Raw genomic sequence first — 57,671 nt, 5'->3', positions numbered from 1 at the left:
TACAAGAGGTTATTGTTATCAATCAGTTTGTTTGCTCATAGATTCGACAACCGCTGCTATTTTCTGTGCACTATCTATTACTATTTTTTCTTGCTCAGCTTCAACCATTACTCGTACTACAGGCTCAGTGCCTGATTTACGCAGTAATACGCGCCCTTTATCTGCTAAGCTTTGCTCTACTTCAGCAACTGCGGCAAGCACCTCTGGAGCTTGGGTCGGATCAGTACCGGCAGTGTAACGTACGTTAATCATTTTCATTGGGTACTTAGTAAAACCGGCTCCTAAGTCTTGAAGTGTACGGTTTTGTGCTACCATAGCCGCAAGTACTTGTAAGCTTGAGATGATGCCATCACCCGTGCTGATTAAATCTAGATTCAACACATGCCCTGAGCTTTCACCGCCAATTTTCCAGCCTTTTTGCTGCAGCAGTTCCATCACATAACGATCACCGACTTTACTGCGAGCAAAAGCAATGTTTTTTGCTTTTAACGCATTTTCAAGTCCCATATTCGACATAACCGTGCCAACAACACCACCGCCTAAATTGTCATCTTGTGCAGCTTGGCAAGCAATAATATAAACCAAATCATCACCGTCGAATACGCGGCCATTATGATCAACCATCATCACACGGTCGCCGTCGCCATCATAGGCGATACCGACATCAGCTTTGTGTTCAAGTACTTTACGCTTTAATGTGTCAACATGGGTTGCGCCACATTCATGGTTAATGTTTACACCGTTTGGCTCACATGCATGGGTGATCACCTCTGCACCAAGCTCTCGCATTACAGAAGGAGCAATATGGTATGTAGCACCATTAGCACAATCTAAAACAATTTTAATTCCTTCAAGGGATAACCCTTGTGGAAACTGGCTTTTACAAAATTCAATATAACGGCCATCAGCGCTAGATAAACGTGTTGCTTTACCTAACTTGTCAGAAGCAACACAGGTCATAGGCTCGTCAAGCATCGCTTCAATTTCTAGCTCTACCTCATCATCTAACTTTAAACCTTGGCCATTGAAAAACTTAATGCCGTTATCATAATAAGGATTATGTGATGCGCTGATCACTATCCCCGCTTCAGCGCGAAACGTTTGCGCTAAATAAGCAACTGCAGGCGTTGGCATGGGCCCTAAAAGAATAACATCAATACCTGCTGCAATTAATCCAGCCTCTAGGGCAGTCTCCAGCATGTAACCTGAAATACGAGTGTCTTTACCTATAATGACTTTTTTAGTGCCATGAAGTGAGAGTACACGCCCTGCGGCCCAACCCAATTTCATCGCAAACTCTGGGTTAATAGGACCTTGACCTACTAAACCACGCACACCGTCCGTGCCAAAATATTTTCTTTCTTTCATTTAAAGTACTCCTTGTTTGCAGGCTTGATATACGCCAAGCACATCTGCGGTTTCTTTTACATCATGCACACGAATAATGTGTGCACCGTTTTGTGCGGCGATCAGTGCTCCAGCTAAACTGCCTGCCAATCTATCGTCTGTGTCTCTATTTAATAATTTACCAATCATTGACTTACGCGATAATCCCGCGAGCAAAGGAAGTCCCAATTTTGCATAATCGTTAAATTGAGCCAATATTTGATAATTATGCTTTAGTGTTTTTCCAAAACCAAAACCAGGATCTAAAATTAACTGGCTTTGTTTAATGCCAGCAGCTTCACATGCGGCTATTCGCTGGCTAAAAAAATCATTTATCTCACCCGCTAAGTCATTATAGTGAGGAGCGTGTTGCATACTACGAGGTTGTCCTTGCATATGCATTAAGCACACTGCTACCTCAGGAAACTGTGCAACCACATCGATTGCGCCGGGCTCTTGCAATGCCCGTACATCGTTGACAATATCAGCACCGGCTTCAATCGCTTGGCGCATCACCTCGGCTTTACTGGTATCGATTGAAATAACGCAGTCACTTTGCTCACGAATAGCTTTAATAATAGGAATAACACGCTTTAACTCATCTTCAAGGCTAACATCAGGTGCGCCTGGGCGTGTTGACTCGCCACCGATATCTAAAATGGTCGCACCATCATCAAGTAATTGCATCGCATGACTCAGCGCGGCAGTTGTATTTAAGAACTGACCGCCATCAGAAAATGAATCAGGGGTAACATTCACGATCCCCATAATCACAGGCTCTGCAAAATCAAGCGTTCGACCGCGCGCAAGGTTAATTTTATTATTCATCGCTAACCTTAATATGTGATAATTTTGGTTATTAACATCAAACTGATACAAAAAAGCCCCGAACTTCGGGGCTTTTGGATACGTTATTTTAACGATTATTCAGCTTTATCATCAAGGTTTGTTTCATCTTTTTTAGATTCATCAGCTGGTTTTTGTACTTCATCAACTGGTTTGTCTTTAGAAACATCTTCTTTTTCTGGTTTAGCTTCATGACGGTCATGCGCATCACGTGGTTCGCGTACAGGCTGACGAGCCATTAAATCATCAATTTGCTTCGCATCAATGGTTTCATACTTCATTAGTGCATCTTTCATTGCATGCAGAATATCAATGTTTTCTTTCAATATTGATTCTGCACGTTGATAGTTGCGGTCTGAGAATAAACGCACTTCTGAATCGATTACTTTCGCCGTCTCATCAGACATGCTCATAGAGCGACCACCGCCGCCACCCATGTACATCTCGTTTTGATCTTCAGCGTAAAGTAACGGACCTAGTTTTTCACTCAAGCCCCACTGCGTTACCATTTTACGTGCAATATCTGTAGCACGTTCGATGTCGTTACTCGCACCCGTGGTTACTTTGTCTTCACCATAGATAAGTGCTTCAGCAATTCGGCCACCGTAAAGGCTTGAAATCATTGATTCTAAAAGCTCTTTAGAGTGACTAACACGATCTTGTTCTGGTAAATACATAGTCACACCAAGCGCTCGGCCACGTGGGATAATAGATACTTTATAAACTGGGTCGTGCTCTGGCACCATACGGCCAACAATAGCATGGCCCGCTTCATGATACGCCGTCATTTCTTTCTCTTGCTCACTCATCACCATGGTCTTGCGCTCAGCACCCATCATGATTTTATCTTTAGCAGCATCAAATTCAGCCATACTTACAACACGTTTATTACCACGTGCGGCATAAAGTGCAGCTTCGTTTACAAGGTTTGCTAAATCAGCACCCGAGAAGCCAGGCGTACCACGCGCAATTACTGCCGCTTCTACGTTATCGCCTAATGGCACTTTACGCATATGTACTTTAAGGATTTGCTCACGTCCACGAATATCAGGCAAGCCAACCACTACTTGACGGTCAAAACGACCAGGACGAAGTAATGCAGGGTCTAGTACGTCAGGGCGGTTAGTTGCCGCTATCACGATAATACCTTCGTTACCTTCAAAACCATCCATTTCGACAAGCATTTGGTTTAGTGTTTGCTCACGTTCGTCGTGTCCACCGCCCATGCCAGCGCCACGTTTACGCCCTACCGCATCAATTTCATCGATAAAGATTATACAAGGAGCTGCTTTTTTAGCTTGTTCGAACATGTCACGTACACGTGATGCACCTACACCTACAAACATTTCAACAAAGTCAGAACCCGAAATAGTAAAGAACGGTACTTTTGCTTCACCAGCAACAGCCTTAGCAAGTAATGTTTTACCTGTACCTGGAGGACCGACCATAAGTACGCCTTTAGGAATACTACCGCCTAATTTTTGAAACTTAGAAGGGTCACGTAAAAAGTCCACCAGCTCGGTTACATCGTCTTTGGCTTCATCACAGCCAGCTACATCAGCAAAGGTCGTTTTGACTTGATCTTCACTCATTAAGCGGGCTTTACTTTTACCAAATGACATGGCGCCTTTGCCACCGCCACCTTGCATCTGACGCATGAAGAAAATCCACACACCAATAAGCAGGATCATAGGGAACCAAGAAATAAAAATGCTTGCTAAAAACGATTGTTCTTCAGGTTTAACACCTTTAACGTTCACATCGCTTTTTAACAAATCATTCAAAATGTCTTTGTCATAAATAGGCATAATGGTTTGAAAACGCTCGCCACTATTTTTTATGCCAGTAATTGTGCCACTACCACTTTCAATAGACACTTCTTGTATAGAGCCGCTACGGGCGTCTTTTACAAATTGACTGTAACTTGTTTGACGATCAATTTGATCGCCGCCATTAAAGCTCTGAAATACTGACATAAGCACTACTGCAATAACCAGCCAGAGTATTAGATTTTTCGCCATATCGCTCAAGGGGTTAACCTCTTGTATCCAATTAATTTAAATTCAACTAAACGCCAAGCAACTGTACTACAGTTTGTATCCAGTCGCTACTATATATACTTCCCGAGAACGGGGACGCGAGGCATCCGGTTTACGTATCTTCACTGCTTTAAAACTATTACGTACATCTTGCAAATATTGATCAAAGCCTTCACCTTGGAAGACTTTAACAATAAACGCGCCATTTTTCTTTAAAACTTGGTTGCACATATCAAGTGCAAGCTCAACCAAGTACATGCTACCTGCCTGATCAACCGAGTTATTGCCACTCATGTTAGGTGCCATATCAGACAATACCACATCTACATTTTTACCATCAATACGTTTTAACAATGCATCAAGTACCGCTTCTTCACGAAAATCGCCTTGTAAAAAGTCAACGCCCGCTAAAGAGTCCATAGGTAAAATATCACACGCAACCACTTGGCCTTTGTCACCCACTTTTTCAGCTAAGTATTGTGACCAACTCCCTGGGGCTGCGCCTAAATCAACAACGGTCATCGCTGGGCGCAATAACTTATCTTTGTTTTGGATTTCGTCTAATTTGAAAACAGCTCGAGAGCGCCAGCCTTTTTTTTGCGCTTCTTGAACATATTTATCATCAAAATGTTCTTTAAGCCAACGTTGTGAACTGGCTGACTGTTTTTTATTTGTCATAAATTAACACGCAACTAATTAGTAATATTCTCTAGATGGCGTTAGAATACCCTTAATTCAAGCCATATTCAGCAAAATTTGTAATATCATGACATTATCAAACAAACAAAAGCAGTTTTTAAAAGGTCAGGCGCATAGCCTTAAGCCTGTAGTTTTACTAGGTTCTAACGGTTTAACCGAAGGCGTAGTAGTTGAAATCCAAAGCGCACTAGAAATTCACGAATTAATTAAAGTGAAGGTGCCAACAGACGATCGTGAAACCAAAAAGCTTATTTTTGATGCTATTGTTCGCGAAACAGGGGCTACTAAATTACAGACTATCGGTCATACGATTGTGCTTTATCGTCAAAGCCCTGAGAAAAAAATTCAATTACCTCGTGGCTAATAAGGCCATTTAAAGGTAAAACAAAAAAACCAGCCATTGCTGGTTTTTTTATGCCTGCTTAAAAACCCATTGTCAGCGTTTTAACTTCATAACTATTATTTTCTAGTTTACTTACTAAATAATAATGCCCGTACTGACTCTCATCCATACTTTCAATAGCTTGGTTACTCAATAATGAAGCCAACTGCGGTGTGGTATTACTATGCCCTATTACTACCACAACGCCATTTTGTGCTAATAATTGTTTTTTCAATGTCATTAGATTAGCAGCATCATAGGTAATAACTTTAATATTATAATACGCGGCTAATGGCGCTGCCGTGTTTAGGGTGCGGTTATAGTTACTGCTGAATAACGTTATGTTTGGGTAAGTGTTAACTAACGAAACCAAGTGCTCAGCACGCGCTTGGCCTTGGGCAGTTAGAAATGGATTTTCCCCTGTTTGTTTTTCGCTATGTCGAAACAAGTAAACCTGTTCAGGGGCAGAAAAGGCGGGTTGGCAAATAAATAATAATGCTATCAACAATGTTTTTATGTGGGCGTTCATTATTGCTTCTCTCGTTTATATACTAATAGGCGATTTATAAACTCAGTTGTAAGCTCATTTATGAGTCCAGTTTCTGCATTTAAAATCAAACTAAAGCCTACATTTAAGTGCGGAAAAACCACTAAGTCACTGCGATAACCTTGCACCCAACCACTGTGGTAATAAAGCGTTTCATCATCATAATCATACACACGCCAGCCTAGCCCATAGTAGGCTTCGTTCATGTGCTCTCGCCATACTCGTCTGTAGCGTTCTTTTTTAGTATGTGTATAAGGGCGCGTTTGCGTGATCAATGCATCTAAGGATAATACCGATGGATATTGCCCTAATTGCGCATTTAACCAAATAGCCATATCTGAAGCACTGGCGTTTACCCCAGCTGCCGGAGCGACTTTATAATAATTCTTTTTTAAACGGGCACTGTACCAACGCTTTTTCCCACGCACATGAGGGTGTGCGTAGTTACTATCTTGCACCATGGCGTCGTAGCCTAAGCTTGCATCGTTCATTTTTAGAGGGATAAAAAATGCATCATTGAGCCACTGAGTATAAGTTTTGTTGGTGCTTTTTAAAATCACGTCATCAATTAAACTAAACATGACATTTTGATAGCCATAACAGTCACCGGGTTCGCATATGGGTTTTACACTTAATAGCTTTTCTACAATATCGCTATACCCCATTCGCGATTCGATTAAATTATCGTATGCATTCGGTACTAGCCCACTAGAATGGCTTAAAATATGAAAAACCTTTAAATCATCTTTGTAGTCGGTTTGTTTAAATTCAGGAATGTAATGACTAACAGGAAAATACAAATTAAGTTGTTCTTCATTTGCAAGTTTTGCCGCTAACGACCCTGCAAACGTTTTAGATACTGAGGCCAAACGAAACCGAGTGTGTGGATTAATTTTTTGCCCACTGCGCACTTTGGTATGCCCCATAGTATGTATGTAATCACGCGCTTGTGCGTTGACGATGGAAAGCGCTCCGCCCGGAATCTTTTTTACTTTTAGTTTTTTTTCTACGTAGCGTCCATAATTTTTAACAAAAGCTTCCCAGTCAGGATCTGTGCTTGCGCTTGCCTGTAAATGCGTCCCTAAAATACATAAAGCAAAAAAATAAAAGGGTAAGGAGTTAAAATACTTCATTCTTAGCTAATTTTTCTTTTTTAGTCATAATCAACCTCTATAATATCATGAACTTTTGCTCGGACTAACGTACAATATGTTCGATTAATGGCTTTTGAGTGGATGTAAAATATTTATGCGTTTTTTAGTTGTATCACTTTTTATTGTATTAGCTTCAGGTTGTGCCGTAGTTAAGCAGCCTGCAGAACCTTTAGCAATGCCTGCAAAACCTTTGCTTAAGAGTCAAACTTACCAACTTAAATATGAAACCGAGCATGCTTCACCGAAAGTAAAATCGGTGCAATTACCTGCACATAACATCAAAAAAAATCAGACTGTCAGAGTGATCGTAGACCGTGCAAGTGTCACCGACACATTAGTATCTCAAATTAGCCAAGCACTTAACGATAAACAACTAAAAGTTACCACAACCGATAACAGTGATTACACGTTAGCTATTCATCAAGTTGACCTTGAGTTTATAGATGATGCTAAGTACATCCTAGCGCAGCCAGAAAAACCTTATTCATTGTTTTCAAAAGTAGCACAGCAATTCCCTTCTCAACAATGCGCAAATATACTGGCACAAGTTAGTATGCGCCTTACACACAAAGCAACGGGAGATGTAGTGTGGTTTGCCAAATCATCAATAGATAGTGCAAGCTTTCACCGTGAGCCTCTAATCTATAGCTTTACTGAAGAAAAGAAGATCACTAACGAGTTAGAAGTTGTTGCGTTTATTCATAAACATAACACCGAACAGGCTCGGCTTAAGCGTGCTGAACTTGAAAATGAAGTAACGGCCCCTGCTTATAAAACCATCACTAAATTGAGTCGTTTAACTAAATTAAATGGGCCATGCACACGTACTGAGATCAGCGCGTTAACTCCCATGATGCAATTTTACTTGAGCAGCATACTTATCGATAAAATTAAGGTTCAGTAAATTCAGGACGACTGCTACATTTTTTTACAGATTTAGCCTAGAGTTTGACAATATACTACCCTTTTAAGCAAACTCTAATTTAGGTTCCAAGGATGAAGCATTTCCCACAAAGACATTTTTTTCGTTGTGCAGCCTTATTGTTTGCGCTCATTTTTAGTGGCCAGAGCACAGCAAGCAATCGTTACTATGCCGATAACACATTGGAACCCACTACAGGGTTTGCCTGGGACTGGAGTGCGGGAGCAGGTTATTACATAGAAGATTCTTATTTGGTGGGCATGAATTCTTATGATGTTGGCGCCGAGTTAGATTTAAGCCTTGCAGTTTCTTACGATAATTTTTACCTTGATTTTGATCATAATCAACTCAGCGGTGGACTTGTTTTAGGCTATAGCTTAATTAACAAATACGATTGGGGCCTTGATTTATTAGGCACTAATTCGCAAGCCGGGTTTGACGAACAAGGCTTAGGTATTTATAACGATGGCATTATTGAGCCACTACGCGGTATTAAAAAACGTAACTATGATTTTGATACCGGCCTTCGATTAACACGTCGATTTGAAAACTCACAAATTTCCCTTGAATACTTACATGATATATCTGGTGCTCATAATGGCTGGGTGGCAAACGTATTTTTTAGTCATATTCAGCCTTGGCGTAATTGGGAGTTTCGCTCTGGTATTGGCCTAAGTGCCTACTCTGCAGATTTTACAAACTATTATTTTGGTATTGATAGCGATGAAGCAAACGCAACTCGCCCTATTTATCAAACCAATGCCAGTACTAGTATTATGTTTGAATTTCATGCTGAATACCCCATTAATCAAGATTGGGTCTTTTTAGCAGGCTGGTTAACGACGTGGTTTTCAAAAGAAATTGATGACAGCCCAATTATTTCCCAAGGATATCAACACAAAGCCAAGGTAGGCGTGCGTTATGTACTTTAGATTTTTTTACTGTTTATTGTTTAGTTATTCAGGCTCTTTGCTGGCAGCCCCAGTGCAAATACCCGCTCAATTGAGTGCAGTACCTGATACCTGTGTGGCCTTACGTGAAGGACGTCACTGTTACGCCGATGTTGTTTTGTCATGGCAGCAAGTAGAAGTGGGAAATTATTGTCTACGCGATGCCACCTCAAAGTACATTATGCAGTGCTGGCTTAAACAGCGACAAGGTTCGTTTAATTATGCCTTTGACTCAACGCAAAGTATTTCGTTTGAACTATTTGACAGTAATACATCACAAGTCATTGCCGTCACAGAAGTAAAATTACAATGGGTGTATCAAAATAGGCAAAAAAAGCGGCGTTGGCGGTTATTTTAGTCACACACTATAAACATTATGATAGCTAAACATCATTTAGGTATGCGAAGAAAGCTTATGGATAATTACGGTACTATTTTACTGGTTGAAGATGATATTTCTCTTGCACAGTGGGTCACTGAGTATTTAACAGAGCAAGGCTATGTTGTACATGTATGTCATCGAGGTGATGAGGTTATAAGCCAAGTAAAACGTTTAAACCCACAACTTATTTTACTCGACATTATGCTGCCAGGGCTTGATGGTATTAGTGTATGTCGTGAGCTACGTAGCTTTTATCATGCCCCAATTATAATGCTTACTGCCCGCGATGAAGAAATGGATGAAGTCATTGGGCTGGAAGTCGGTGCTACCGATTACATAATAAAACCGGTACGCCCTCGCGCATTGCTTGCACGCATTAAATCAGCCTTGCGCTACAGTAGCGACACGCCTAAAACCGATGATCAAGCAAATATGATCAATATCGGTCAATTAAGTATTAATACCGAGTCACGCAACGTTTCCCTTAACCAACAGGATGTGAACATTTCAAGCGCAGAGTATTTATTACTGCATTACTTAGCCAGTAATGCAGGACAAGTTGTATCACGCGATGCGGTGTTTAAAGCAACCAAAGGCAGGGAATATGATGGCCTAGATAGAAGCGTTGATGTGCTTATTTCTGCATTGCGTAAAAAGTTTCATGATGACCCACAAAAACCAGAAAAAATTAAAACCATTTGGGGACGTGGTTATTTGTTTGTGACTACAGCGTGGTAAGTTTTAATGCCTGAGTGCTTAAAATAATTAGCGCGATAGTAATAAAAGTCACTTCAATACACCCTGCCTATTATGGAATAGCATCAATGAAAAAGTTTTATATTTCACTACTTGGCAGTGCGCTGCTTTCAATTATTGTTTTAGGTTGGCTTATTGATGCATTTAGCCAACAAGCGCATGCGCCTTTGGATGAGTTTAGCGTTCAAAGCCAGATTATTGTCGGGTTAAGTAAACAGCTCACGGCGCTTAAACCCGATGCTCGCCCACAACAAGTAACAAAACTAGCCGCTGACTTTGACCTTATACTTAACTACAAATTAAATCAGTCACTGGCACTGCCCTTAGCGCTATTAGATAAAATGCAAACCCAAGGCGGATTAATACTCGAAGATGAGCAAGGCTTTTATATGCTCTACACAAATGATGAGTTAAGTCCTTATCATTTAACCATGCGTTTAGATAAACCTTATGAGGCCACACAACGAAACGATATTATTTTAACGCTATTATTTTACACTGGCTTATGTGTTTTTATGGGTTTTATTATTACCCCTTTAGCAAAGCGCCTTACGGTGTTAAACGAAGCAGCAAAGCAATTTGCATCTGGTAATGTTAAAGCGCGTATTACCCCCTCTCGATTTACCTATATAAAAGATGTGGAACTGACCTTTAACCGTATGGCGAGTCAAATTGAAAAGCTAGTTGCTGAAAACAAGCTAATGGCCTCCAGCTTATCGCATGATATTAGAACTCCAATTGCTTGCTTACGCTTTGGTGTCGACGCCGCTCTTGATAGTCATGACGAGAGTAAAATAAAGCATTATTTAACTCGCATGGAAACCGACTTGGATCACATGGAGTCAATGCTAAAAAGCTATTTAACGTTTGCTACTTTAGAGCAAAATGCGAATAAGCTTACTTACTCATCAGCAAACCTTAAACAATACCTAAGTGATATTGTATTGCAACTTGAGCCTAGAATAACCTCTCGCTCGCTTAATATTTCTTTAGAATGTGATGATCATACCGTTTATGCTGACTTACATTGGCTGGCAAGAGCAATCACCAACTTAATTAATAATGCCTGCGACTTTGCAAATCACAGCATTCAAGTAACCGCTTCAGTACAAGAACGTTCTCTGGTGGTGAACATCGCCGACGACGGACCAGGCATTGCTCAAGAAAATAATCATAAAGTATTTAGCCCATTTTTTCGTGAACGCAGCCACCGTAATCGCAGTGATAATAGTTATGGCTTGGGATTAGCAATCGTCGCCAAAGTTGCCGATTGGCATCATGGCACTGTAAAAGTGAGTAAAAGTGAACGACTCTCAGGCGCCTGCTTCACATTAACCATCGCTCAGTTTGAACATTAATCAACAATGCAAAGATGCTCAATACAGCTGATAAACGAAATATAATTAAAAAAATTGTGCTATTTATAATCAAAATACGCACGTGTTATTTATACAGCTAAATAAAACGCAATAATTGTGCAACACAGACTAATAAGCACTTTTTATTTAATTACAATTCCAGTAGATTGTCACGGCGTCGAAAAAATAGAGAAGCAGAATAATATGAGTGCAGTAAGAGGTGAGTTTAGCTCCCGCTTTGGTTTTATAATGGCTGCGGCAGGATCAGCTGTTGGCTTGGGTAATATTTGGGGTTTTCCGACCCAAACAGCAAGTAATGGGGGCGCTGCATTTTTAGTCGCGTATTTAGTGCTGGCTTTCTTTTTAGCCTACCCCGCGCTAATGGCAGAGCTGATGATAGGTCGCCATGGGCAAGCTAATGCAGTCTCTTCATTAACTAAATTAACCACGCGACCATGGCAAAAGCAATTTGCCTTTGCTGTCGGTTTTGGTGGTATTTTATGTGCTGGATTTATTTTAAGTTTTTATGCCATTGTTGCCGGTTGGATGTTAAGTGCCACTTTAGAACCGGTAACCACATTGGTCGGGGCTGATGCCGCCTCTTTATGGTTAAGTGAACAATCGCTTACTCGTAATATTCTTTTCACTGTTTTATTTATTATTTTAACTGTTGCTATTATCAGCCGCGGTGTAGAAAACGGCATCGAAAAATGGTCTAAACGCTTAATGCCCGCTCTGCTCGGTATTTTGTTTGCCCTAATTGCCTACGTGATGACTCAAGAAGGCGCTGTTGAGGGGTTAAAAGCTTACTTAGTCCCTGACTTTTCTTCTATTTTTGACCCTACATTGTTAGTGAGTGCCTTAGGCCAAGCTTTCTTTTCATTGTCACTGGGCACCAGTGTGATGATTATATATGGCTCCTATATCAGTAAAAAAGAAAACCTTGTGTCCCTTGGCGCGTATGTAACCTTAATTGATGTGTTTATAGCGTTTGTAGCGGGTTTATTGATCATCCCTGCTATGTACGTGGCACAAGCGCAAGGTGTTGAAATATTCTCTTCAACTACAGGTAAACTTCTCTCTGAAGATACTCTCGTATTTCAGGTATTGCCTGCCTTATTTGATGGCATGGGTGGTGTAGGTTTATTTGTTGGTTTTGCTTTTTTTGCATTGATGAGTATTGCCGCACTAACTTCATCTATTTCCATGCTAGAAGCGCCAGTGTCGTACACGGTAGAGCGCTTTGCGATGAAACGTGTTCAAGCAACGTGGTTAATAGGCGCTTTAATTGCCATAGTGAGCATTATTATAGTGTGTAACCTAGGCACTTTATTTGGCTTAGTGATCACCCTAACAACCAAAATTGCACAACCTTTATTAGGGCTTATGTGCTGTATATTTGTAGGTTGGATCTGGTACAGATCGTCACTACTTAAAGCGATTCAGCAAGGTAACCCTGAGGTGCATAATACGTTATTTTGGAAAATATGGCCTTGGTATACCACGTTTGTATGCCCTGTTGCGATTAGTTTAGTGTTTTTGCACTCCCTACTAAGCTAGTTATAAGATGCATAAAAAAGGTCCACATCAGTGTAATGCAGATCAGTTAAGAATATTTTTATGATCACTTGACTGATCTTTCCATGGCTTCAAAATCCGATATTAGAAATAATATCGGATTTTTTTATGTCTCTCATTCAGCACTTCGATAACATGTCTTCATTTTTAAATGATGTACATACACTAGATAAACTTAAACAGGTTCTTGACCCTGATATTCTTGAACAAGCATTTAAACATGCAGGTGTTGCTACTGTGCGTAAAAGGCGATTACCGCTAGAAGCTATTATGTGGTCTGTAATTGGAATGAGTTTATTCCGAAACGAAACCGTTTGGGATATCGCTAATAGACTCGACATCTCTTTACCCGGAAAAAACAAATTAGTCGCGCCAAGTGCGCTAGTTCAAGGCCGACAAAGGTTAGGCTATGAGTCAGTCCAACATACATTTCAATTACTTGCACACAAAACCTTTTCCACCCAGTCTTTTGAACAATGGTGCGGACTTAATTTACTCGCTGTTGATGGCGTTAGTTTTCGAACTCATGATAATCAAGATAACAGAGAAGCATTTGGCAGTGACAGTAATCAACATGGAGAAGTAAGCTACCCACAAGTACGAATGTGTAGCCTTATGGAAGTATCTAGCCATTTACTGTTAGATAGCAGCTTTGACTCCCGTCGCATAGGTGAAATGAGCTTAGCTCAACGACTATTACCAGCCGTACCAGATAATTCTCTTACCTTGTTTGACCGCGGCTATTACTCATTAGGACTGTTGCATCAGTGGCAAAACCAAGGAGATAACAGTCACTGGATGTTACCCGCGAGGAAGGATTTACAGTATCAAGTTGAACATAGTATAAATGACAATGATAAAATAGTGATTTTGTCCACAAGTCCTCAAGCCAGAAAGAAATTTGAGTCATTACCAGAGACCTTGATGGCAAGATTAACCACCTATAAAGTGGATGGAAAAAGCTATCGTGTTCTCAGCTCTCTCATTGACCCTTTACGATTTCCATATGAAGAATTAACAGAGGTTTATACTCAACGCTGGGAAATTGAGCTGGCGTTTAGAGAAATAAAGCAGGGGTTGAATCATAGCAAACACACGTTACGTAGTAAGAAACCAGACATGGTACGTCAAGAGTTATGGGGGTTATTACTCGCTTACAATTTAATACGTATCGTCATGCTTGATGCAACTAAAGATGAGGATATTTTGCCTACACAGCTAAGCTTTAGCCAATCTATGCGACAGGTTATCGCTTTCTTTATGTTTACGCCAATACATAGTGCAAGTAAGTTGCCTATTCATTACGATGAGTTACTGACAACACTTAGATTGTTTATATTACCCGATAGGTTACCAGATAGGCATTATCCAAGGGTGATAAGAAAGAAGCCGAATAAGTACCCCTATAAAAGAAAATGCCAGTCAGTTCTTAACTGACTGGCATTACACATCAGTGGGCCTTTTTAGTGGAGCAATACTACTGCTTTAAAATCATATCTTGATGGGGTATACCATCTTCTAAATATTCATCACCAACACATTCAAAACCGAATGAACGATAAAAATTCAGTAGATAGGTTTGTGCGCCAATATAAATATCGCGAGTCGGCCATTGCGCCTTACAGCATGCTATTGCTTCATTGACTAACTGTTTGCCTAATCCAGAACTTCGCTGTGATTGAGCAACCAATACACGCCCTATCGCACTGTACTGAGCATCTTTTTCATAACAACGAGCATAGGCATATACTGTTTGCCCATCAAGTAAATAGACATGGCGTGTAGTGTCTGCGATATCGTGATCATCAAGTTCGGGGTAAGGACATGCTTGTTCTACAACGAATACGTCGACACGTTCACGCATGATTGAAAATAGGGTTTGGGAATCGAGCGCAAAGAATGGCTCACATTTAAACGCCATTTAAACACCTTTTTTATTGCAGGGCTTACCTAAAGTAAGCCCCTAAAGCGATTAAGCAAATAATCGTTCTAACTGATCACATAACTGCGATAAATTAACATGATCATGCTCTATGGTTAAATCAACATAGCCATCACTTCTAAACGCTCTGTCTAATTCAATTAATACATGGGTTTTATGTGCTTCAGGAATAAACGACAACTCTATTTCTTTTATGCCAAACAAACTGCGGCTATTAGGCTGATACTCAAGCTCTTGATAACACCCCGACACAGATTGAAAAGTAGGGGCACGTAAATGACCTTGCTCTACATCGGCTTTAACTAAACTAAAACCAAGCTTTTCCATCGCTTGCATGCATGTTTTAACCGCTTCATTAGGATAAATGTGTAAATGGTCTTTATCTGTTGGATCAAGCGCAAGGTCAATATCAAGGCCTGTTTCTAACCATACATAAGATTGATTATAACCTGCATTAATTTCAGTTATAGGCGTTTCTGAGTGTAAACGGGCTTCAAACGGAATAGTTCTTACTTCACCGGGCTCAATAATACCAATATCGGTAATGCGCCACTGGTCAATCACATGATTAGTGAAATAATCACCGTCTTCACTCGCCACTTTTACACGGGTAACTAACATTAAGTCTAAACCGGTAATTTCTTGGCTCACATCACCTGCAGTAATTACAATTTGCGCGTTAAATAATTGCCCTGGCTGAAGATGCTCGGTCTCTAAAATAGTATCTACTTTGGCGGCACCAATACCTACCGATGCTAAAATCTTTTTAAACATATTTTCTCCTTAAGCTAAGCAACTCTAATGTTTGCTTACGCTTAAACTCCTTCGTTATGGCATCTTAACCACATTTAAAAGCTCTTGTCAGCGAAAAACTGCTATTTACATGCTGTTTACGATAAAACCAGCCATATATGTGCATTTTTTATACATTGAAGCTACTTTACCTCTGCATAAACTGACAGTAGCAATCATTTGATAAATACTCTCTATCACGTAACTAACTGCGTTAAATAAGTAGATTAATTGTCAATAAGCATTGTTTTTCGCTACACTACAGTGCCTAAAAAAGTGGTATTAATAACTATGGAACTAATTTATTTTGCTACCGCCTTCGTCTGCGGTTTTGGTATATACCAGCTAAAATTGCCGCCACTTATCGGCTTTCTTATGGCTGGATTTATTCTTAATTTAGCGGGTTATAAAAGCACGGAACTGCTGGAGACAATTGCATCTTTAGGGGTTACACTGCTACTTTTTAGTATTGGCCTCAAGCTTAAAATTTCAAATTTAATAAAACCTCAAGTCTGGGCTCCGGCCACCTTACATATTATTCTAAGCAGCGCTTTATTTAGTGGCTTTATGCTACTACCGGGTGTTTTTGCACTGCCATTATTCGTCGATTTAAGTTGGCAAAGTGCGCTGTTAGTTGGTTTTGCTCTGAGCTTTTCAAGCACCGTATTTGCGGTAAAAGTTCTTGAAGAGCGCGGTGAAATGGCAAGCCTGCACGGTAAAATAGCCATTGGTATTTTAGTTATGCAGGATATATTTGCGGTTATATTTTTAGCGGTCAGTACCGGTAAGTTGCCGAATATTTGGGCCTTAGGGTTAATTATTGCCTTACCTTTATTTCGCCCTGTTATGTACTGGGTTTTAAACCGCTCTAAACATGGTGAATTACTGCCGCTATTTGGGTTTTTCTTTGCCTTAGTAGCAGGTTATAACGCCTTTGAATTTGCAGGTCTCAAAGGTGATTTAGGTGCTTTGATTGTAGGTATGATGTTCGCACCACACAAAAAAGCCGGTGAATTGTCTAAGTCATTGCTTAGCCTAAAAGATATATTGCTAGTTGGCTTTTTCCTAAGCATTGGTTTAAGTGCAGAGCTTACCGCCCACTCCTTAGTCGTCGCTTTAGTGCTGGTATTAATTATTCCAATTAAAACCCTGCTTTATTACATACTAACCAACCTATTTAAACTTCGTGCGCGTACCTCTTTGTTAACAGCATTTAGCCTAGCTAACTTTAGCGAATTTGGTTTGATTGTGTGTGCAGTTGCCGCATCTACCGGCATGGTTACCTCTGAGTGGCTTGCTGTTATTGCGATTGCGGTGTCGATCACCTTTGTAATTGCTTCTCCTTTAAATAAACGCTCTAACGAGCTATACGTTAAAATTGAACGCTTTTTATTAAAGTTTGAAAGCAAAACCCGCTTAGCTGAAGAGCTCCCAGTAAACTTAAATGACACAAAAATTGTTATTTTTGGTATGGGTAGAATTGGCACAGGTGCCTATGAAACAATAAACGCAACTCATCCGGATGTTGTTGCAGGTATTGATATTAAGCCTGAGGTAGTTGATAAGCATGTAAAGCGAGGTCGCCGAGTATTAATTGCCGATGCCACCGATCCTGATTTTTGGCAACGTGTTAACCACTCCCACGTTGAAATGGTAATGCTAACTATGCCTAAGCACATGCAAAATATTTTTGCCTTAGAGCAATTACAAGCATCGGGTTATAAAGGACAAGTAACGGCGATTGCCAACTACCCCGATCAGCAAAAAGAATTAGAAGAGATGGGAATAGACTCTACTTACAACTTTTACTTAGAAGCAGGTAGCGGTTTTGCAGAGCATGTAAAGCAAACCCTGTTTCCTTAATAGGGTTTAGATGCAAATAGATTGCATTTACATTCCTTTACATCTGCGTATTTTATTGGTTTAAATATAAGGTAAAATGTCAGTGTTGGTTTAGTAAAGCTAATACCTAAGTGTGTATTTAAATAAAATATACACAACTGGCCCCCTTACCTTTAATTAACCAATAAGATTCTCAAATTAGAGGGCCTACTCCCTCTATCAATAGGCTGTTACTTGCCCGTTACAGCCTATTTTAATTCTTTATTATCCCTTACACTTAGCACCTCAATTCATAAAAGATGTCAATAATGGATCCTCAACAACTTAAAGTCGCTATTAATACCATTATGCCGTTTGGTAAATATGCGGGACGTCCCTTACTTTTGCTGCCTGAGCATTATTTAGTGTGGTTTAAACAGCAAGGCTTTCCTGATAGCAAGCTCGGCTCTCAACTTGCAATGATGTACGAAGTGAAGCTTAATGGTTTAGAGCAAATGTTGATGCCATTACTAGAAAAAAATAGTAAATAAAATAGAACTTTTCTATAAGTGGCCTGTCTATCTATTTGCTACTTGTTGATTTTTTGGTTTTAAACCGCAAAAAAGCGCCTTTAAGGCGCTTTTTTATTGTGTGGGATTTAGTTGTCGAGCGTAATAATAAACTTAGCCCCACCAAGTGTTGAGTCTTCAATTGCGCACTGCCCTTTATGCCATGACACAATTTTACTTACTATCGCCAGCCCTAGCCCAAACCCTCCGGTTTTTTTATCACGACTTTTATCTAAGCGCGTAAACGGCTTAAATACTTTTTCGCGCTCAGAGAAGGCAATACCAGGGCCATCATCTTCAACCACTAGCAGTAACTTTTCATCGGCAGTACTTAAACTAATATGTACACTTTTCGAGGCATGTTTAAGTGCATTACTGATTAAGTTTTGCAGCACCCGCGACATAAAATGACTATCGCATGAGTAAATAAATTGAGTGGGGAGCGTTGTTGTTAGTTTAATACGGGTATCAAAGTTTACTTTTTCAATATTAGTTTTAATTAATGCAACGATATCACAAGGCGCTAATTGTAAACTAGGTTGCTGTGTGTCTAAACGGGCGTATTCCAACATTTCAGATACCAAGGACTCAAGTTCATGAATATCCATTTGCATGTCAGATAAATAGTGCTGTGCTTTGGTATCATGGGTTTTATCCTCGAGTATTGCAATAGCAAACTTCAACCGCGCTAATGGCGTTCTAAATTCATGAGATACAGAAGAGGTGAGCTCTTGCTGAGCACTCAGTAAAAACTCAATACGTTGCTGCATTACTTGCAATGTATCGGTGATGGGTAAGAAGAATGACTTTGAGCCATCGCTTAATTGAAAATCTTGCGAGCCGCCCACAGCCTCGCATGCATGACTCAGCTTTGCAAAGTCTCGCCACAACAAAAAGCTCCACAAACCTATTGGTAAACTTATAATAAACAACACCAGTAAATACGGTAACACAGTCCCTGAGCTGCTGTGTTTAACACCTACAGGGCCTACTTGTAGCAATTGTGAATTATTTAGCGTTACATACCAAACGATACGCTGCTGTTTATCATATAAATAAAGGTAATGGTTTTGAAATAGTTGTGCTTGCTGTTCTGGTGGGAGCACCAGATCTTGCTGGGCAATGACTTGGCTATCAAAATTATGTTTAAGCTGCTCAAGCCCATCTGGGGTTTGCGAAAGCAGCCATAAAGACTGCCCAAATTCGTCATCTAACAATACACTATGCTGAGATTCATCATAGGGCCAAAACTGCTCTATAACACCACTAACAATAAACAAAGAGGCAATAATATACACGTAAAGGCTTATAAATAGCTTTCCCATTAACCTAGCCTAATACCTTGCATTTATTACATATCCCACGCATCTGATACAAATAAATAGCCTTGCCCCCACACCGTTTTAATACGGTATGGTTTATCACTGTTATCACCGAGCTTTTTACGAATACGTGATACACGAACATCCACCGTGCGGTCTAACCCGTCGTACTCACGCCCTATCATATGTTGATGGACATGCTCTCGACTGAGCACTTCACCAGCATTTGAAGCCAATAACCACAGCAATTCAAATTCATGAGAAGTCAGGACAATTTCAACACCGCTTAGCTTTACAATGCGGCTGGTTTTATCTATTGATAAATCACCAAATTGAAGTTCTTCAATCGCTTTAACATTTGGCTGTCCACGGCGAAGCAATGCACTAATTCGAGCAAGAAGTACACGCGGCTCTGCCGGTTTTATAACGTAGTCGTCAGCCCCGAGTTCTAAGCCTATGACTTGATCAAAGTCTTCACCCTTTGCTGTTAGCATTAAAATAGGGAGAGTGTATTTATCGCGTACTTGTCGACATACGCTAAAGCCATCTTTTCCTGGCAACATTACATCTAAAATGATCAAGTCGACGTGGTTTTCACTAAGATAAGGGAACACTTCGTCACCGCGTTCTAAAACGTCAACTTCTAAGCCATTATGCTCAAGATAGTCTTTGGTTAATTGTTGCAACCCTAAATCATCTTCAACAAGTAATATCTTTGGCATTTACTGCTCCTAAATTAAAAAAAGCTCCAAGGTGAGCGTAGCCGATGTTTTTTCTTAGCGTATGCGGTTTGCACTTCTATTTGCACACTCGCTAACGATACACCTGTATGGGGATTAATCAGGGAGTATATGGTCTCCACCTGAACACGCGCTTTATAACTAAGTTGGCCTTTTTTGACACCTTGCCAGCATTGCAATTGTGTATCTTGTTGGTATAAACACACATCGCTAGCGGCTGACAGTTGCCACTTAAATTTTAACTCAAGATCACAAAATTCTTGTTGTTCGGAAACCACACAGACTTTGGGTGATACGTTAAGTGAAGAGGCTTTTGCAACACTAGCGTTGCTAAAAAATGAAGCTGCAAGCACAACCAACATAAAACACTTCATATTAAAATGTATGTTCGAATCCTATAAAGGCGGTCATTGAATAGTTATGTTCAAAAAGCGGGCTGCTATCCATTGCTGAATAATCATAATAGGCTAAATGAAAACGAAGCGCGTTGACTCCATCCACAGGCCAACGGGCGTCGATTTTAGCATAAGGTTGCCAACTACTACCAACTTCTATTTCACCGTGAATAGATTCAGCGCTATTTAAACCATAAAAGTAGTTATTTAGTTGGGCTGATTTGTAATTAACGCCTAACGTCGACTTTAACGTTAATTGCTTAAACTCATGGTGATATTGCCATTGCAACGATCCTCTGTAGCCATTATAAACACTGTTTACATCATGCAATAATTGCACAGAAAAGACTTGCTGCTGCTTTACAAAAAAATAGCTTATACCGGCATCAAGTGCGACTCGTCTTTTTTGTATATTATTTATGTTTACTTGACGCGGTGAATCAGAGTGTAGCGATTCTAATATCTCGTTCTCAGCGGTTGTTTTAAAGGGGAAAATATTTTGTGGATGCCAATCAATAAAAAAGCGTGACTCAGGGTTAATTTCTGACACAAAACTAACGTTATGTTGTTTGCTTTGTAAAAAAGAATAACCAAGACGGCCATTATCAAAAAACCAATTTTGACCATAATAGGCCACTTGCGGAATAACAACTAAGGGGATGTTATCTGCACCATACAGAGGATTTGTGATCACCCCAGCACCAACACTCACACTAAGATTAAGCTCATCAGTGGATATATGTTGCTGCTTCTGAGCAATTGCATTAGTGCTTAATAGCACTAATAACAGGCATATGTTTATTCTCAGATGGAACCGCATGAAGTTAATCGCTAGTTTATAAAGTGGCTTTGACCCTATAGTAGCAAGTAGTATGAACACAAGCTCTAGAGAGTTACAATCATTAACAAATTTGATACAAACAGAACACGTTTACATATCGGCCGCTATTTCGACCCGATTACGACCATGGGTTTTAGCTAAATAAAGTGCTCTATCTGCCTTTTCAACTAATAAACAGCTCTTACTGAAAGGTTCCATTAAAGCAATGCCGAAACTGGCTGAAATATTACGTTTATTATTACTGTCTTCTTTTTTACGAATCGTCAATTTGGCAATGCTCAAACGAAGCTGATTACAAAATGCCATCGCATCATTAATGCTTTCAAAGTAACCCGTAATACAAAATTCTTCACCACCAAAACGATAAGCTCTGTATTGCTCTTGTACACTATTTTGCACTTTTTGAGCGACTAGCTTGAGTACCTCATCGCCTTTTTGATGGCCAAAATCGTCATTAAAACGTTTAAAATGATCAATATCGAACATAATCAACACCGCTAATTTACCGTGTTCATTTTGTGAAGAGGCGTTCAAACAAAACTCAACAATGTCTGTGTCAAACTTACCGCGATTAAATAATCCGGTTAAGGAATCTTTATCAACCGCTTCTTGGGTCACGCTAAGCGCTTCTTTTAAATCTTTAATTTCGTTGTACGCTTGCGCTAATTTGGTTTGGAATCCACGAGCGTAATCTTGCATCGCAATTGATTCGTCAGTTAGGCGCTCAACGCAAGAAAGGATCTCATTAAATGAGTTAATACTAGAGAGCGTTTTTAATTCATTTTGTGAATCAACTAACGAGGTAGTAAAGCTTTTCGAATATTGAATGGAGTCACTAAGATCAAACTGCATTTGCTCTACGGTGCCATGAAACCTTTCAGACATTTGTTGAAAAAATGCAAGCTCTTCGTCATTAATATGCTTATTAAAAATTTCTTGGGCGGTTTGAGCTGAACACGTATTGTGCAAAGAGATGACTTTATCAAGCTCTGTGTTTAGTTGTGGGTTGTCGCCCTGTACATAACAGTACCAAATAGCATAATTTATTGGCGTTACAGGCATTTTGTATTTAACCATCAACGGAATGGCTTTTTTTAAACACTGGGCAGAATGAGCAAGTGAAACCGTATTATCCATAATTAAAACTCTTAGACATCACAAAAAAGATGTTAATAAACACATAAATATCAGCGGTTTATATTAACAGTTTTTTATCATCCAGCAAGCCTATATTATGTTTTCCCCCATATTTTGTGCAATATTCCAAAGCGCACTAATAGCAGGGTCGTTTAGTTCTTTATGTAATACAGCCAAACCAATTTTAAACCCTTGTGGTGGCTCGCCTTTATACTCTAAAACCTGAACCTTATCGTTAAGCGGACTATTATCGAGTACAGTTTTTGGGATCATGGCCACGCCTAACCCTAAACTCACCATAGATACCATAGCTTCATGCCCTGCCACTTGCGCGTAAATTTTTCCTTGCACATTATTTTTTCGCCACCACTGCTCCAACCTTTGTCTTGAAAATCCTTGTTCAGCAACAATAAATTCAAGCTCAGACCAATCAATAGTTTCGCTACTAGTGGCTAATTTTTCTGTGATCGGACATTGAATAGTGGGTGCAATTAATACCAATGGCGAGTAGCCAATATCTACAAATGCAATTTGTGCAGGTAATTTACTGGGTCTGGCTGCAATGGCCATAGATTCATGTCCATCTAACACTCGGTTAATAGCCAAGGCGGGATCGCCCGTATTTAAGGTAATTTCAATATGCTGATGCTGAGCTCTCAGTTGCTCTAAAATATGATGCAAAAAACTGTAGGATGCAGTAACGGAGCAATAAAGGCTCACATTGCCATAAATATGTTGTTGCGGTTCGTTTAAATTAGCCTTAAAGCGCTGCCAATTATTAAGCGTAGCACTGGCATACTCCTTAAATGCAACGCCTTCGCGGGTAAGCTTTACACTGCGATTATCACGCTGGAATAACATCACCCCTACTTCATCTTCTAACTGCTTTATATTACGACTTAAAGTGGGCGCACTTATGTGGCATAACTCACTGGCACGAGAGAAATGAAGCGTTTTTGCCAACGCCAAAAAGTAATTTAAATGCTTATGATCCATAACAACACCAGTATTTCATATTATGAAACACTTTAATTCAAATATATCATTTTACGCAAGAAAAGATTTTCCATATTGTTATTCCAAGCAAAGCAAAAGCAATGCATCTAACAAACTGAATTAATAGGAAACTTATCATGGCAAATTATTTTAATAGCTTACCTTTACGCGAACAATTAGCGCAATTGGCACAATGTGAATTTATGGGCGCAGACGAATTTAACGACGGTGTTGCTGCACTTAAAGGTAAAAAATTGGTAATTGTAGGCTGTGGCGCACAGGGCCTAAATCAAGGCTTAAACTTACGTGATTCTGGTTTAGATGTAGCCTATACACTACGTGATTCAGCCATTGCTGAGCGTCGTCAGTCATTCTTAAATGCATCTGACAATGGTTTTAAAGTGGGTACATATGAAGAGTTAATCCCAACAGCCGATGTAGTACTTAACTTAACACCTGATAAACAACATACTGCAGTTGTTAATGCCATCATGCCATTAATGAAACACGGCTCAACCCTTGCCTATTCACATGGCTTTAATATTGTTGAAGAAGGCATGCAAGTTCGTGAAGACATTACCGTTATTATGGTAGCACCAAAATGCCCGGGGTCAGAAGTACGTGAAGAGTATAAACGCGGCTTTGGCGTACCTACATTAATTGCGGTTCACCCAGAGAATGATCCTCAGGGCCATGGCTTGGCACAAGCAAAAGCCTATGCAGCAGGTACGGGTGGTCATCGCGCGGGGGTACTTAAATCATCATTTATCGCTGAAGTGAAATCTGATCTGATGGGCGAGCAAACTATTTTATGTGGCATGCTACAAACTGGCTCTATTTTATGTTTTGACAAAATGATTGAAAAAGGAATTGATGCCGGTTACGCCTCAAAACTTATTCAATATGGCTGGGAAGTGATCACAGAAGCACTTAAATATGGCGGTGTGACAAACATGCTTGACCGCTTATCAAACCCTGCAAAGATTAAAGCGTTTGAGCTAAGTGAAGAGCTTAAAGTGATTATGCGTCCTCTTTATAACAAACACCAAGATGACATTATCGATGGCACATTTTCACGTGTAATGATGGAAGACTGGGCAAATGATGACGCTAACTTACTAAAATGGCGTGCTGAAACTGCAGAAACTCATTTTGAAAAAACCCCTGCAGGCGATGTAGAAATTGCTGAGCAAGAATTTTTTGACCACGGTATTTTAATGGTGGCAATGGTAAAAGCGGGTGTAGAACTGGCATTTGAAACCATGACAGCGGCCGGTATTATTGCAGAATCTGCCTATTATGAGTCACTGCATGAAACGCCGCTGATAGCCAATACTATTGCACGCAAAAAGTTATTTGAAATGAACCGCACTATTTCAGATACCGCTGAGTACGGCTGCTATTTATATAACCATGCCTGTTTGCCGCTTCTACAAGAATTTATGCAAGGTATTGATACTGATGTTATTGGTAAGGGCTTAAATGAGCAAAGTAATCAAGTTGATAACCAAACTTTAATTCAAATAAATACGGCTCTACGTGAGCACCCTGTTGAGAAAGTAGGCGCAAAATTACGCGGCTACATGTCTGCAATGAAAAAAATAGTTTAACCCAAGGGTCCTAGAACTCTCACTTGTTAGAAACCAAGCCCACTTGCATTTTGCTTTGGGCTTTTTTAAGTGCAAATTAATCATCAATAGCTGAAAATAAATAATGTGCTAAAATAATTCCTCTCATTGCCTCAGTTGTAAATATAAGCATTATCATGACGATACAAAATCTCTCTATTACTCAAAAAATAACAGCGCTTGGAAGCATTATTGCTATTTGTGTTGCTGTATTAATTGGTTTGACGTCTTTGCATAACTCAAAAAATATCATTGAGCAACGCATGATCGAATCAGAACTGCCAAGTAAATTACAAACAATAAGTAATCATATTGGTGGCGAGATCAATGAACTTCTTGGGGCTGCAAAGCAACTTTCGGCCAATACCTATATTTTAAATTGGGCAAATACTGGCAACAACAACGACACGCTATTACTTAAAGAGCTCAATCGCTTGGTTGATCAATACAATCTTGCCACGGCTTCGTGGGCGAATAAAAACACCGCACAATATTGGAACCAAGATGGCTTTTTACGTGTTTTAAAAAATGATGCCGCAGATGGCTGGTTTTTTGCTTTTACTCAATCAAAGCAACCTTACTCAATTAGTATTTATCAAGAGTCTGAAAACGATGTAAAAATGTTTGTTAACCACCAACAGCCTAATGGTTTAGGCTTGGCAGGCTTAGCAAAAAGCATTACAGATATGCAAAAGCTGCTACAACAATTTAAAATTGAGCAATCAGGGTTTGTGTTTATTGCCGATAAAAACGGCTTAATACAGTTACATAAAGATGCAGACAAAGTCGCTAAGGTGAATATAGATAGTATTTACAGCGCTAATATTCATAACAAATTACTTGATAAAAATGGCTTCGCTTTAGAGGAAGTAAATATCAACGGGCAAGCCACACTCATTGCAGCTACACCGATTAAAAACACTGACTTATTTGTATTAGCTCAAGTCCCAAAAAGCGAAGTGTTTTCTAGTGTAAATATCCTAGAGTGGCAAATATTCACCTTCACTATCATCACTGCGCTAATCGCAAGCGTGATCAGTTACTTATTAGCTCGCTCTTTAGCTTCACCGTTATCAACAATGGCTGAGCTATTTTCGCGTTTAGGGCGTGGCGATGCAAACTTAGCCTATCGCTTACCAACATCTCCCCAACCTGAGCTAAATAATTTAACCACCGGCTTTAATCAATTTATTGAAAAAATAGAAACCGCTATTGTGCAAGTAGCCAATGAAAGCCATGGAATTCGCCACAGCTCAGATCATGTATTTGCGCAAGCCAAGCAAAACTCCTTAGCCCTTGATAAGCAAAAAGAGCAAACTATTTCAGTTGCAGCAGCCATTAATGAAATGGGCGCTACAGTGCAAGAAATAGCGCAAAGTGCTGCCAATGCAGCTAAGTTAACCAACGATAGCCGCGATAACACCAAGCAAAGCCATCAACAAGTGTTACAAAGCCAAACGACAATCTCAGCCCTTGCCAGCGACATTGACGGCATAACCGAGCAAGTTGCTTTACTTTCTAAAAAGACTATTGATATCGCTAGTATTGTGGATTCAATTAGAGGTATATCTGAACAAACCAACTTATTGGCACTTAATGCAGCTATTGAGTCTGCCCGAGCTGGTGAACATGGACGAGGCTTTGCTGTCGTTGCTGATGAAGTAAGAGCACTTGCAAATCGTACGTCGCAATCAACCACTGAAATTCAATCTATGATTGAAGAGCTCACTCAAATTTCAGATGATGTTGTAAATGATATCAGCCAATCAAAAAATAAAGCCCAACAAAGCGTTAGCGCAATGCAAAACTCGGTTGAGTTACTTAATAACATTACTGAAACAGCCAATGAAATTAACGATATGGCAACTCTAATTGCCACCGCTACAGAACAGCAAAATAGCGTTGTGAATGATGTGGGTCGTAGTATTGAGCAAATAAGTGAGATCAGTGATAAATCAATGAGTGAACAAATCAATACCGAGCAAGCAATTCGTGATTTAGCCACCAGCGCACAGACACTTGATGCACTCGTTGCTACGTTTAATCAGCAACGTTAGATAGAGTGTTAGATTAAAAAATAACCTCTGTACAAAATAACCACTATACTTAAGTGTTTTTTTTACAGAGGTGTATATGAATACTCTCCAAGGTAAACATTATTTACTGATTGTGCCTGATGGCTCTGTGTGCTTGTAGCACCACAGATAACGCCAATATAAGTGTGCCAATCCCCACTATTACTCCTCCCATGCAATTACAACAGCAGCTTGTAGAGTCTGAGCAACAAATATTTCAACACGACGACGGCCTCAAACAGCAATTAAATGCTTACGTACAATCGAGTAAATCAGTTGATGAAATTACCTATAGTGTACTTAGTTTTTTACTCACAAATGGTGATAACTCACTATCTTATCAATCTACCAGCACTCAAACTGCGTCACAAAGCTATCAAAATTTAAATGCCAATTGTCTTTCACTCTCTATTTTAGCGTATAGCTTGGCCAAACATTTAGGCCTTAAGGCCCGCTTTCAAAAAGTACACATTGCGGAGTATTGGTCACTAAATCAGGGGTTTAATTTACTCACTGGGCATATCAACCTTGCTATAGACAATAAAACGAAACTCAAAGACAGCTCACTTGTTTATCAGCGTAATAAGCGTTAATTATTGATTTTGACCCCAATAGCCGACAAGCCCGTTTTGCAACCTCATTGCTTTCAAAAAAAAGGGTAACCGCCATGTTTTATAATAATAACGGGGGTGAGGCACTGGTAAATAAACACTTTGATTTAGCGTTTAGCTATTTCAAAGCAGCAATCAATAAGGACGCTTCATTTAGTGCTAGCTGGGGCAATTTAGGGGTACTCTTTAAACAATTAGATGATTTAAAGCAAGCGGAGCAAATGTACCGCTATGCTATTGACTTAAATACTGATAATAATACTGCACAAGGTAACTTAGCATTATTATACACACTCACAGATAGAGTGGCCGAAGGCGAAAAGCTATTAGCTGAGCTTGACAGAAAACGCCAAGAAAACCCTTACTATCATATCTCGCTTGGTAACAGTGAGTATGTAAGTGGTAATTTTACAAGTGCAATTAGCCACTATAAAAAAGCTAACGCTATGTCACCAACCTTACATGAAAGCCACTTTGGACTGGCGCGAAGTTACTTTGAGTTAAATAATATAGCTAGGGCGGAATTTCATTTGCGTAAAGCCAGAAAAAAGCAGACTTTACACATGACAAACAACGCTATGATAATAAACTCATCGCATTAAAATCACTTATCGTTAAGGCGAATCATTATTAAATTATTTAGTTTAACCTGCATTGTATTTTTTATAAGTTGGAGTGGACTCTCAAAGCCGATTGAGCCGCAGTTATTCACTGATTTAACAACGCTAACCAGCCCTAAATTAGCAGGCAGAAAAACGAATAGTCACTCGGCTTTACTCACCAGAGAATATTTAAAAGCACGCTTTAAAGAGCATCAACTAACGGTTATTGAACAACCTTTTACTTATCCATCAGGGCTGTTTTCTAAGGCGCAAGGCGTAAATATTGTTGCGACCAAAACAGCAAAAAATTTGCCTGTTATTGTTATTACAGCGCATTACGACCATTTAGGCCTAAAAGCCGGAAAATTACATCCTGGTGCTAACGATAATGCCTCGGGTGTTGCCGTATTACTATACTTATCGAACGCTTTACAGATGCAATCATCCTATGGTTTTGTGTTTGTTGCAACAGACGCTGAAGAAAACGGTTTACACGGCAGTGAGCACTTTGCCAAAACAATGCGCCAGTCTCCTATTGCTTTAAATATTAACTTAGATATGTTGGCAATTAAAAAATCACATAAGCGGTTATACGCGCTAACAAGTCGTTCGTTAAAAGGTCGACTCACTCCACTATTTAGCCAAATAAAAAATACGAGTGTCGAATTAAAGCCCGTTTACTCATCACGAAAAATGAGCAGATTAACCAACACGAAACAAATAGACTGGCACAGAGCCAGCGACCATTATTCATTCGCTAAACAAAAAATTCCGTATGTGTACTTTTCGATGGGCGCCGATAACTATTATCACACAGCAAAAGATACGCTCGAAAATATTAACACTACTCTTTATCAAGAAGCGGTATTGCTAATTGAGGCATTTATTAATCAGCTTTTGACAAACCCTGAGGTATTCAGTCCCCCCTTAAAAGCAGCAACGTAAGCCTCTTTTTTTGCCCGTGGAAGTTTTTTAATCGCATATTCTAATTTACTTGCGTCGCTTTTAGTCCCAACTTGTTGCTGATGAATGAGCACCAGCGGTCCTTTCCCTTTGAGGTTTTTTGCCCCTTTACCCGCTTGGTGCGTTGCTAAACGACGCGCTACATCAACTGTAATGCCGGTATACCAATGACCAAACCGTGTTTGCACAATATACAGTGACCAAACAGCCGGTTTACTTTTACTATTGCACAACTCATCGTTTAAACTTTTTTGATTATTAATGGTCAAAACCTCGCCTTAACGCGCTAAACAAAAACAATTACTCAAAAGGGTTTTACCTTGAGTGACTAATCGGTATCATGCAGATTATAAAAAATAAGGATCACAACTAACAATGCAGTCGTTAAAAACTTTTTCTCTTTGGCTTATTGTCGCTTTAACGCTTAGTTCAGCCGCAGGTTGTTCTAGCTGGGTGTACAGAATCAACATCCCTCAAGGTAACTTTTTAGAACAATCAGACGTTGATAAGCTTCGCGTTAATATGACTCGCGAGCAAGTAATTTATGTACTAGGCAGACCGATTGCCGAAGACGCCTTCGATAAAAATACTTGGCGTTACGTTTACAGCTTTAATAAAGGGCGCGCTAATGAACAATATAAATCATTAGTATTAAACTTTGAAAATGAAAAGTTGGTAACGGTATCTGGTGACTATGAGCAACCAGAAAACTTTACAACCCCTTTAGAGCAATAAGCCATTTGGGTTTAATTTAAAAAGGTGAGCATGGCTCACCTTTTTTGTATCTAGCGTTCTAACGGTCGGCCACCAGTTACTTTATTTGCGCGGCCCTCTTCTTTGGCTTTTTCGGCGCGCTTTCTGCGGGCATCTTTAGGGTCGGCAATTAATGGGCGGTAAATTTCAACTCTATCGCCGTCTTTAAGTTCATGGTTAAGCTTTACCGTTCTGTTCCATACACCTAAAGTTAAAGCGGTTGCATCAATCTCAGAGCACTTCTTAATAATACCTGATTGGATCACTGCTTGCTCTGCGGTGGTACCTTGGAATACTTCTATATTTAACGTGGTTGCTTTCGTTGGCAACGCAAACACAATTTCAATATTGATCATGCACGCTCTCCATATACCGCTTTTGCACGTTGAGTAAAGGCACTCACCATATTTTTAGCCACATCATTAAAAATTTTACCAAACGCAAGCTCTATTAACTTACTAGAAAATTCAAAGTCTAGCTGTAAATGTACTTTGCACGCATGTGCATCTAATTGCTGAAAATGCCAACGACCTTGTAAGGTTTTAAAAGGCCCATCAACTAAGCGAAGCATCACCGTTTGCTCATCAATTAGCGTATTTTCAGTGGTAAACCATTTTTTTATGCCGGCTTTAGATATTTCTAAACTGGCGGTCATGTTATTATCATGCTGCTTAATAATTTTTGAGTCTGAACAATTAGGTAAAAACTGCGAATAAGCTTCTACATCATTGACTAGATCAAACATCTCTTTAGTGCTGTACATAACCAGCGCACTTTTTTCTATTTGTGGCATACTCACTCCCAACTGTGTGCAGGAATTTTAGCAAGCTTTGTGCGTTTCCCCAAACTTTCATCGCGCTTAAATGAATCCTTCGCTTTTGCATGTATAATTTAAAAAAATCGATGTAAAACATCTCGTATAACGTATATTATAGGGCACTATGGCTAAGAAAAATTCATCAAAATCGACAAGTAATACCATCGCGCTAAATAAAAAAGCGCGACACGAGTATTTTTTACACGACAAGTTTGAAGCAGGTATTGAACTCCAAGGCTGGGAAGTAAAAAGTATCCGAGCAGGTAAAGTAAATATCTCTGAAACTTATATTCATCTTAAAAACGGTGAAGCGTTTTTATTAGGCAGCACAATCCAGCCTTTAAATAGTGCATCAACCCATGTTATTTGCGACCCGCTGCGTTATCGTAAATTATTACTAAGCAGACGTGAACTTGACCGTTTGGTTGGTGCAACCGAGCGTGATGGTTATTCATTAATTGCCACAGCTATGTATTGGAAAAAATGCTGGGTAAAGCTTGAATTCCATTTAGCGAAAGGTAAGAAAATGCATGACAAACGTGAAGACGGTAAAAATAAAGATTGGTCCCGTGAAAAAGAACGCTTAATGAAACATAAAGTTTAAATAAAAACGCCTAACATCATGTTAGGCTTTTTTTTGTTAAATTTTTAGGAAAATACAAATTATTACAAATTAAAGTCGCTCGGCGTTTTGTTTATCAATAATAACTAAATCACGTTACAGCGCCAAATAGCGAGCATCCTATCGTTTACCTTTATTGAGAATAATCAGTACATATTAGTGCAGATAACAAAATCATCTTTGCGGCCAATTGATAACATTTAAGTTACATGGTATTAATAATTAGACTTGTAAAACAAGTAAATTATAACATATCAACAAGGACTTAAGGATGAAGCAATCAATTGCATTTACACCAAGCTTAATCATCGGTGCTACTATCGCATTGTCAGCAGGTTTTAGCACAACGACTTATGCTGCACAGCAAACTGCAGAAAAAGTAGAACGTATTCAAGTAACAGGCTCTCGTATCAAGCGTTCGGACATCGAAGGCCCGTCTCCAGTACAATCTATTAATAAAGAAGACATCGAAAACATGGGTTATGACAACCTACAACAGCTTCTTGAAAGAATGCCTGTTGCAGGTAATGGTACCTTTTCAACCCGTGGTAATAACCAAGACTCAACCGCAAATGGCTCAGCTGCCGTCAGCCTTCGTGGCTTAGGCGCCGATGCTACCTTGGTACTTATTAATGGTCGTCGTGTTGCAATCAGCGCATTTGCTGAAGGGATCACCAACTCATTCGTTGATATCAACAGTATTCCTGTTTCAGCAATCGAACGTATTGATATTTTAAAAGATGGCGCCTCAGCAATCTATGGCTCTGATGCTGTAGCGGGTGTTGTAAACGTTATCTTGAAAAAAGATATTGACGGTATTGAAGTAAACTTAGGTTACGGCGGCACAGATGGCCCTAACTATGAAGAAACTACAGCCAGTATTGTTTGGGGTACTACTAGTGCAAAAAGTAGCGCATCCGTTATTATTGATTACTTTAAAAACACCTCTTTATCATCAGATGAAATGGGGCGTTTAGGTACTGCTAATCAATCTCCATATGGCGGTGAAGATTTTCGTTCATCACGTGGCTTCCCAGGCTACTTTTATGTTGATGGCGTTAAAACAATTGACCCTGCGTGTCCTGCAGAAAATGCAACATCAAGTGGCAGTTGTTTATTTGACTATGGTCCATTTGGCTATATTGCACCGGCATCAGAACGTGTAGGTGCTATTTCACAATTTGAATACCGCTTTGATAATGGCATAACGGGCTTCTTAGAAATGGCCGTTCAGCATAACAGCTCAATTGCAGCAGGTGCCCCAACGCCACTTGATGAAGATGCGGGTTTAACAGTACCAGGTAGTCACCCTAATAACCCATTCGGCCAAGATATTGAAATAGGTCGTTACAGAACCGTAGATGCGGGTGCGCGTCAATGGGATATCGAATCAGACACATTACGTTTTGTTGCCGGTTTAAAAGGTGAAATAAACGATTGGAGCTGGGAAACAGCGGTACAAAAAGGACGTAGTAAGTCGTTACAAACAGGCAATCGCTCACAAGGTTGGGTACGTACCGACTTCTTACAGCAAGAAATTGACGCTGGTAACTACAACCCATTCGGCGGCACTTACAACGATCCGGCTGTAATTGATAGAATTACTACGAGCTTGGTTCGTCAAGGCGAGTCTCATATGACGTCGTTCGATGCTAACATTTCAGGTGAAGCATTTAGCTTTGGTGATGATGTTGTCATGATGGCGGCCGGTATTGAATACCGCGAAGAGGACGTAACGGATACGCCAGATGATCAATTCCAACGAGGATTAATCTTTGGTACCGAGTCTGTGTCAGCTGCAGCAGAGCGTGACCAATACGCTGCCTATGTAGAGTTTTCAATTCCACTTGCTGAGAACTTAGAGCTACAACTTGCTGGTCGTTACGATGATTACAGTGACTTTGGTACCACAACCAACCCTAAAGTTGCTTTACGCTGGGCACCTACAGATGAAATCACAGTGCGTGGTTCTTGGGCGCAAGGCTTTAGAGCTCCGTCACTTGCACAAGTAGGTTTAGGGCCATCTCAAGAGAGCCAGTTCTTTATCGATAATTACCGTTGTGACGCAACGGGTAAAGATTGTGATGCACTAGATTACAACATTGAATTTGCCGGTAACCCTGACTTAGAGGCTGAAGAGTCTGAATCTTGGAACGTCGGCTTTATTTGGGCACCTACAACTGACTTTGGTTTGAGTGTAGATGTATGGAGTATCACCCAAGACAATAAAATTGATGAGCAAGAGTTTGGTCCAATTTACAACTCAGAGTGTAATAACCAAAATAGTACCGTATGTGTTCGCTTACCACCATCAGGTACAGACAGCCTAGGAACTATTCAAAAGATTTTTAGTACTTTTGAAAACGTGTCATCACAAGAAGTTTCGGGCGTTGATATTTCAGCAAACTACAATCACTCACTGGATGATTTAGGCTTACTAAAATTCAATTTAGAATGGGCTTATCAAGATAAATTTGAAAAAGACGGCCGCGATTATACCGGTGAATATGGTTACCCAGAGCACCGCTGGATTTTCTCAACTAACTGGGAAATTGGTCAGTTCAACACAAACATGAACATTAGTTATGTGGGTGAGTTTGAAGATACGCCAGATATTGACTTCGATGGTAACTTAGACTTCGATAGTAATACATCGCGTACTGTTGATTCACAAGTACTGGTAGATTTACAAACATCATACCGTATTACTGAGTCAGCTAAAGTATCGCTAGGTGTGAACAACTTATTTGATGAAGAGCCACCGTTTGCAATTGGTGACGGTGATTCAGATCTGTATGGTTACGCATCGGGTGTACATAACCCTCGAGGTCGTTATATTTACACTAAAGTGAGCTTTTCGTTTTAATTAAAAAGCAATAAAAAAAACCGCCAATATGGCGGTTTTTTTATCTTAAACTAAAGAGCTAAATTATAGCTCGCCTTCGTTTTCAGATAAGAATTTAGCTACGCCTTCAGGGCTTGCGTCCATTCCTTTTTTACCTTCAGTCCAACCAGCAGGACATACTTCGCCGTGCTCGCTGTGGAATGCTAGTGCATCAACCATACGGATCATTTCGTCGATGTTACGACCCAGTGGTAAATCGTTCACTACTTGGTGACGTACGTTACCTTCTTCGTCGATTAAGAAAGAACCACGAAATGCAACGCCGGCTTCTGGGTGCTCAACGTCGTATGCTTTACAGATTTCGTGTTTAACGTCTGCAACTAGTGCGTATTGAACTTTACCAATACCGCCGTCTGCTACAGCCGTGTTACGCCATGCGTTGTGTGAGAACTGTGAATCGATTGAAACACCAATTACTTCTACACCACGTTTTTGGAATTCTGCATAACGCTTATCAAAAGCAATAAGCTCAGAAGGACATACAAAAGTGAAATCTAGTGGGTAGAAAAAGATTACTGCTTTTTTACCTTTGATTTTTTCGTGAAGGTTATAGCTATCTACAATCTCACCGTTACCTAGAACAGCTGCAGCGGTAAAGTCTGGTGCCTGGCGGCCTACTAATACACCCATTTTATTCTCCAAATATTTTGAGTTTATTGTCAATTGCTTACGCAATACTGATTACTAATATGGGCACTAATTTTAAAATTACAATAGCAACCATATTTAATTAAACGTTATTCTATGGGTATCAAAAATAAATTAACAATCGTATTTATAGATAGCATCGTTCTAAAATAGCGAACGCTTGATAAATGGACTGATTTTTAATCATAAAAAACCTGCTTAAAGCAGGTTTTTTTACTAATCCATAATATCGCTAGGCATATCACCGCGAATATGTTGCCATATTTCACCGGTTTGATGACCATATTTACGCATCATGAATATTGCACCATCATGCTCTTTATTCTCAGCAAGCTTTGTTAAGTCTTTATAAAACTGGCGTGCAAGCTCGCGAGTGCGAGGATCTGAAAAGTAATGACAACCAATCTTAGAATAAAAACCTTTAAAGCCATTAAGGATGAGCACATAAATGCGATTGTTACCGGCAACAGCTAATTCATGATGAACTTTATAATCATAATCTGCAAACGCTTGCGCGCTGTCTTCTAATTCATCGCTTTGTGATAAAATTTCGATAACACGCTCTGGTGCAAGTTTTATAGCTGCACGGGTATAAATTGCGCTGATATTAGTACGTGCTGAAAGTAACTGATCGGTTAGCTCTGGCATTTTATCTTCATCTAAACGTGCCAGTGTTTCAAGGATATTTAATCCTGAGGTTTCCCAAAAATTATTAACGCGAGTAGGTTTACCATGTTGTATTGTTAACCAACCGTCTCTGGCTAATCGTTGTAATACTTCACGTAATGTGGTTCTAGTAACACCAATTAACTCTGAGAGTTCACGCTCAGCAGGCAGAATTGAACCTGGAGGGAAATCACCATTCCAGATTGACTCTACTATATATTCTTCAGCAAATCCTGCTGGGCTTTTCGCTTTAAAAATTCTCATTCAATTCCTACTCGAATTAATTCACATCACATCGCTACATACGATTAACTGACTGATTGTACCAGACAAGCCACAACTAACAAGTAAAGTAAGTTAAATTACCTAGGTATGTTATTAAAAAGGCAACTTTACTTGTATGATTCGCTAGTTTTACCGATAGGTTTTAAACACAATATGAATGCCAACCTATTATTCATACCAGACACTTTGACTATTATTATTTAGTTGTTTACACCCTCTATAAGCTGGACTAAGTTAATGACATTAACCAGACTATTAAACGCCTTCCTAGGGAAAAATCATGCAACAGAGTGTCCCATCTGCAATATTTATAAATTTTTTAGGTAAAGCACCTCAATGGTATAAATACACCATTATTACATTTTTAATAATTAACCCGCTGCTGTTTCAATTAAACCCTTATTTGTCTGGCTGGGTACTGGTTATTGAGTTTATTTTTACACTGGCCATGGCGCTCAAGTGTTACCCACTGCAACCTGGTGGTCTACTTGCCATTGAGGCACTATTAATTGGTATGACATCAACCATGCAAGTTGAACATGAAATAGCACAAAACCTAGATGTGCTTTTATTACTTATTTTTATGGTTGCCGGTATTTATTTCATGAAAGATCTGCTGCTGTATATTTTTACCAAGTTAGTGGTTTCAGTAAGAAGTAAGACCGTTTTATCGCTTGCCTTTGCAATAGCTGCTGCGTTTTTATCAGCTTTTTTGGATGCCCTGACTGTAATGGCGGTTGTTATTGCGGTGGCCATGGGCTTTTATAGTATTTATCACAAGGTGGCTTCAGGAAAAGATTTTATCAGTGAGCACGATATTAACGATGATAACCAAGTAAAAGAGGTAAACCGTCAAGAGCTTGAAGAGTTTCGTGCTTTTTTACGTAATTTACTCATGCATGCCTCGATTGGGACCGCACTTGGCGGCGTGTGTACTATGGTTGGTGAACCACAAAACTTAATTATTGCAGAGCGAGCAAGTTGGCTATTTGGTGAGTTCTTTTTAAGAATGCTGCCCGTTTCTTTACCCGTGCTTTTTGCGGGCTTATTAACGACCTTTTTATTAGAAAAAACAAAAACCTTTGGCTATGGGGCAAAACTGCCAGAAACAATCCATGCTATTTTAAAAAACCATGCACAAACACTTGATAAAAAACGCACCAAACGCGATAGAGTTAACCTCACAATTCAAGCACTTATCGCTATCTGGTTAATTACTGGCTTAGCGTTACATTTAGCAACCGTGGGCTTAATTGGTTTATCGGTCATTATTTTAGCCACGTCGTCGGCCGGCATAATAGAAGAGCACCAACTCGGTAAAGCCTTTGAAGAAGCCCTCCCCTTCACGGCACTGCTTTGTGTATTTTTTAGTGTGGTTGCAGTAATCATCGATCAACAACTCTTTACTCCTGTGATTACTTGGGTACTAACATTTGAAGGGCACTTACAATTGGTGATGTTTTTTATCGCTAACGGATTGCTTTCAATGGTCAGTGATAATGTATTTGTCGGCACTGTATATATAAATGAAGTTGCTGCAGCTCTAAAAGCAGGTCAAATAACTCGAGACCAATTTGATTTACTTGCAGTGGCGATAAACACCGGCACAAACTTACCCAGCGTGGCCACCCCTAATGGTCAAGCTGCTTTCTTATTCTTACTGACATCAACACTAGCTCCCGTGTTACGCCTATCTTACGGTCGAATGGTGTATATGGCTTTACCTTACACTTTTGTGCTTACCTTTGTTGGGTTAAGCGCGACTTATTTTGGCTTGAGTGAAATAACCAGTTTGTTTTATGACTGGGGGATAATACAACACCACATCCCTGTAGCGAATTCTGGGCATTAAGAGCTTCCCCGACTTTGAGGAGCTAGGAAATTTCATAGCTCCTCCCTTTTACTTGCTCCGCTGTTTATCCTACGTCATAATCTAAGCCCTTATTTAAATGCGGATTTGTTATGAACTGGCTTGCTAATCTAAGTACTCAACGTACACCTTGGTTATTATTCAGTGGGATTGTTTTTCTGCTTGAAGTCATCGCGCTCTTTTTTCAATACAATATGGGGTTAGCGCCATGTATTATGTGTATTTACCAACGCACCGCGGTATTAGGTTTACTTTTTGCAGGTATTATTGGCGCCAGTAAACCAAACAACCTCGTAGTCCGTATTGTTGCCTATACAACATGGGGGATTTCAAGTGTATGGGGGTTACTAATAGCTCGTGAACACATTGAAATGCAAACAACCACTGACCCCTTTGCATTTAGCTGTGAGTTTGAGCCGAATTTTCCAGAGTTTATGCCATTACATCATTGGATACCGCAATTTTTTGAGGCAACCGGTGATTGCGGAAACATAGATTGGCAATTTGCTAGCTTAAGTATGCCAGCATGGATGGAAATTATTTTTGTACTCTTTACCGCCACACTGTTTATATTAGTGGCCAGTCGATTAATTACTAAAAAGTCACTTTAATATGTTTACTTTTTTTTCAAGCCAAGTTGATGAGCTTAAACACTTAAAAGTTCGTCAACGACAAACTGTTATAGCGATCTCGTTAAGTATGCTCTCTCCTAGTGACAGAGTGTTAATGCGTATTGTGAAGCTTATGCTACTAAGCCCATTTTTTTTAATATTTACCCTTTTTGAAGGATGGCTACTAGTGCCCTTTTTAATTGTGGCTGGTTTAAGCTACCCGCTACTAACCGCCCCCGTAGATGTTAATTTTGCTAAAAAGCACCTTGGTGCTGCCTTAAAACAGTTTGATCAGGGCGCATAGCGCCCTTTTAAGTTAAAACGCCACCTTTCCATTAAGTTTGGCTAGCATTTTTTTACCCACCCCTTTTACTTTAGCTAGATCTTCAAGTGATGCGAAATCACCATTAGCTTCTCTATAATCGATAATTGCCTGTGCCTTTTTCTTACCGACACCTGGTAACTTGATTAACTGTTTTAAATCAGCAGTATTAATATTAACCATGGCTGATTGCATCTGCTCTGATAGCATATCGCTTTGCGCAAAGGTGGTACCCATAGGTAATAAACATAAAGCAGCTGCTAACGAGATTATTTTAATTAATTTCATACTATTTCCTTTTGCGTTCCTACATGAACATTCATTGATTACTTACACCCAGCACTTTTAGATAACGTTGTGGTTACTAAGTACTAACGGTAACAATCACTCCTTGCGACTCCTTTACTGCAACGCGTTATAAAGTGACTTAATAAATAAAGTAGAGTTACTCTTTATTGTCAACCAAGCTGCAGATAAACTAAGGCTAAAGCTTGCAAAACCACGCGCAAGCTTGTACTGTATATAAAAACAGTAATCTAATGATTTAAAATAATCATATTGCCACGTAAGTAAGCAGGAGAAATCATGGCTGTTGTTGTTAAATATGTTGTAGAACGAAACGGAGTCGAGCGCATGACGTTTACTACTAAAAAAGAAGCTGATGCCTATGACAAAATGCTCGATATTGCCGAGTCACTAGAACTCATGCTTGAAAAAGTAGATGTGCCACTAAGTGAACAACAAGTTGAGTCGCTTGCACTTGAGATTGCGAAAAGTAAAGACGACTTTATGGCGGTACTTAAGGGGGCTAAAGAAGTACCTGCAAAAGCTAAAAAAGCAAAGTCAGATAACGTTGCTGATATAAAAGATAAAGCAGCGAGCTAATCTAAAAAATAGTATGCAGCTTATAAGCCGCACTACTAATTTATGAAACTGAATTCGTGATTCGTATTCAGTTTTTTTATGTCTTTAAGTAATAATAACGAGAAGCGAGTAAGACATCACAATTTGCTATTGTTACAAGTCAGTCAATAAAAAAATGCCAACCAGTTAAACTGGTTGGCATTTTTTTTAAACCAAAACTTTACGTTAGCTAATCACTTACAATGACGATTCAACTTCATCAAACAGATCAGTAATTTCTTTTTTCGGTTCAGCTGTTACGAGGCTTCCTACCACAATAGCAATACTCGCTAAAATGAAGCCTGGGACGATTTCATAAATTACACTGCTTAAGCTCTCACCATTAATGGTAATAGGCGCATAAATCCATACAAGCACTGTTAAAGCACCAATAACCATACCGCTAATAGCCCCTTTTAAGTTCATACGTTTCCAGTAAAGACTAAATAAGACAAGAGGACCAAATGCAGCACCAAAACCAGCCCACGCGTTGCTAACTAGATCAAGTATTGAACTATTACGGTCATACGCTAGGTAAATAGCAAATAACGCAACCAGTATTACGCTAATACGCCCTACTAATACCAGCTCAGTTTGAGAGGCATCACGGTTTAAGTAAATCTTGTAGAAGTCTTCAGTTAACGAACTTGAACACACCAATAATTGCGATGAAATCGTACTCATAATCGCAGCTAAAATAGCAGCCAGTAGGAAACCTGCAATTAACGGGTGGAAAATTAATTCAGCCAATACTAAGAAAATTGTTTCTTTATCGGCAATTGGCATTTGATTTTCAATCATGTATGCAGCACCGAATAAACCGGTAAATACTGCACCAATGGCAGATAAGGTCATCCAAGACATACCAATACGACGCATGGTTGGCATTTCTTTTACTGAACGAACAGACATGAAACGAACAATAATATGAGGCTGACCAAAGTAACCTAAACCCCATGCCATTGCAGAAATAATAGCAATGGTAGAACCACCTGCAAACCAGTCAAGCATACTTAAAGAATGAATTTCGCTTGCTTTAGGCGAGCTTAGTAACTGCTGATAATTTGCATTTGCTAAGGTATCCATAAATGGTTGGTCAAGCATCATATAAGTGGCAATTGGCACTGCTAACAACGAAATAAACATGATACAGCCTTGCACAAAGTCTGTAAGGCTAACCGCTAAAAAACCACCAAATAAGGTATAAACCACTACCACACCTGTGGTGATGTATAAGCCCATTTCGTAGCTCATTTGAAATGAGTTTTCAAATAACTTACCACCGGCAACAACACCCGATGAAGTGTATAAGGTAAAGAAAACAATAATTACTATTGCAGAGATAACACGTAGTATATTTTTGTTGTCATCAAAACGGTTTGCAAAGTAATCAGGAATAGTAATGGAGTCATTGGCTTTTTCAGTATAAACACGCAGCCTTGGGGCGACCAGAAAATAGTTTGCCCATGCACCTAATACTAAACCAATTGCAATCCAAACTTTACTCAACCCAAATAAATACATTGCACCAGGTAGGCCCATTAATAACCAACCACTCATGTCTGATGCACCCGCTGATAAGGCCGCAACACTGGGGGCTAAATTACGACCACCAAGCATATACCCTGAAATATCACTGGTAGATTGCTTATATGCGTATAGCCCTATTCCTAGCATTACAATAAAGTACAATGCCAGTGAAATAATCATTCCTGTTTCCAAATTCGCCTCCACTTAAAAAAGTAATAACAGGCTTGTAATCCAAATAATGACTCTTGAGATTTTATAATTAAGACAGTATTGGAATAAAAGCTTTCTAGCCAACTATAACACGGTAATTGCTAATAACTCCAACCCGCTAATTTAAGTAGATAAAAAACCATCTATTCGCTCGCTTTTAAAACAAATAGAATTAAAAACAATGAGTTTAGATTAATAAAAATCACCTAAGCCATGATATTTTATTAATAATAATTCATTTTACCGATGCTATTTTGAATGTTTTCCAATATATTATTACAATGTTAATCAATTTCTACTGTTTCGGAATCTTGTATGTATTTTTACGCTGCTCGCCAACCTATTTTAGATCGCAATAAGGAACTAATTGGCTACGAGCTTTTATTTCGTGATGGAGTAGATAACGTATTTCCGAACATTGACGGCGACGAAGCAACGTCTCGACTGATTGAGGGCAGCCAGTTTAATTTTGGTCTTGAAGATTTCACCGATAATAAACCCGCTTATATTAACTTTACTTTAGACACCTTATTAAAAGGCTACCCCACGCTGTTAGACAAAAACGGAGTTGTGATTGAAATACTAGAGACCGTTCAGCCAGGAAAACGTCTGCTAGCAATAGTTAAAGACCTAAAAGAGAAAGGGTACACACTCGCCCTAGATGACTATGCCCATCAACCGGTATGGCGTCACTTTTATCCGTTTATTGATATCATTAAAGTTGACTTTTTAACGTGCGATATGGAAACCGTTAAAACGATCATTAAGGACTTAAAACCTTACCCACATATCAAATTACTTGCAGAAAAAGTTGAAACTTACGAGCTTTACAACCAAGCTTTTGAGCTCGGCTTTGAGTACTTTCAAGGCTTTTTCTTTTCAAAACCCGAGATGGTGCAAAGTAAAACCTTACCGCCATCTGGCATGGCACTGGCTGAACTACTCTATGAAACATCCAGTGTAGAAATGGATCTTAAGAAGATCACCGATGTATTTGAGCGTGATGTTAACTTATCTTACAAGCTCTTGCGCTATTCAAACTCAGCAGCATTTACCCGCCGCTTTGAAATAGATACTATTAAACAAGCACTGATTGTCTTAGGTGCCAATGAAATCAAAAAACTACTATCTTTGCTATTTGCAGCACAAGTATCTGCAGATAAGCCATTAGAGCTTATTAGACTGTCGCTAACACGGGCACGTTTTTGTGAGTTGTTAGCTATTTCACATAACAAACTTAAAGATACAGGTATGGCGTTCTTAACCGGCATGATGTCGCTTATGGATGCGATATTAGATGAAGAAATGGACAGCATAATGCTTAAATTGCCTCTGTCTAATGAGATAAAAACAGCGCTGTTAAAAAATGAAGGACTACTTGCTGAATACTTAAACTTGGTCACTCTGTATGAGCATGGTGATTGGCAAGCTGCAAACGACAAAGCTCAGCAACTAAACTTAGGTGATGAAGTGCCTGATGCATATCACGAAGCTCTCAGCTGGGTTAGTGAGCAAATGCAGGTGATGATTGATAGCTAAATAAATTATTACTAATTAAGAAAAAACGCCAGCATTTGCTGGCGTTTTTGTTTTAATTAAAGGCTTTCTAAGAAATCTTCATCAAAATCTTCAGGCTCTTCTTTTATTGGCGGATTACCATCAAATAGCTCGTATAATTGACGCTGAAAGTAAATGTCTTTAATAAACAAGTAGGGGTCTAACGAATCATTCAATAAACCTTCCTGAGCCATTAATGACGCACGTGCTTCAACTGCTTTTAGTGCAAACACTAAAATAGTTTGTGGTGTAGTCAGTGCTATTTCAGGCAGTACAAGGTTATCAACAACATCACCGGTTAGGTTACGTGCGGTAGATGGCCCCATTGCTGGGATCATTAAATAGGCACCATCACCTACCCCCCAAACACCTAATGTTTGACCAAAGTCTTCATCGTTTACCTCAAGCCCAAGTGAGCTGGCTACATCAAAAATACCAAACACACCCACCGTTGAATTCACTAAAAAACGCGCAAAATTAATTCCGGCACTACTTGGTTTTCCTTGCAGGCCGGCATTTATAATATCAACGGGTGCGGTAATATTATCGGTAAAATGTACAATACTGCGCCGAACAGGCTGTGGTGTAACAGTGATGTAACCCACAGCTGCTGGCCTTAAAATATAGGTGTCGAGTACGTCCATATTAAAGTCATAAATAGGTCTATTTACGCTTTGTAAGGGATCGCGCTCATCATATTTACTCTCGGGTACTTGAACACAGCCCGATAAAGTGAGTAAACATAATAAAAGTAAGCCTTGTTTTAACATCTCAAATCCTTAAGGTATTGATGTATCAATGTTCAGTTGCACTTGTCGCACATCTTTACGGTTCAGTACTTCAGAGTGGCCTTCAAGCTCACCAGTACTTGGCATCACTGAATCATCATTAGAAATACGCGCAGAAATAACAATTTCATTAGCACTGGATAAATTTAGCCCTGCCATCATGGCATTAGCATCGCTCAGCTCAACCGTAATTGGAAAGCTATAGTCTGTTAGTTTGACCACAGCTAAAGGCATCGGTGATCCCTTAGCCGCTTTAGCAAACACAAACAAAATACCGTTATTGGGCTGTTTGTCTGCAAGTTGGCTATCGATATTAACGGTAACTTGAATACTTTGAGCCGCTAACTGCTCGCCACTGGTTACCACGTTTTGCTGAGCAATTTGTAGATCGATTTCGCTAATACGTTGGTTGATCATAGCGTAGCGCGTATCAGACTCATCCATACTTGCAAGTAGCACCTCAAACGCTGCCTTTGCCTGTAGCCAGTCTTTTCTCTCAAAGGCAATCAGTGCAAGTAACGAAATCGCATCAAGGTTATTTGGTTGAGCTTGCAGTACTTTAGAAAGCATACCCGCTGCACGAGTCATGTTCTCTTCACTGCCCTCAAGTAATAGCACCTGAGAGTAGCTAACAAGCGCTTGCATATTATCAGGGTTTATTTTTAATGTTTTATCGAATGACTGTTTCGCCATATCAAATTCATTTAGCATTAAAGCAACACGTCCTAACAACATCCAAGCCACTTCATCATCACCGCTTTGACTTAATTTAGTACGCAGTGCTAGGGCAAACGCTTGTAACTCATTTTTAGTTAATGGCTCGCCCTTTTGCATTACGGCGCGCTGACCATAATCGGCCAAGTTATCCATTGCATCATGCCAAGCTGCAATTTGTTGCTGGCTGCCTGTCATTGCATAGAAAATACCTGCTAATGCAATTAAAAACGCCGCGCCTGTTAAAGCAAATATACGATTGTCACCACGGCTATTTAGTGACTTCTCCGGCGATAATTCATTAAGTAAACGGCGTTTTAATTCAATAATAGCTTCGCTGTGATTTTGCGAGTCTATACGTTGATTATCTAAATCTGCCTGTAATTCAACTAAACGCTGTTCATAAATGCTGATAAGCTGTGCATTGGCGTTATGGGTGATGGTTACTACGCGCTCTTTTTTTAAAAAAGGCACAATAATAAACAGCAATGCAATAAGTGTGAGTAAAGCAAAAGACGCCCACATTAAAATCATTTAACTTTGCTCCTGATGTTTATTTTGTTTAATCAGCTTATTGAGCATCACTTCATCAGCGTCACTCCAGGTTTGTTTTACCGACGCTTTACGTTGGCGAATCACAATAAAGCCAAACCCAATTATTACAATGAATACCGGAAGTACCCACAGTATTAACGTAGCCGGCGTTACCGGTGGATCGTAATGAACAAAGTAGCCATAGCGGTCAATCATATAGTCAATGACTTCATCTTTGCTTTTACCATCTTTTACCAACGCCAGCACTCGCTCGCGCAAGTCTTTTGCGACAACGGCATCAGAGTCAGCAATATTCTGGTTTTGACATTTAGGGCAACGTAATTCTTTTGTTAGCTCTTCAAAACGAACCGCTTGTTCGTTGCTATCAAATTGATAACGGTCTTGCTGAGCAAACGCAGCTAAACTAATAAATAAGCTTAGGGTTAATAAAAACAATCTCATGGCTGCAGCTCCTGCATAAGAGGCGCAAACTTAGCGCGCCAAACTCGAGGGTTTATATCACCGGTGTGGTGTAACAAAATAGTGCCATTTTTATCTACTAAAAATGTCTCTGGTGCACCGGACACCCCTAAATCTAAAGACAATGAACGTTCTAAATCTAAAATATTAAATTGGTAAGGGTCGCCCGCACGTGAAAGCATATTACTCACATCGTCACGCAGTGCTTGCATATCAAACGGGCCATCAAAATCGGCGTCGTAACTTTGTACATAATACAAGCCGATAATTTTAACCCCTTGCTCACGTAGCTTAGTTAAATAACCAAGCTCAGCTAAACACGTTGGACACCATGTGCCCCATACGTTTAGTAAATACACGTCACCCTTTAGCTGCTCATCAGTCCAACGTTTATCGTCTTGCATTAAATCAGGTAAATTAAACGCAGGCACCGTTTGACCAATTCGCCCTGTTTGTATTTCCCGCGGGTTGGCAAACAACCCTTGGTATAAAAACACACAAATAAAGATAAAAATTAATAAAGGAGCAATTGCGATAAGTTTACGGTTCATACTGCCCCCTCTATTTCATCTTTTCGCGGTAAGGCGCGATAGCGCTTATCGAATAAAATCACAAAACCAGCGAGTGAGATCAGAATACCGCCAATCCACATCCAACGTACAAACGGCTTATGGTAAATGCGTAATGACCATGCCCCTTCACTTAGTTGCTCACCAAGCGCAAGATATAAATCACGAGTGAATCCGGCATCAATAGCGGCTTCGGTCATAAATTGCATACCAATATCGTAACGACGCTTTTCTGCATATAAACGCGTTACAGTGTCATTCCCTTTTAATACCGTCACGACACCAGCATGACCACTGTAGTTTGCACCACGAATCGTCTTCACACCGTCAAAGCGGTATTGATACTGGTTAAGCTGCACGATATCGCCTTGCTTCATCGATACATCACGCTCAACTGAATACGCCGAGGTGAGTGTAATGCCCGCTATAACAAAGGCTAAACCAACATGCCCCAGCACCATTGCCCAATAGCTTAAACCTAAACGCTTTATACCGAGTTTAACCGAGCCATGAACCGCTGCTTTGGTATATAAATCAATAAAAGTGGCAATAAATATCCATACACCTAGCGTGGTTGCTAAAAGTGTTAATGGAGTCACTACCTCATAGCTACTAAATAACCACGCACAGGTAATGATAATACTGACTAATGCGCCTACAAATATTTTATTTTGTAAAAAGGCCCACTTATTTTGCTTCCAACGCAGGAAAGGTCCAATGCCCATTAAAATAGCAAATGGCACCAGTAAAATAGCAAACATTTTATTAAAGAAAGGTTCGCCAATTGAAATACTGCCTAGCCCCATTTCCTTGTGAACCATAGGTAATAATGTACCTAACAGTACAATTAATGTAGCAACCACTAAGAAAATATTGTTTAACCAAAGTGCCACTTCACGCGATACAAATTTATAACGCCCTTCACTTTTAACTTGTGAGACACGCAAGCCATATAACGCTAAACCGCCGCCAACAACTACGGCCAAAAAGCCAAGGATAAATAAGCCACGATCAGGGTCTGTTGCAAAGGCATGCACCGAAACAATAATTCCTGAGCGAACGATAAAGGTGCCTAGTAAACTTAATGAGAATGCCGCAATAGCCAGTAACACTGTCCATGATTTAAATACGCCACGTTTTTCAGTCACACTTAAAGAGTGCAGTAACGCGGTTGCAACTAACCATGGCATGAGTGATGCATTTTCAACAGGATCCCAGAACCACCAGCCGCCCCAGCCTAGCTCTGAATAGGCCCACCAACTACCTATAGTGATACCTAAGGTTAAAAAGCCCCATGCCGTCATTGTCCATGGGCGTGACCATTTTGCCCAGGTGTTATCAAGCTTGCCGGTTAACAACGCGGCAATAGCAAAGGCAAAAGCAACAGAAAGACCGACATACCCCATATAAAGTAATGGAGGGTGAATGATCATCCCTGGGTCTTGTAATAATGGATTTAAATCGCGTCCCTCAACAGGGAAATAGGGCAGTAAACGTTCAAACGGACTTGAAAGTAGCAAGGTGTACATCATAAATCCGACACCTAAAAAGCCAAGCACACCTAATACGCGAGCACGAAGTACCCAAGGCAGTGACTTTGAACGCAAAGCAACAACGGCGGTCCAACCGGCCTGCATTAATAACCACAGTAAAATAGCGCCTTCATGGCCACCCCATGTTGAGGTTATTTTATAATACCAAGGCAAGGTGCTACTTGAGTGATACGCTACATAAGATACGGTAAAATCATCGGTTAAGCTGGCATAAATAAGCGCAGCAAAAGACAAAGCAACAAATGCAAACTGACCAATAGCAAGTGATGGCGCAGCGCGCATCAAACGAAGGTTTCCTGTGTGTGCACCCCAAAGTGGGAAAATACACAACAGCACACTGAGTACCATGGCCAATGTTAGGGAAAAATAACCAAGTTCTGGGATCATATTAGCTCCCGCTATCTAAATTGTATTTTGGTTTCTCATGCTTAATTCCTTTTACTGCCTCGGCAACCTCAGCTGGCATATATTCTTCATCATGCTTGGCCAACACTTCAAATGCTTCAATCACGTTAGGCTCTACTAACACACCTTGCGCAACAATCCCTTGCCCTTCACGAAATAGATCAGGCAAAATTCCTTGATAACGCACAGTGACCAATGGGCCAGTATCAATCAACTTAAAGCTTACCTGTAAGCTTTGCTCATTTCTTTGCACTGTACCAGGGACAACCATACCGCCAATGCGGAGCTTTTGTCCTATATGAGGCTTTTCTTTATTCGGGCCTTTACCATCAATTAATTCACTGGGGGTGTAAAACAAATTAATGTTTTCTTGTAAGGCGTACAACACTAAACCAATTGATCCACCAATACCAAAGAGTACGGCAATAATAACCAAAAGGCGTTTTTTACGTCTAGGGTTCACGAGGTTTGCTCCTGCTTAGAATTTTTAATTCGAGTTTCACGCGCAATTTGCTGCTCTACCGACGCTAAAATTTGTTTTTTGTCGCGTAACGAGCTAAATAAAATGCCTAATAAAATTAATGCGCATGTACCAAAAGAAAGCCATACATAAAAGCCATAGCCTCCCATTGCAATAAAATCTGAAAACGAGTCAAACTGCATAATTACCCCTTAGTTAACAACTGTCGCACCCATGGGCGGTGCTTTTCACGGTGTAAAATTTCATTTTTAAGACGAATTAAAGTCACAGTACCAACAAACGCGGCAAAGGCTAAAATATTAATCATTAACGGCCAAAACATACTTGGATCTACCGCGTCGCGGTTAAACTTAGTGATGCTTGCCCCTTGATGCAGGGTATTCCACCATTCCACCGAAAAATGAATGATAGGCAAGTTAATAACCCCAACAATAGCTAAAATAGACGCGGCGCGACCGGCTGATTTTTTATCTTCAAAGGCATGGTACAAAGACAACACCCCTAGATATAAAAATAACAAAATGAGTTCAGAGGTCAGTCGTGCATCCCATACCCACCAAGCACCCCACATAGGTTTACCCCACGCAGCACCGGTGATTAAGGCTATTGCGGTCATGCAGGCACCTACGGGTGCTATTGCAATCACCGCAAGCTCTGCATTGCGTAATTGCCATACAAGCGCAACAATGGCTGCAATCGCCATTGATGAATAAGCGCCCATAGATAAAATAGCGGAGGGCACGTGAATAAAAATAATACGGTAACTGTCTTTTTGTTGGTAATCGGCAGGAGCAAAACCTAATCCCCAGACCCAACCAACAACCATACTAATAACTGTTACTACTGCAAAATATGGCAGTAGAGTATTGCATAATTGATATGCTCGCTCTGCTTTCGCATACGGATGTAACCACTTCCACATATTAACTTACACTCACTTTTAATGCTGATGATATGGCAATTGGCGCACTGATAGTCGCAACGACTAACATCGCACCAAGGATTGCAAGCTGACCACTGTAATCCAGCGACATAGTGCTGGTATCAATAGCGGAAGTTGCAAAAATTAAAACCGGAATATACAAAGGCAAAACGAGCAGACTCATTAAAATGCCGCCTTTTTGTAATCCCACAGTCAAACCCGCCCCTATTGCGCCAATGAAGCTCAATAAAGGCGTGCCCAATAATAGCGTTAATAACGTTGCCACTAAGGCAGTCGTTTCTAAATTTAGTAGTAAAGCAAATAAAGGGGTCATTAGCACTAACGGGAGGCCGGTGATCACCCAGTGTGCGGCTACTTTGCCCAGCACCGTTAATGATAAGGGGTATGACGAAGCAATGAGCTGCTCCAAAGAGCCATCGTGGTAATCATCTCTAAACAGTTTATCAAGGCCAAGCATGGTCGATAATAAAGCCGCAACCCAAATAATGCCCGGGGCCATTCTTGATAGCAAGCCTGGCTCAGGCCCTATGGCTAATGGAAACAGTGAGATAACAATTAAAAAAAACAAGATAGGATTTACTATTTCAGCGCGCTGACGAAAAGCGAGCTTAACGTCTTTGCTAAATACCGCGACAAATAACTGCCAATATGAGTGCTGTCGTGTCATTAGTGGCGGTACTCCAAAGTCAACGTTTGTAAGTCACTAAAGTGAGTGGTTAAATCTTGGTGTGTTGTTAACAAAATAGCGCCCCCCTTTGATAAGTGCTCAGTAAAACGTTGCTGTAAAAAGGCAACCCCGCTTTTATCTAGCGCCGTGAAAGGTTCATCTAAAACCCATAACTTGGCCTCAGATAACCATAATCGAACGAGAGCCACTCGCCGCTGTTGACCCGCAGATAACGTTCTTACAGGCACATCTTCCAGCCCTACTAAACCTAATTTACTTAATAAAGGGTATAAGTCAGGAGTATCAACATAACCATTAATAGCCAACCAATGTGCTACATTTTCAAGCGCGGTAAGTTGTACGTTTACACCGGTTTTATGGCCTATAAATAATAAGTCTCTGGCATATTCGTCATAATATTTTTTGATAGATTGATTTAGGTATAAAATATCACCTTCATCCGGCAGCGAAAAACCAGCAATAATGCGCAATAATGATGTTTTACCAGCCCCATTAGGACCAGCTAACTGCATGATTTGACCGCTTTTAAGGCTAAAATTAAGTTCATCAAACAAACAACGCTCTTGCTTGATACAAGTAACGGACTTAATGTGTAACAAGATGACGATTCTCTCTGCCAAAAATTAGCGGTAAGTCTACCATAATGATAGGGTAATACGAATATTGCTTTAGAATCGATTTACTTAAAATACAGAAAACTTGATATAAAATAATGAATACACCAACGTACATCACATTGCCTAACCCACAGGTTAGTAATCAAACAACTGATTCTGGTAAGGCTGCGTTAGCAACACTGCCACCTGAAGTGCTGACGGCAAAAAATATTCAGTTTTCTAAAGATTCAGTCACGCTTGATGTGTTTATGAATAAGCATTGGCAAACGATTCGCCTTGGTACAACTGAGACACCCATAAACGTTGAAAAAATAGCAAGCGCTAACATACAGTTAAGTGCAGATGGTAAAAGCTTAACCATCATCCCTAACAATACAACTTTAACAATTAAACAACCGGCTCAGTTGCAACGATTTTTAAATTTTATAAACACCCAAAGTGATATTCAAAACAGTCCACTATCACTTCAGGTGGTATTACAACCTACACCAAAGTTGGTCATTGAAAAATTTAATGCCAGTATTGCTATTAATAAACACGTTGCACAATTACTCGCAGATGAGCCTTTAATAAAGGGGATGATTGAAACGGATAGTAAAGGTACACGACTTAATATTATTAACCGTTTTACTGATATAGTGCACTCACAGCCAATAAACCAAGCCAAACTAACACAGTTGCTTGCCAGTAATTTAAGCCCAGCTCAGCTTCATGCTATGCCTAAGTTTGCGGTATTAAGCCCAAACTCTTTTAAAGACTCATTAACTATTAACCTAAGTCACCGACAATTAAGTGAACTACCTACCATCCCGACTAAGGTAAACATTACTCACCAAGCAGATAAATTACTGATCAAAACCGCTTATCATAATATGACTGTGAGCCTTAAAAACTCATTTAGTAAACCGTTTAATGAGATGCTCTCTTTGCAACAATCGCAAGGCCTAATTGATCACTCGCCAAGTAAACAGCATCCGCTCAGCACGATAAATAGTCCGATACAATCATGGTTGAAAAGCAGTTTTGCTGATTTTAAAACGCGTATTTTAGATGCGGTAAAGTACTTTGAAAGCAAGCCATTTACGACCTCGGTAAGCTCATCTCAAAAACCAGAATTTACAGGCAATGCTCAGCAAAAATGGCTCACCCCAATGCAAAAAATTGACATGACACAATTAAAAAACGTGTCAAATTTAGCGCCGCCCCTATTGCAATTTACCCAGCAAATAAAATCAAGCGTTTCTATGTGGCAACAACAACCGTTATTAGCACACGTTTTATCTCCTTTAGTGACTCCTTTTTCATCCCCATCAACTAACGCGGCTACATTAGGTCAGAGCTTACAGCCTTTAGAAAGACTCTTATTAGCGACGGTTGTAAAACAAAGTCCAAGTACCTCAATAGAACAAAAAGATGCGACAAAGCAAATAGTAAGCAGCCAACTTAATACCATTACAAGCAAACTGACTGATCAAGGAACCGATTTAAACCGTTTAGTTAATCAGGCTTTTAATCGCATGTTGTCAGATACTAATTTACACCCAGCAACCATACAGCGCGAAATACTCAGCACTATAAAGCCGACACAACTTCAAAGCGACATTTTACAGAGCTCGTTTAATAGAGGTGTTGAACAGCTTTCATTAAGCATTTTAGCCGCGCCTATCATTAACCAAAATCCAAGTGCAGTGAGTATTAATAATCAAACGGGTTTAGAAGCTTTAATGCAGGTTTTATTACCGACGTTTAAAGTGGGTAATAGCGCCAATAAATTGTTGGAACAATTACAGCAACCACAAGTACAAGCATTAGCAGGTGAATTAACCCAAATTAAGAACACATTAAGCCAAGTACAAACGTCTGCTATTAGTCAACAACCTGACACAAACACCTTGGTGCAATTTTTATTACCGATGAAGTTACCTGCTGAAGCGGCGCAAACAGAAATAACTTTAGGGCAGTATAAAAAGCACAGTAGCGGTAAACTAGCGGATAAAAATGTCTGGTTTGTCAGGCTCAACTTTGATTATGCCGAGCTGGGTAAGCTACAAATAATCGCAGAGCTCATGGATAAAGCTTTAGATTGTCAGTTGTTAGCCTCAACCCAAGCGGTGAGCGCTTTAGCTCATCCACATCTTGATAATTTACGCTCAAAACTGGCAAAACAAGGCTTACAAGTGGGTGAACTTAATTTGAAACGCGCAGATGACAACCATCAAGCATTTTACCAATCCCATGCCATTATTAATATTAAGGTTTAGTCATGACTGAGTCATCAAAAAGCAATTCAGCAATTGGACTACTCTACGAGGCGGGACATTCACCCATTGTAAGTGCTAAAGGGTTTGGTGAACTGGCGGATGAAATTATTGCCCTAGCCAAAGAAAAAGGAATTTTAATCCATCAAGATGAAGCACTTGCAAATACACTATCGAAACTAGACCTCGCAGAAGAGATCCCCAAAGAGTTGTACTTTGTTATTGCTGAGCTCATTGCGTTTTCATATGTGGTTAGAGGAAAGTTTCCGCCTGGTTGGCAAGACTTTCAGGGAAAGCTAAATATAAAAGCATAACGCAGTGTTATAAAAGCAAAAAAGGCGCTAAGCGCCTTTTTGTTTGTGTAATGAAAACAACAGTTCAGCCTCGGCGCGGGGTAATTCACATTCGCGAATAACCTCATCTAAATCAGCACCTAACTCAACCATTTTTACTGCACGAGAGTATATTTTAGCATCGGGGTCATCGTATTTTTGAGCTGCTTGTTGCTGTATCAGCTCTTGGTTTTGTTGTTCTACCTCAAGCAAACGCTTACCAATACTCAGTAAACCGGTTCGCAACTCTGACACTTCGCTACGTAAAATATTAATCTGCTCTGATGAATCTTTAAACTGTTGTAATTGCGCGCCAAGCTCACTCGCATAGCGCTTTTTAAACATCACAATTAAAAGCAGCGAGAGTAGCCCAAAAACTAAACCCGCAATAGCAATACCAAGTAATAACATAGTTTTATGTAGAGAAGCTTATATATCGCTTAACTCATCCCATTCGTCATCACTAAGTAGTTTATTTAAATCAACCAGAATAAGTAACTCATTGTCGCGGTTACATACACCTTGAATAAATTTAGCACTTTCCTCTGTACCTACATTTGGCGCACTGTCAATTTCAGAGCTACGTAGGTAAACAACCTCAGAAACGCTATCGGCTAAAATGCCAATCACTTGCTCTTCAGCTTCAATAATTAAAATACGTGAATTATCCGTCGCTTCAATATCAGGTAAACCAAAACGAGAGCGAGTATCAATAACGGTAACAACATTACCACGTAAGTTAATAATACCAATCACATACGAAGGCGCACCTGGTACAGGAGCAATCTCGGTGTAACGCAGTATTTCTTGCACTTGCATTACATTTACGCCATAAGTTTCATCTTCTAGCTTGAAAGTAACCCACTGTAAAATCTCATCATTATTATCTGCATTTTTCTTAGCTGACAGTAATTTATCTTCACTCATGCTCTTACCTCGTAATGGTCATTACTTGTGACGGCTATCTAGGCCTTTCTCTAATAGTGCGTTTAAATTATTAACATCTATTAAAGCACACATTTTTTCTTTAATTACTCCAGCAAGCCATGGGCGCTTACTGTTATTTGTACGCCATTTTACATCTTCTTTACTCAATGTAATGTTATTTATTAGTTTTTCTGCTAATAAACCCCATTGGCTATCACCTAAAGTGATGAGGTATTGATAATTTAAAGATGCCTCTAACTGCTCATCGTACTTTTCAGGCATAACCCAGCGAGCGGTATCAACAACATTGAGCTTTTCTTCTCGGTTGATCATAACCCCTTTAAACCACTTAGGCTTGCCAAATAAATGATTTACTTCTCTAAGCTCATGAATGCCACCTAAGGCTTTTAGCGGCACCGCTAAAGTAAGCCCTGCCACTTCAAAAAACAGCGCTTGAAACTCACCATCAAAGTAGTCAGCTTCACCACCTACAACCACCTCTTGCTCAGGCACGACGTGTTGCTCTTGGAGAGTGTCAATTTCTACATTCGATACTTGCTTATTAAGCTTTTTAACTTCAACAACAGGCTCAACTATTACTGGTTGTTCTTTTTGCTCTTCATACGTTACCTGCTCAAGCAGTTTAGCAACAGGCTCAAGGTCTTTTGTTGGTTCGTCATCAGATAATAACGCCCCTAAGTACTGAGTGACTACTTTTTCATTAGCAAATAATTGCTTACTCATTTATTAACCTTGTTTTATTAAATATTTAAGTAATGCTTTATAAGCATAGACTCCACGCGCATTTGGGCAAAAATCTACCGGTACTTTTTGCGCTAAACTTGCATCTCTAAATTTAGTATCAACAGGAATAACGCCTGGCCATACTTTTTCTTTATACGTTTCTTGTAATGTTTTATAGGCCTCAAGCGATGCTTTGGTTCGTTTATCATACATAGTTGGAATGATAGTATATTCATAGCTTTTCGCTTGAGAGGTTTGCATTAACTCCATAGTACGCATCATTCTGTCGAGCCCTTTAAGCGCCAAGAACTCAGTTTGCACCGGCACTAACACTCTTTCACAGGCAGCAAGCGCATTGACCATCAGCACACCTAAAACAGGTGGGCAATCTAAAATTGCGTAATCGTAATACTCGCTAATTTTAGCCAGTGTTTTTTTTAAAATCAGGCCCATTCCCGTTTTATTACCCATGCTACGGTCAAGTGTCGCGATCGCCATAGTTGCAGGTAAAATATCAAGGTTTTCAATTGTTGAGGGGCATAATGCTTGCAATATTTCTTCGCTTTTCATACTCGAGCCGCGAGTAAAAATATCGTAAACACTGACCTCTAAATCTTCTGAATCAATACCAAAGTAATAGGTTAGTGAAGCATGAGGATCTGTATCAATCAATAACACGCGCTTGCCTTGAAGCGCAAGGATCCCTGCCAGGCTAACCGCTGTAGTGGTTTTGCCTACTCCCCCTTTTTGATTGGCTACTGTCCAAACTTTCACATTACATCCTAATTACTATTCGTTGCGCGTTGTAACACGGATGCCACCATGCGGTAAACGGATTATTTTTATTGTATCATCTTGGGCAGGTAGCTCAATTTCTGGCTGACTTTGCTCTGATACTGAAATTGATGATTTCGTTTGTTCATCAGAGGGCTCTGGTGCTAAACCATATTTAGAAAGTGCAATCACGACTTTACGGTTTTCGGCACGCCCAGCTTCGGTATCATTATCGGCAAAGGGCGAGTATTGACCATACCCCTCAATGGCCATGCGCGCGGATTCAATGCCCAAACGCTCTAGCTCAACTAATATTGAGGTTGCACGCGCCACTGATAACTCCCAATTAGAACGAAATATTTCATTTCGTATGGTTTCGTTATCTGTATACCCGCGTACTCTTATATAGTTATCGACTGATGCGATGATTGCTTCAATTTTTTTTACAATCTCTTTGGCCTTATTATGTGCAACAGCACTACCACTGGCAAACAACAATCCGGAATTGAGCTCAATAACCAACCAGTCTTGGCTTAGTTCTAAGCTAGCCTCGCCACTGCGTATCTCATCAATCAGCGACGATTGTAATTTAGCCAATAAACTATCCAGCGGCTTACCTAAGTGGCGTTGACTAATATTGCTATTGTCACTTTGACCATCGAGTAACATTGGGCCTTGCTCTTGCTCTTGAATACTTTCGCCATAGAGTATTTCAGCCTCAGGGGTCACCCTTTCAAGCAATAAAGCATCACCATTTACCCCGTTACCGTGCTGAGAATATTGTTTCGTTGACTTATCAAAAACATGCTCCAGAGAATCAGATAGTACTTGTAGATTGTCTTCTTTATTTATTGAAATGGCATACAATACAACAAAAAATGCGAACATAATGGTCATGTAATCTGCATAGGAAACTAGCCAGCGCTCAGTGTGTTGATTTTTAGTGTTTTGATGACGTAAGCGACGGCGCAACATAACCGCTAATTTGCCTGTAAAATAGGACGTTCAACACGGTAAGCTTCAAGCTTTAATTCTATATTAATAGGGCTCTCACCTTGGCTAATGGCAATAACGCCTTCAGCTAGCATTTCATGGTAAAGCATTTTTTGCTCAACACGTTGCTTTAATTTATTGGCCATGGGCAAAAACAGTAAATTAGCTAAACCTACGCCATATATAGTAGCAATAAATGCAGTAGCAATGCCCGTCCCTAATTGCTCAGGATCATTAATAAATGACATGGCTTGAATCAATCCAAGCACAGCACCTAGGATACCGATAGTCGGGCTGTAACCTCCCATCGCTTCATATACACGGCTAGCTTCAAGCAATCGTTCTCGTTCAAGTAATAAATCTATTTCAAGTGTATCGCGTAGTTTTTGCTCTGAACAGCCATCAACTAATAAACTCAGTCCTTTGGCGGCATAGGGATCTGAATGCGCAAGTGCTTCGTTTTCTAGCGCTAAGTAGCCTTCTTGGCGAGCTTTGTGCGACCAGCGTTTTACTTGCTCAATAGCATCTTCAATATCATGGTCGTCGGTAACAAAAACCCAATGAGTAATACTGAGCATTTTCTTAAAAGTATTGGCGGATGTTTGCAGCATAACCGCCCCCAATGTACCACCTAATACAATAATTAATGCTGGCACATTAAACAGCGCAGATACCACACCTCCCTCTAAAGAATAACCTATTGCAATAGCACCTAATGCAACCAATAACCCTAAAATAG

60 protein-coding genes and 1 pseudogene (1 of these 61 cut by a window edge) are annotated in these 57,671 nt (G+C 39.9%); 24 read left to right on the top strand and 37 right to left on the bottom strand.

Annotation, left to right across the window (positions count from 1 at the left end; translation table 11 throughout):
• Positions 1 to 18: 18 nt before the first annotated feature.
• The 4 genes from glmM to rlmE all read right to left on the bottom strand — a co-directional run bounded on the left by glmM (position 19) and on the right by rlmE (position 4,949).
• Complete coding sequence (gene glmM / locus LOC50_RS03530; RefSeq protein ID WP_138626828.1) at positions 19 to 1,368, bottom strand: phosphoglucosamine mutase; 1,350 nt, start codon at positions 1,366 to 1,368, stop codon at positions 19 to 21.
• Positions 1,369 to 2,214 (bottom strand): dihydropteroate synthase, encoded by an 846-nt coding sequence (folP, locus tag LOC50_RS03525; RefSeq protein WP_013465497.1) that lies wholly within the window; start codon positions 2,212 to 2,214, stop codon positions 1,369 to 1,371.
• A 95-nt stretch (positions 2,215 to 2,309) separates the two neighbouring features.
• Positions 2,310 to 4,253 carry an ATP-dependent zinc metalloprotease FtsH gene (gene ftsH, locus LOC50_RS03520; protein ID WP_250653630.1) on the bottom strand — a complete coding sequence of 648 codons (1,944 nt, stop codon included), beginning with the start codon at positions 4,251 to 4,253 and terminating at the stop codon, positions 2,310 to 2,312.
• Between the two features lie 66 nt (positions 4,254 to 4,319).
• Positions 4,320 to 4,949 carry a 23S rRNA (uridine(2552)-2'-O)-methyltransferase RlmE gene (gene rlmE / locus LOC50_RS03515; RefSeq protein ID WP_013465499.1) on the bottom strand — a complete coding sequence of 210 codons (630 nt, stop codon included), beginning with the start codon at positions 4,947 to 4,949 and terminating at the stop codon, positions 4,320 to 4,322.
• Between the two features lie 88 nt (positions 4,950 to 5,037).
• Here rlmE and yhbY point away from each other — a divergent pair, with 88 nt between their 5' ends.
• On the top strand, positions 5,038 to 5,334 hold the full coding sequence (gene yhbY, locus LOC50_RS03510; protein WP_008112687.1) for a ribosome assembly RNA-binding protein YhbY: 297 nt from the start codon (positions 5,038 to 5,040) through the stop codon (positions 5,332 to 5,334).
• A 58-nt stretch (positions 5,335 to 5,392) separates the two neighbouring features.
• Here the strand turns inward: yhbY and LOC50_RS03505 are convergent, their stop codons facing one another.
• Together LOC50_RS03505 and LOC50_RS03500 are read right to left on the bottom strand one after the other, a co-directional pair.
• Complete coding sequence (locus tag LOC50_RS03505; RefSeq protein WP_250653629.1) at positions 5,393 to 5,881, bottom strand: histidine phosphatase family protein; 489 nt, start codon at positions 5,879 to 5,881, stop codon at positions 5,393 to 5,395.
• The gene (locus LOC50_RS03500; protein ID WP_036981836.1) at positions 5,881 to 7,032 is read right to left on the bottom strand and encodes a serine hydrolase domain-containing protein; all 1,152 of its coding nucleotides are present in this window, start codon (positions 7,030 to 7,032) and stop codon (positions 5,881 to 5,883) included. Before LOC50_RS03500 ends, LOC50_RS03505 begins: the two co-directional genes overlap by 1 nt.
• A gap of 115 nt (positions 7,033 to 7,147) precedes the next feature.
• On the opposite strand from LOC50_RS03500, the gene LOC50_RS03495 reads away from it, so the two are divergent.
• From LOC50_RS03495 to LOC50_RS03465, 7 genes are all read left to right on the top strand, one after another.
• Entirely contained in the window at positions 7,148 to 7,957 is an 810-nt protein-coding gene (locus LOC50_RS03495) for a hypothetical protein (protein ID WP_069438676.1), read from the top strand.
• A gap of 92 nt (positions 7,958 to 8,049) precedes the next feature.
• Entirely contained in the window at positions 8,050 to 8,907 is an 858-nt protein-coding gene (locus LOC50_RS03490; RefSeq protein WP_024602061.1) for a MipA/OmpV family protein, read from the top strand.
• Positions 8,897 to 9,283: a DUF3019 domain-containing protein gene (locus LOC50_RS03485; RefSeq protein WP_016899250.1), complete on the top strand. Its 387-nt coding sequence runs from the start codon at positions 8,897 to 8,899 to the stop codon at positions 9,281 to 9,283. The genes LOC50_RS03490 and LOC50_RS03485 overlap by 11 nt, the downstream gene beginning before the upstream one ends.
• A gap of 57 nt (positions 9,284 to 9,340) precedes the next feature.
• Positions 9,341 to 10,045 (top strand): response regulator, encoded by a 705-nt coding sequence (locus LOC50_RS03480; protein WP_250653628.1) that lies wholly within the window; start codon positions 9,341 to 9,343, stop codon positions 10,043 to 10,045.
• Between the two features lie 86 nt (positions 10,046 to 10,131).
• Positions 10,132 to 11,421, top strand: a complete 1,290-nt coding sequence (locus LOC50_RS03475) for a sensor histidine kinase (RefSeq protein WP_036981831.1) — start codon at positions 10,132 to 10,134, stop codon at positions 11,419 to 11,421.
• Between the two features lie 204 nt (positions 11,422 to 11,625).
• Positions 11,626 to 12,981 carry a sodium-dependent transporter gene (locus LOC50_RS03470; RefSeq protein WP_250653627.1) on the top strand — a complete coding sequence of 452 codons (1,356 nt, stop codon included), beginning with the start codon at positions 11,626 to 11,628 and terminating at the stop codon, positions 12,979 to 12,981.
• A 126-nt stretch (positions 12,982 to 13,107) separates the two neighbouring features.
• Complete coding sequence (locus LOC50_RS03465) at positions 13,108 to 14,436, top strand: IS4 family transposase (RefSeq protein ID WP_250653046.1); 1,329 nt, start codon at positions 13,108 to 13,110, stop codon at positions 14,434 to 14,436.
• A gap of 40 nt (positions 14,437 to 14,476) precedes the next feature.
• On the opposite strand, the gene LOC50_RS03460 is transcribed toward LOC50_RS03465, so the two are convergent.
• Together LOC50_RS03460 and LOC50_RS03455 are read right to left on the bottom strand one after the other, a co-directional pair.
• Positions 14,477 to 14,920: a GNAT family N-acetyltransferase gene (locus LOC50_RS03460; protein ID WP_069438679.1), complete on the bottom strand. Its 444-nt coding sequence runs from the start codon at positions 14,918 to 14,920 to the stop codon at positions 14,477 to 14,479.
• A gap of 51 nt (positions 14,921 to 14,971) precedes the next feature.
• A complete protein-coding gene (locus LOC50_RS03455; RefSeq protein WP_013465509.1) occupies positions 14,972 to 15,715 on the bottom strand; it encodes a sporulation protein in 744 nt (247 codons plus the stop codon).
• A 309-nt stretch (positions 15,716 to 16,024) separates the two neighbouring features.
• On the opposite strand from LOC50_RS03455, the gene LOC50_RS03450 reads away from it, so the two are divergent.
• Complete coding sequence (locus LOC50_RS03450; RefSeq protein ID WP_250653626.1) at positions 16,025 to 17,596, top strand: cation:proton antiporter domain-containing protein; 1,572 nt, start codon at positions 16,025 to 16,027, stop codon at positions 17,594 to 17,596.
• Between the two features lie 287 nt (positions 17,597 to 17,883).
• The gene (locus LOC50_RS03445; RefSeq protein ID WP_036981828.1) at positions 17,884 to 18,105 is read left to right on the top strand and encodes a DUF3820 family protein; all 222 of its coding nucleotides are present in this window, start codon (positions 17,884 to 17,886) and stop codon (positions 18,103 to 18,105) included.
• A 107-nt stretch (positions 18,106 to 18,212) separates the two neighbouring features.
• Here LOC50_RS03445 and LOC50_RS03440 read toward each other — a convergent pair whose 3' ends face one another.
• The 6 genes from LOC50_RS03440 to ilvY form a co-directional block, all read right to left on the bottom strand.
• The gene (locus tag LOC50_RS03440; protein WP_069438680.1) at positions 18,213 to 19,448 is read right to left on the bottom strand and encodes an ATP-binding protein; all 1,236 of its coding nucleotides are present in this window, start codon (positions 19,446 to 19,448) and stop codon (positions 18,213 to 18,215) included.
• Positions 19,449 to 19,474: 26 nt separating this feature from the next.
• Complete coding sequence (locus LOC50_RS03435) at positions 19,475 to 20,167, bottom strand: response regulator (RefSeq protein WP_036981824.1); 693 nt, start codon at positions 20,165 to 20,167, stop codon at positions 19,475 to 19,477.
• Positions 20,168 to 20,181: 14 nt separating this feature from the next.
• Entirely contained in the window at positions 20,182 to 20,547 is a 366-nt protein-coding gene (locus tag LOC50_RS03430) for a DUF3019 domain-containing protein (RefSeq protein WP_028834008.1), read from the bottom strand.
• 13 nt (positions 20,548 to 20,560) lie between these two features.
• Positions 20,561 to 21,361 (bottom strand): MipA/OmpV family protein, encoded by an 801-nt coding sequence (locus LOC50_RS03425; protein ID WP_036981822.1) that lies wholly within the window; start codon positions 21,359 to 21,361, stop codon positions 20,561 to 20,563.
• Between the two features lie 150 nt (positions 21,362 to 21,511).
• A complete protein-coding gene (locus LOC50_RS03420; RefSeq protein ID WP_013465517.1) occupies positions 21,512 to 22,558 on the bottom strand; it encodes a GGDEF domain-containing protein in 1,047 nt (348 codons plus the stop codon).
• 90 nt (positions 22,559 to 22,648) lie between these two features.
• Positions 22,649 to 23,554: an HTH-type transcriptional activator IlvY gene (ilvY, locus tag LOC50_RS03415; protein ID WP_069438681.1), complete on the bottom strand. Its 906-nt coding sequence runs from the start codon at positions 23,552 to 23,554 to the stop codon at positions 22,649 to 22,651.
• A gap of 137 nt (positions 23,555 to 23,691) precedes the next feature.
• Here ilvY and ilvC point away from each other — a divergent pair, with 137 nt between their 5' ends.
• From ilvC to LOC50_RS03390, 4 genes and pseudogenes are all read left to right on the top strand, one after another.
• Complete coding sequence (gene ilvC, locus LOC50_RS03410) at positions 23,692 to 25,164, top strand: ketol-acid reductoisomerase (protein WP_069438682.1); 1,473 nt, start codon at positions 23,692 to 23,694, stop codon at positions 25,162 to 25,164.
• Between the two features lie 155 nt (positions 25,165 to 25,319).
• Complete coding sequence (locus tag LOC50_RS03405) at positions 25,320 to 27,239, top strand: methyl-accepting chemotaxis protein (RefSeq protein ID WP_069438683.1); 1,920 nt, start codon at positions 25,320 to 25,322, stop codon at positions 27,237 to 27,239.
• Positions 27,240 to 27,315: 76 nt separating this feature from the next.
• A pseudogene (locus LOC50_RS17570) lies at positions 27,316 to 28,502 on the top strand (tetratricopeptide repeat protein).
• A 277-nt stretch (positions 28,503 to 28,779) separates the two neighbouring features.
• Positions 28,780 to 29,415 carry a M28 family peptidase gene (locus LOC50_RS03390; RefSeq protein WP_250653625.1) on the top strand — a complete coding sequence of 212 codons (636 nt, stop codon included), beginning with the start codon at positions 28,780 to 28,782 and terminating at the stop codon, positions 29,413 to 29,415.
• Here LOC50_RS03390 and LOC50_RS03385 read toward each other — a convergent pair.
• Positions 29,361 to 29,702, bottom strand: coding sequence for a GIY-YIG nuclease family protein (locus LOC50_RS03385; RefSeq protein ID WP_069438684.1), 342 nt, complete (start codon positions 29,700 to 29,702; stop codon positions 29,361 to 29,363). The genes LOC50_RS03390 and LOC50_RS03385 overlap by 55 nt on opposite strands.
• Before the next feature lie 106 nt (positions 29,703 to 29,808).
• Between LOC50_RS03385 and LOC50_RS03380 the strand changes: the two genes are divergently transcribed.
• Positions 29,809 to 30,168 carry an outer membrane protein assembly factor BamE gene (locus LOC50_RS03380; RefSeq protein WP_013465523.1) on the top strand — a complete coding sequence of 120 codons (360 nt, stop codon included), beginning with the start codon at positions 29,809 to 29,811 and terminating at the stop codon, positions 30,166 to 30,168.
• A gap of 50 nt (positions 30,169 to 30,218) precedes the next feature.
• Here the strand turns inward: LOC50_RS03380 and LOC50_RS03375 are convergent, their stop codons facing one another.
• Together LOC50_RS03375 and LOC50_RS03370 are read right to left on the bottom strand one after the other, a co-directional pair.
• Positions 30,219 to 30,542: an RnfH family protein gene (locus LOC50_RS03375; RefSeq protein ID WP_250653624.1), complete on the bottom strand. Its 324-nt coding sequence runs from the start codon at positions 30,540 to 30,542 to the stop codon at positions 30,219 to 30,221.
• Complete coding sequence (locus LOC50_RS03370) at positions 30,539 to 30,979, bottom strand: type II toxin-antitoxin system RatA family toxin (RefSeq protein ID WP_013465525.1); 441 nt, start codon at positions 30,977 to 30,979, stop codon at positions 30,539 to 30,541. The genes LOC50_RS03375 and LOC50_RS03370 overlap by 4 nt, the downstream gene beginning before the upstream one ends.
• 148 nt (positions 30,980 to 31,127) lie before the next feature.
• Here LOC50_RS03370 and smpB point away from each other — a divergent pair, with 148 nt between their 5' ends.
• Complete coding sequence (smpB, locus tag LOC50_RS03365) at positions 31,128 to 31,607, top strand: SsrA-binding protein SmpB (protein ID WP_013465526.1); 480 nt, start codon at positions 31,128 to 31,130, stop codon at positions 31,605 to 31,607.
• Positions 31,608 to 31,896: 289 nt separating this feature from the next.
• The gene (locus tag LOC50_RS03360) at positions 31,897 to 34,491 is read left to right on the top strand and encodes a TonB-dependent receptor (RefSeq protein WP_138626429.1); all 2,595 of its coding nucleotides are present in this window, start codon (positions 31,897 to 31,899) and stop codon (positions 34,489 to 34,491) included.
• A 63-nt stretch (positions 34,492 to 34,554) separates the two neighbouring features.
• Here LOC50_RS03360 and LOC50_RS03355 read toward each other — a convergent pair whose 3' ends face one another.
• Together LOC50_RS03355 and fadR are read right to left on the bottom strand one after the other, a co-directional pair.
• Entirely contained in the window at positions 34,555 to 35,160 is a 606-nt protein-coding gene (locus LOC50_RS03355) for a peroxiredoxin (RefSeq protein ID WP_008109095.1), read from the bottom strand.
• Positions 35,161 to 35,394: 234 nt separating this feature from the next.
• A complete protein-coding gene (gene fadR, locus LOC50_RS03350; protein ID WP_008109093.1) occupies positions 35,395 to 36,108 on the bottom strand; it encodes a fatty acid metabolism transcriptional regulator FadR in 714 nt (237 codons plus the stop codon).
• Between the two features lie 301 nt (positions 36,109 to 36,409).
• Between fadR and nhaB the strand changes: the two genes are divergently transcribed.
• From nhaB to LOC50_RS03335, 3 genes are all read left to right on the top strand, one after another.
• Positions 36,410 to 37,981: a sodium/proton antiporter NhaB gene (gene nhaB / locus LOC50_RS03345; RefSeq protein ID WP_250653623.1), complete on the top strand. Its 1,572-nt coding sequence runs from the start codon at positions 36,410 to 36,412 to the stop codon at positions 37,979 to 37,981.
• Between the two features lie 110 nt (positions 37,982 to 38,091).
• A complete protein-coding gene (gene dsbB, locus LOC50_RS03340) occupies positions 38,092 to 38,610 on the top strand; it encodes a disulfide bond formation protein DsbB (RefSeq protein ID WP_248473649.1) in 519 nt (172 codons plus the stop codon).
• 1 nt (position 38,611) lies between these two features.
• Positions 38,612 to 38,914: a DUF6170 family protein gene (locus tag LOC50_RS03335; RefSeq protein WP_138626701.1), complete on the top strand. Its 303-nt coding sequence runs from the start codon at positions 38,612 to 38,614 to the stop codon at positions 38,912 to 38,914.
• 12 nt (positions 38,915 to 38,926) lie between these two features.
• Here LOC50_RS03335 and LOC50_RS03330 read toward each other — a convergent pair whose 3' ends face one another.
• The gene (locus LOC50_RS03330) at positions 38,927 to 39,220 is read right to left on the bottom strand and encodes a ComEA family DNA-binding protein (protein ID WP_214551927.1); all 294 of its coding nucleotides are present in this window, start codon (positions 39,218 to 39,220) and stop codon (positions 38,927 to 38,929) included.
• A 297-nt stretch (positions 39,221 to 39,517) separates the two neighbouring features.
• Here LOC50_RS03330 and LOC50_RS03325 point away from each other — a divergent pair, with 297 nt between their 5' ends.
• Positions 39,518 to 39,817 (top strand): YebG family protein, encoded by a 300-nt coding sequence (locus LOC50_RS03325; protein ID WP_036981796.1) that lies wholly within the window; start codon positions 39,518 to 39,520, stop codon positions 39,815 to 39,817.
• 216 nt (positions 39,818 to 40,033) lie between these two features.
• On the opposite strand, the gene putP is transcribed toward LOC50_RS03325, so the two are convergent.
• A complete protein-coding gene (gene putP / locus LOC50_RS03320; protein ID WP_036981794.1) occupies positions 40,034 to 41,545 on the bottom strand; it encodes a sodium/proline symporter PutP in 1,512 nt (503 codons plus the stop codon).
• 345 nt (positions 41,546 to 41,890) lie between these two features.
• Between putP and LOC50_RS03315 the strand changes: the two genes are divergently transcribed.
• Entirely contained in the window at positions 41,891 to 43,114 is a 1,224-nt protein-coding gene (locus LOC50_RS03315) for an EAL and HDOD domain-containing protein (RefSeq protein ID WP_250653622.1), read from the top strand.
• Between the two features lie 56 nt (positions 43,115 to 43,170).
• Here the strand turns inward: LOC50_RS03315 and LOC50_RS03310 are convergent, their stop codons facing one another.
• Genes LOC50_RS03310 through ccmA form a run of 10 tightly spaced genes read right to left on the bottom strand, consistent with a single transcriptional unit; the run spans position 43,171 to position 50,886 of the window.
• Positions 43,171 to 43,902 carry an MlaA family lipoprotein gene (locus tag LOC50_RS03310; RefSeq protein ID WP_036981790.1) on the bottom strand — a complete coding sequence of 244 codons (732 nt, stop codon included), beginning with the start codon at positions 43,900 to 43,902 and terminating at the stop codon, positions 43,171 to 43,173.
• A 9-nt stretch (positions 43,903 to 43,911) separates the two neighbouring features.
• On the bottom strand, positions 43,912 to 45,168 hold the full coding sequence (ccmI, locus tag LOC50_RS03305) for a c-type cytochrome biogenesis protein CcmI (RefSeq protein WP_250653621.1): 1,257 nt from the start codon (positions 45,166 to 45,168) through the stop codon (positions 43,912 to 43,914).
• Positions 45,169 to 45,630 carry a cytochrome c-type biogenesis protein gene (locus LOC50_RS03300; protein ID WP_250653620.1) on the bottom strand — a complete coding sequence of 154 codons (462 nt, stop codon included), beginning with the start codon at positions 45,628 to 45,630 and terminating at the stop codon, positions 45,169 to 45,171.
• A complete protein-coding gene (locus tag LOC50_RS03295) occupies positions 45,627 to 46,199 on the bottom strand; it encodes a DsbE family thiol:disulfide interchange protein (protein WP_069438693.1) in 573 nt (190 codons plus the stop codon). The genes LOC50_RS03300 and LOC50_RS03295 overlap by 4 nt, the downstream gene beginning before the upstream one ends.
• Positions 46,196 to 48,157, bottom strand: a complete 1,962-nt coding sequence (locus tag LOC50_RS03290) for a heme lyase CcmF/NrfE family subunit (protein WP_250653619.1) — start codon at positions 48,155 to 48,157, stop codon at positions 46,196 to 46,198. Before LOC50_RS03290 ends, LOC50_RS03295 begins: the two co-directional genes overlap by 4 nt.
• Position 48,158: 1 nt before the next feature.
• Positions 48,159 to 48,638 carry a cytochrome c maturation protein CcmE gene (ccmE, locus tag LOC50_RS03285; RefSeq protein ID WP_008465420.1) on the bottom strand — a complete coding sequence of 160 codons (480 nt, stop codon included), beginning with the start codon at positions 48,636 to 48,638 and terminating at the stop codon, positions 48,159 to 48,161.
• On the bottom strand, positions 48,635 to 48,838 hold the full coding sequence (gene ccmD, locus LOC50_RS03280; protein ID WP_008112240.1) for a heme exporter protein CcmD: 204 nt from the start codon (positions 48,836 to 48,838) through the stop codon (positions 48,635 to 48,637). Before ccmD ends, ccmE begins: the two co-directional genes overlap by 4 nt.
• Positions 48,839 to 48,840: 2 nt before the next feature.
• Positions 48,841 to 49,578, bottom strand: coding sequence for a heme ABC transporter permease (locus tag LOC50_RS03275; RefSeq protein WP_010387946.1), 738 nt, complete (start codon positions 49,576 to 49,578; stop codon positions 48,841 to 48,843).
• A 1-nt stretch (position 49,579) separates the two neighbouring features.
• Positions 49,580 to 50,266: a heme exporter protein CcmB gene (ccmB, locus tag LOC50_RS03270; RefSeq protein WP_028833998.1), complete on the bottom strand. Its 687-nt coding sequence runs from the start codon at positions 50,264 to 50,266 to the stop codon at positions 49,580 to 49,582.
• On the bottom strand, positions 50,266 to 50,886 hold the full coding sequence (gene ccmA, locus LOC50_RS03265) for a cytochrome c biogenesis heme-transporting ATPase CcmA (RefSeq protein WP_139129351.1): 621 nt from the start codon (positions 50,884 to 50,886) through the stop codon (positions 50,266 to 50,268). Before ccmA ends, ccmB begins: the two co-directional genes overlap by 1 nt.
• Positions 50,887 to 50,999: 113 nt before the next feature.
• On the opposite strand from ccmA, the gene fliK reads away from it, so the two are divergent.
• On the top strand, positions 51,000 to 53,165 hold the full coding sequence (gene fliK / locus LOC50_RS03260; protein WP_250653618.1) for a flagellar hook-length control protein FliK: 2,166 nt from the start codon (positions 51,000 to 51,002) through the stop codon (positions 53,163 to 53,165).
• A 2-nt stretch (positions 53,166 to 53,167) separates the two neighbouring features.
• Positions 53,168 to 53,476 carry an EscU/YscU/HrcU family type III secretion system export apparatus switch protein gene (locus LOC50_RS03255; RefSeq protein ID WP_010387940.1) on the top strand — a complete coding sequence of 103 codons (309 nt, stop codon included), beginning with the start codon at positions 53,168 to 53,170 and terminating at the stop codon, positions 53,474 to 53,476.
• 27 nt (positions 53,477 to 53,503) lie between these two features.
• Here LOC50_RS03255 and LOC50_RS03250 read toward each other — a convergent pair whose 3' ends face one another.
• The 6 genes in view from LOC50_RS03250 to LOC50_RS03225 are tightly spaced (at most 21 nt apart) and all read right to left on the bottom strand, a layout consistent with a single transcriptional unit that may run on beyond the window.
• Positions 53,504 to 53,905, bottom strand: a complete 402-nt coding sequence (locus LOC50_RS03250; protein ID WP_036981774.1) for a DUF2802 domain-containing protein — start codon at positions 53,903 to 53,905, stop codon at positions 53,504 to 53,506.
• 18 nt (positions 53,906 to 53,923) lie between these two features.
• Complete coding sequence (locus LOC50_RS03245) at positions 53,924 to 54,421, bottom strand: chemotaxis protein CheW (protein WP_008112225.1); 498 nt, start codon at positions 54,419 to 54,421, stop codon at positions 53,924 to 53,926.
• Between the two features lie 21 nt (positions 54,422 to 54,442).
• Positions 54,443 to 55,165, bottom strand: coding sequence for a chemotaxis protein CheW (locus LOC50_RS03240; RefSeq protein WP_069438697.1), 723 nt, complete (start codon positions 55,163 to 55,165; stop codon positions 54,443 to 54,445).
• 3 nt (positions 55,166 to 55,168) lie between these two features.
• Positions 55,169 to 55,939, bottom strand: a complete 771-nt coding sequence (locus tag LOC50_RS03235) for a ParA family protein (RefSeq protein ID WP_008112222.1) — start codon at positions 55,937 to 55,939, stop codon at positions 55,169 to 55,171.
• 15 nt (positions 55,940 to 55,954) lie between these two features.
• On the bottom strand, positions 55,955 to 56,914 hold the full coding sequence (locus tag LOC50_RS03230; protein ID WP_250653617.1) for a flagellar motor protein MotB: 960 nt from the start codon (positions 56,912 to 56,914) through the stop codon (positions 55,955 to 55,957).
• A 5-nt stretch (positions 56,915 to 56,919) separates the two neighbouring features.
• Positions 56,920 to 57,671, bottom strand: partial view of a flagellar motor protein gene (locus tag LOC50_RS03225; RefSeq protein ID WP_250653616.1) — the 3' portion only. Its footprint extends 13 nt past the window's final position; only the last 752 of its 765 coding nucleotides appear in the window; its start codon lies beyond the right edge, outside the window; its stop codon occupies positions 56,920 to 56,922.

The organism is Pseudoalteromonas sp. SCSIO 43095 (genome assembly GCF_023650455.1).
In the GTDB taxonomy this organism is placed as follows: domain Bacteria; phylum Pseudomonadota; class Gammaproteobacteria; order Enterobacterales; family Alteromonadaceae; genus Pseudoalteromonas; species Pseudoalteromonas tetraodonis.
The sequence above is the reverse complement of the archived record's forward strand: the minus strand, read 5'-3'. Positions and strand labels throughout refer to the sequence as shown.

Coding starts and splice junctions, on each gene's coding strand:
- LOC50_RS03240 (WP_069438697.1), bottom strand. CDS start 55,165: ATGAGTAAGCAATTATTTGCTAATGAAAAAGTAGTCACTCAGTACTTA.
- LOC50_RS03245 (WP_008112225.1), bottom strand. CDS start 54,421: ATGAGTGAAGATAAATTACTGTCAGCTAAGAAAAATGCAGATAATAAT.
- putP (WP_036981794.1), bottom strand. CDS start 41,545: ATGATTATTTCACTGGCATTGTACTTTATTGTAATGCTAGGAATAGGG.
- LOC50_RS03490 (WP_024602061.1), top strand. CDS start 8,050: ATGAAGCATTTCCCACAAAGACATTTTTTTCGTTGTGCAGCCTTATTG.
- LOC50_RS03290 (WP_250653619.1), bottom strand. CDS start 48,157: ATGATCCCAGAACTTGGTTATTTTTCCCTAACATTGGCCATGGTACTC.
- LOC50_RS03445 (WP_036981828.1), top strand. CDS start 17,884: ATGGATCCTCAACAACTTAAAGTCGCTATTAATACCATTATGCCGTTT.
- LOC50_RS03300 (WP_250653620.1), bottom strand. CDS start 45,630: ATGAGATTGTTTTTATTAACCCTAAGCTTATTTATTAGTTTAGCTGCG.
- LOC50_RS03310 (WP_036981790.1), bottom strand. CDS start 43,902: ATGTTAAAACAAGGCTTACTTTTATTATGTTTACTCACTTTATCGGGC.
- LOC50_RS03250 (WP_036981774.1), bottom strand. CDS start 53,905: ATGTTATTACTTGGTATTGCTATTGCGGGTTTAGTTTTTGGGCTACTC.
- LOC50_RS03485 (WP_016899250.1), top strand. CDS start 8,897: ATGTACTTTAGATTTTTTTACTGTTTATTGTTTAGTTATTCAGGCTCT.
- fadR (WP_008109093.1), bottom strand. CDS start 36,108: ATGAGAATTTTTAAAGCGAAAAGCCCAGCAGGATTTGCTGAAGAATAT.
- LOC50_RS03500 (WP_036981836.1), bottom strand. CDS start 7,032: ATGAAGTATTTTAACTCCTTACCCTTTTATTTTTTTGCTTTATGTATT.
- dsbB (WP_248473649.1), top strand. CDS start 38,092: ATGAACTGGCTTGCTAATCTAAGTACTCAACGTACACCTTGGTTATTA.
- LOC50_RS03275 (WP_010387946.1), bottom strand. CDS start 49,578: ATGTGGAAGTGGTTACATCCGTATGCGAAAGCAGAGCGAGCATATCAA.
- LOC50_RS03230 (WP_250653617.1), bottom strand. CDS start 56,914: ATGTTGCGCCGTCGCTTACGTCATCAAAACACTAAAAATCAACACACT.
- LOC50_RS03480 (WP_250653628.1), top strand. CDS start 9,341: ATGGATAATTACGGTACTATTTTACTGGTTGAAGATGATATTTCTCTT.
- fliK (WP_250653618.1), top strand. CDS start 51,000: ATGAATACACCAACGTACATCACATTGCCTAACCCACAGGTTAGTAAT.
- LOC50_RS03360 (WP_138626429.1), top strand. CDS start 31,897: ATGAAGCAATCAATTGCATTTACACCAAGCTTAATCATCGGTGCTACT.
- LOC50_RS03495 (WP_069438676.1), top strand. CDS start 7,148: ATGCGTTTTTTAGTTGTATCACTTTTTATTGTATTAGCTTCAGGTTGT.
- LOC50_RS03380 (WP_013465523.1), top strand. CDS start 29,809: ATGCAGTCGTTAAAAACTTTTTCTCTTTGGCTTATTGTCGCTTTAACG.
- rlmE (WP_013465499.1), bottom strand. CDS start 4,949: ATGACAAATAAAAAACAGTCAGCCAGTTCACAACGTTGGCTTAAAGAA.
- glmM (WP_138626828.1), bottom strand. CDS start 1,368: ATGAAAGAAAGAAAATATTTTGGCACGGACGGTGTGCGTGGTTTAGTA.
- LOC50_RS03255 (WP_010387940.1), top strand. CDS start 53,168: ATGACTGAGTCATCAAAAAGCAATTCAGCAATTGGACTACTCTACGAG.
- LOC50_RS03440 (WP_069438680.1), bottom strand. CDS start 19,448: ATGGGAAAGCTATTTATAAGCCTTTACGTGTATATTATTGCCTCTTTG.
- ccmI (WP_250653621.1), bottom strand. CDS start 45,168: ATGATTTTAATGTGGGCGTCTTTTGCTTTACTCACACTTATTGCATTG.
- yhbY (WP_008112687.1), top strand. CDS start 5,038: ATGACATTATCAAACAAACAAAAGCAGTTTTTAAAAGGTCAGGCGCAT.
- LOC50_RS03455 (WP_013465509.1), bottom strand. CDS start 15,715: ATGTTTAAAAAGATTTTAGCATCGGTAGGTATTGGTGCCGCCAAAGTA.
- ccmB (WP_028833998.1), bottom strand. CDS start 50,266: ATGACACGACAGCACTCATATTGGCAGTTATTTGTCGCGGTATTTAGC.
- LOC50_RS03470 (WP_250653627.1), top strand. CDS start 11,626: ATGAGTGCAGTAAGAGGTGAGTTTAGCTCCCGCTTTGGTTTTATAATG.
- ccmD (WP_008112240.1), bottom strand. CDS start 48,838: ATGCAGTTTGACTCGTTTTCAGATTTTATTGCAATGGGAGGCTATGGC.
- LOC50_RS03430 (WP_028834008.1), bottom strand. CDS start 20,547: ATGTTGGTTGTGCTTGCAGCTTCATTTTTTAGCAACGCTAGTGTTGCA.
- LOC50_RS03435 (WP_036981824.1), bottom strand. CDS start 20,167: ATGCCAAAGATATTACTTGTTGAAGATGATTTAGGGTTGCAACAATTA.
- LOC50_RS03370 (WP_013465525.1), bottom strand. CDS start 30,979: ATGCCACAAATAGAAAAAAGTGCGCTGGTTATGTACAGCACTAAAGAG.
- smpB (WP_013465526.1), top strand. CDS start 31,128: ATGGCTAAGAAAAATTCATCAAAATCGACAAGTAATACCATCGCGCTA.
- folP (WP_013465497.1), bottom strand. CDS start 2,214: ATGAATAATAAAATTAACCTTGCGCGCGGTCGAACGCTTGATTTTGCA.
- LOC50_RS03405 (WP_069438683.1), top strand. CDS start 25,320: ATGACGATACAAAATCTCTCTATTACTCAAAAAATAACAGCGCTTGGA.
- LOC50_RS03505 (WP_250653629.1), bottom strand. CDS start 5,881: ATGAACGCCCACATAAAAACATTGTTGATAGCATTATTATTTATTTGC.
- nhaB (WP_250653623.1), top strand. CDS start 36,410: ATGCAACAGAGTGTCCCATCTGCAATATTTATAAATTTTTTAGGTAAA.
- LOC50_RS03315 (WP_250653622.1), top strand. CDS start 41,891: ATGTATTTTTACGCTGCTCGCCAACCTATTTTAGATCGCAATAAGGAA.
- LOC50_RS03330 (WP_214551927.1), bottom strand. CDS start 39,220: ATGAAATTAATTAAAATAATCTCGTTAGCAGCTGCTTTATGTTTATTA.
- LOC50_RS03295 (WP_069438693.1), bottom strand. CDS start 46,199: ATGAACCGTAAACTTATCGCAATTGCTCCTTTATTAATTTTTATCTTT.
- LOC50_RS03375 (WP_250653624.1), bottom strand. CDS start 30,542: ATGATCAATATTGAAATTGTGTTTGCGTTGCCAACGAAAGCAACCACG.
- LOC50_RS03450 (WP_250653626.1), top strand. CDS start 16,025: ATGGAACTAATTTATTTTGCTACCGCCTTCGTCTGCGGTTTTGGTATA.
- LOC50_RS03325 (WP_036981796.1), top strand. CDS start 39,518: ATGGCTGTTGTTGTTAAATATGTTGTAGAACGAAACGGAGTCGAGCGC.
- LOC50_RS03460 (WP_069438679.1), bottom strand. CDS start 14,920: ATGGCGTTTAAATGTGAGCCATTCTTTGCGCTCGATTCCCAAACCCTA.
- ilvC (WP_069438682.1), top strand. CDS start 23,692: ATGGCAAATTATTTTAATAGCTTACCTTTACGCGAACAATTAGCGCAA.
- LOC50_RS03475 (WP_036981831.1), top strand. CDS start 10,132: ATGAAAAAGTTTTATATTTCACTACTTGGCAGTGCGCTGCTTTCAATT.
- LOC50_RS03420 (WP_013465517.1), bottom strand. CDS start 22,558: ATGGATAATACGGTTTCACTTGCTCATTCTGCCCAGTGTTTAAAAAAA.
- LOC50_RS03355 (WP_008109095.1), bottom strand. CDS start 35,160: ATGGGTGTATTAGTAGGCCGCCAGGCACCAGACTTTACCGCTGCAGCT.
- LOC50_RS03465 (WP_250653046.1), top strand. CDS start 13,108: ATGTCTCTCATTCAGCACTTCGATAACATGTCTTCATTTTTAAATGAT.
- ilvY (WP_069438681.1), bottom strand. CDS start 23,554: ATGGATCATAAGCATTTAAATTACTTTTTGGCGTTGGCAAAAACGCTT.
- LOC50_RS03335 (WP_138626701.1), top strand. CDS start 38,612: ATGTTTACTTTTTTTTCAAGCCAAGTTGATGAGCTTAAACACTTAAAA.
- ftsH (WP_250653630.1), bottom strand. CDS start 4,253: ATGGCGAAAAATCTAATACTCTGGCTGGTTATTGCAGTAGTGCTTATG.